The organism is Pontibacter fetidus (assembly GCF_010119545.1).
In the GTDB taxonomy this organism is placed as follows: Bacteria; Bacteroidota; Bacteroidia; order Cytophagales; family Hymenobacteraceae; genus Pontibacter; species Pontibacter fetidus.
In genome coordinates, this window is record NZ_JAAEAA010000011.1 from 1 (window position 1) to 57,255 (window position 57,255).

Annotated in this window: 54 protein-coding genes (1 of these 54 only partly in view); 29 read left to right on the forward strand and 25 right to left on the reverse strand. The window is 46.0% G+C overall.

Annotated features, from left to right (window positions below):
• The first annotated feature begins 339 nt into the window (after positions 1-339).
• The 12 genes from pyrF to trhO all read left to right on the forward strand — a co-directional run bounded on the left by pyrF (position 340) and on the right by trhO (position 10,980).
• A complete protein-coding gene (gene pyrF, locus GWO68_RS09700; protein ID WP_162346359.1) occupies positions 340-1,170 on the forward strand; it encodes an orotidine-5'-phosphate decarboxylase in 831 nt (276 codons plus the stop codon).
• A 47-nt stretch (positions 1,171-1,217) separates the two neighbouring features.
• On the forward strand, positions 1,218-2,111 hold the full coding sequence (locus GWO68_RS09705; RefSeq protein ID WP_162346246.1) for an SGNH/GDSL hydrolase family protein: 894 nt from the start codon (positions 1,218-1,220) through the stop codon (positions 2,109-2,111).
• 9 nt (positions 2,112-2,120) lie between these two features.
• Positions 2,121-2,570 carry a GNAT family N-acetyltransferase gene (locus GWO68_RS09710; protein ID WP_162346247.1) on the forward strand — a complete coding sequence of 150 codons (450 nt, stop codon included), beginning with the start codon at positions 2,121-2,123 and terminating at the stop codon, positions 2,568-2,570.
• Positions 2,571-2,572: 2 nt separating this feature from the next.
• Positions 2,573-3,043 (forward strand): YehS family protein, encoded by a 471-nt coding sequence (locus GWO68_RS09715; RefSeq protein ID WP_162346248.1) that lies wholly within the window; start codon positions 2,573-2,575, stop codon positions 3,041-3,043.
• 271 nt (positions 3,044-3,314) lie between these two features.
• The gene (locus GWO68_RS09720) at positions 3,315-4,217 is read left to right on the forward strand and encodes a DUF5996 family protein (protein WP_162346249.1); all 903 of its coding nucleotides are present in this window, start codon (positions 3,315-3,317) and stop codon (positions 4,215-4,217) included.
• Positions 4,218-4,432: 215 nt separating this feature from the next.
• Positions 4,433-4,918 carry a carboxypeptidase-like regulatory domain-containing protein gene (locus GWO68_RS09725; protein WP_162346250.1) on the forward strand — a complete coding sequence of 162 codons (486 nt, stop codon included), beginning with the start codon at positions 4,433-4,435 and terminating at the stop codon, positions 4,916-4,918.
• A 30-nt stretch (positions 4,919-4,948) separates the two neighbouring features.
• On the forward strand, positions 4,949-5,257 hold the full coding sequence (locus GWO68_RS09730) for a hypothetical protein (protein ID WP_162346251.1): 309 nt from the start codon (positions 4,949-4,951) through the stop codon (positions 5,255-5,257).
• Between the two features lie 70 nt (positions 5,258-5,327).
• Complete coding sequence (locus GWO68_RS09735) at positions 5,328-5,870, forward strand: carboxypeptidase-like regulatory domain-containing protein (RefSeq protein WP_162346252.1); 543 nt, start codon at positions 5,328-5,330, stop codon at positions 5,868-5,870.
• 57 nt (positions 5,871-5,927) lie between these two features.
• Positions 5,928-7,217: a DUF2851 family protein gene (locus GWO68_RS09740; RefSeq protein WP_162346253.1), complete on the forward strand. Its 1,290-nt coding sequence runs from the start codon at positions 5,928-5,930 to the stop codon at positions 7,215-7,217.
• Positions 7,214-8,500 (forward strand): hypothetical protein, encoded by a 1,287-nt coding sequence (locus tag GWO68_RS09745; RefSeq protein ID WP_162346254.1) that lies wholly within the window; start codon positions 7,214-7,216, stop codon positions 8,498-8,500. Before GWO68_RS09740 ends, GWO68_RS09745 begins: the two co-directional genes overlap by 4 nt.
• A 668-nt stretch (positions 8,501-9,168) precedes the next feature.
• Positions 9,169-9,804, forward strand: coding sequence for an acetyltransferase (locus GWO68_RS09750; RefSeq protein ID WP_162346255.1), 636 nt, complete (start codon positions 9,169-9,171; stop codon positions 9,802-9,804).
• A gap of 207 nt (positions 9,805-10,011) precedes the next feature.
• Entirely contained in the window at positions 10,012-10,980 is a 969-nt protein-coding gene (gene trhO / locus GWO68_RS09755) for an oxygen-dependent tRNA uridine(34) hydroxylase TrhO (RefSeq protein ID WP_162346256.1), read from the forward strand.
• 173 nt (positions 10,981-11,153) lie between these two features.
• Here trhO and GWO68_RS09760 read toward each other — a convergent pair whose 3' ends face one another.
• Positions 11,154-11,990, reverse strand: a complete 837-nt coding sequence (locus GWO68_RS09760) for an aminotransferase class IV (RefSeq protein WP_162346257.1) — start codon at positions 11,988-11,990, stop codon at positions 11,154-11,156.
• The gene (locus tag GWO68_RS09765; RefSeq protein WP_162346258.1) at positions 11,974-13,110 is read right to left on the reverse strand and encodes a DmpA family aminopeptidase; all 1,137 of its coding nucleotides are present in this window, start codon (positions 13,108-13,110) and stop codon (positions 11,974-11,976) included. The genes GWO68_RS09760 and GWO68_RS09765 overlap by 17 nt, the downstream gene beginning before the upstream one ends.
• A gap of 269 nt (positions 13,111-13,379) precedes the next feature.
• Between GWO68_RS09765 and GWO68_RS09770 the strand changes: the two genes are divergently transcribed.
• Positions 13,380-14,237, forward strand: coding sequence for a nucleoside phosphorylase (locus GWO68_RS09770; protein ID WP_162346259.1), 858 nt, complete (start codon positions 13,380-13,382; stop codon positions 14,235-14,237).
• Between the two features lie 83 nt (positions 14,238-14,320).
• Here GWO68_RS09770 and GWO68_RS09775 read toward each other — a convergent pair whose 3' ends face one another.
• Complete coding sequence (locus GWO68_RS09775; RefSeq protein WP_162346260.1) at positions 14,321-15,331, reverse strand: acyl-CoA reductase; 1,011 nt, start codon at positions 15,329-15,331, stop codon at positions 14,321-14,323.
• Between the two features lie 113 nt (positions 15,332-15,444).
• Here GWO68_RS09775 and GWO68_RS09780 point away from each other — a divergent pair, with 113 nt between their 5' ends.
• The 3 genes from GWO68_RS09780 (at position 15,445) to GWO68_RS09790 (ending at position 19,491) form a co-directional block, all read left to right on the forward strand.
• Positions 15,445-15,795, forward strand: a complete 351-nt coding sequence (locus GWO68_RS09780; RefSeq protein ID WP_162346261.1) for a 4Fe-4S dicluster domain-containing protein — start codon at positions 15,445-15,447, stop codon at positions 15,793-15,795.
• 221 nt (positions 15,796-16,016) lie between these two features.
• Complete coding sequence (locus GWO68_RS09785; RefSeq protein ID WP_162346262.1) at positions 16,017-16,589, forward strand: pentapeptide repeat-containing protein; 573 nt, start codon at positions 16,017-16,019, stop codon at positions 16,587-16,589.
• A 271-nt stretch (positions 16,590-16,860) separates the two neighbouring features.
• A complete protein-coding gene (locus tag GWO68_RS09790) occupies positions 16,861-19,491 on the forward strand; it encodes a valine--tRNA ligase (protein WP_162346263.1) in 2,631 nt (876 codons plus the stop codon).
• 65 nt (positions 19,492-19,556) lie between these two features.
• Here the strand turns inward: GWO68_RS09790 and GWO68_RS09795 are convergent, their stop codons facing one another.
• The 6 genes from GWO68_RS09795 to GWO68_RS09820 form a co-directional block, all read right to left on the reverse strand.
• Positions 19,557-20,207, reverse strand: a complete 651-nt coding sequence (locus tag GWO68_RS09795; RefSeq protein ID WP_162346264.1) for a hypothetical protein — start codon at positions 20,205-20,207, stop codon at positions 19,557-19,559.
• Positions 20,208-20,287: 80 nt separating this feature from the next.
• The gene (locus GWO68_RS09800; RefSeq protein ID WP_162346265.1) at positions 20,288-20,881 is read right to left on the reverse strand and encodes a hypothetical protein; all 594 of its coding nucleotides are present in this window, start codon (positions 20,879-20,881) and stop codon (positions 20,288-20,290) included.
• A 47-nt stretch (positions 20,882-20,928) separates the two neighbouring features.
• Complete coding sequence (locus GWO68_RS09805) at positions 20,929-21,639, reverse strand: SIMPL domain-containing protein (RefSeq protein WP_162346266.1); 711 nt, start codon at positions 21,637-21,639, stop codon at positions 20,929-20,931.
• A 26-nt stretch (positions 21,640-21,665) separates the two neighbouring features.
• Positions 21,666-22,181, reverse strand: coding sequence for a hypothetical protein (locus tag GWO68_RS09810; RefSeq protein WP_162346267.1), 516 nt, complete (start codon positions 22,179-22,181; stop codon positions 21,666-21,668).
• 175 nt (positions 22,182-22,356) lie between these two features.
• Entirely contained in the window at positions 22,357-23,724 is a 1,368-nt protein-coding gene (locus GWO68_RS09815; RefSeq protein ID WP_162346268.1) for a dihydrolipoamide acetyltransferase family protein, read from the reverse strand.
• Positions 23,725-23,864: 140 nt separating this feature from the next.
• The gene (locus GWO68_RS09820) at positions 23,865-25,187 is read right to left on the reverse strand and encodes a competence/damage-inducible protein A (protein WP_317164507.1); all 1,323 of its coding nucleotides are present in this window, start codon (positions 25,185-25,187) and stop codon (positions 23,865-23,867) included.
• A gap of 165 nt (positions 25,188-25,352) precedes the next feature.
• Between GWO68_RS09820 and GWO68_RS09825 the strand changes: the two genes are divergently transcribed.
• Both GWO68_RS09825 and GWO68_RS09830 read left to right on the forward strand, forming a co-directional pair.
• Entirely contained in the window at positions 25,353-26,087 is a 735-nt protein-coding gene (locus GWO68_RS09825; protein ID WP_162346269.1) for a DUF4197 domain-containing protein, read from the forward strand.
• A gap of 142 nt (positions 26,088-26,229) precedes the next feature.
• Positions 26,230-27,513, forward strand: a complete 1,284-nt coding sequence (locus tag GWO68_RS09830) for an erythromycin esterase family protein (RefSeq protein WP_162346270.1) — start codon at positions 26,230-26,232, stop codon at positions 27,511-27,513.
• Between the two features lie 108 nt (positions 27,514-27,621).
• Here the strand turns inward: GWO68_RS09830 and GWO68_RS09835 are convergent, their stop codons facing one another.
• From GWO68_RS09835 to GWO68_RS09860, 6 genes are all read right to left on the reverse strand, one after another.
• Positions 27,622-28,329: a YebC/PmpR family DNA-binding transcriptional regulator gene (locus tag GWO68_RS09835; RefSeq protein WP_162346271.1), complete on the reverse strand. Its 708-nt coding sequence runs from the start codon at positions 28,327-28,329 to the stop codon at positions 27,622-27,624.
• A 75-nt stretch (positions 28,330-28,404) separates the two neighbouring features.
• Complete coding sequence (locus tag GWO68_RS09840; protein ID WP_162346272.1) at positions 28,405-29,049, reverse strand: ABC transporter ATP-binding protein; 645 nt, start codon at positions 29,047-29,049, stop codon at positions 28,405-28,407.
• Complete coding sequence (gene lpxA, locus GWO68_RS09845; protein WP_162346273.1) at positions 29,039-29,830, reverse strand: acyl-ACP--UDP-N-acetylglucosamine O-acyltransferase; 792 nt, start codon at positions 29,828-29,830, stop codon at positions 29,039-29,041. The genes GWO68_RS09840 and lpxA overlap by 11 nt, the downstream gene beginning before the upstream one ends.
• Positions 29,827-31,221, reverse strand: coding sequence for a bifunctional UDP-3-O-[3-hydroxymyristoyl] N-acetylglucosamine deacetylase/3-hydroxyacyl-ACP dehydratase (locus GWO68_RS09850; RefSeq protein ID WP_162346274.1), 1,395 nt, complete (start codon positions 31,219-31,221; stop codon positions 29,827-29,829). Before GWO68_RS09850 ends, lpxA begins: the two co-directional genes overlap by 4 nt.
• A 164-nt stretch (positions 31,222-31,385) precedes the next feature.
• Positions 31,386-32,408, reverse strand: a complete 1,023-nt coding sequence (gene lpxD / locus GWO68_RS09855) for a UDP-3-O-(3-hydroxymyristoyl)glucosamine N-acyltransferase (RefSeq protein ID WP_162346275.1) — start codon at positions 32,406-32,408, stop codon at positions 31,386-31,388.
• A 940-nt stretch (positions 32,409-33,348) separates the two neighbouring features.
• Positions 33,349-34,578, reverse strand: a complete 1,230-nt coding sequence (locus GWO68_RS09860; protein ID WP_162346276.1) for an HD domain-containing protein — start codon at positions 34,576-34,578, stop codon at positions 33,349-33,351.
• A gap of 241 nt (positions 34,579-34,819) precedes the next feature.
• Here GWO68_RS09860 and porX point away from each other — a divergent pair, with 241 nt between their 5' ends.
• From porX to GWO68_RS09875, 3 genes are read left to right on the forward strand one after another with little or no spacing between them, the layout of a single operon-like run.
• Positions 34,820-36,382 carry a T9SS response regulator signal transducer PorX gene (gene porX / locus GWO68_RS09865; RefSeq protein ID WP_162346277.1) on the forward strand — a complete coding sequence of 521 codons (1,563 nt, stop codon included), beginning with the start codon at positions 34,820-34,822 and terminating at the stop codon, positions 36,380-36,382.
• Positions 36,375-36,821, forward strand: a complete 447-nt coding sequence (gene tsaE / locus GWO68_RS09870; RefSeq protein ID WP_235942009.1) for a tRNA (adenosine(37)-N6)-threonylcarbamoyltransferase complex ATPase subunit type 1 TsaE — start codon at positions 36,375-36,377, stop codon at positions 36,819-36,821. The genes porX and tsaE overlap by 8 nt, the downstream gene beginning before the upstream one ends.
• Position 36,822: 1 nt before the next feature.
• A complete protein-coding gene (locus GWO68_RS09875; RefSeq protein ID WP_162346278.1) occupies positions 36,823-38,049 on the forward strand; it encodes an alanine dehydrogenase in 1,227 nt (408 codons plus the stop codon).
• Between the two features lie 83 nt (positions 38,050-38,132).
• Here the strand turns inward: GWO68_RS09875 and GWO68_RS09880 are convergent, their stop codons facing one another.
• Positions 38,133-39,038 (reverse strand): flavin reductase family protein, encoded by a 906-nt coding sequence (locus tag GWO68_RS09880; RefSeq protein ID WP_162346362.1) that lies wholly within the window; start codon positions 39,036-39,038, stop codon positions 38,133-38,135.
• A gap of 218 nt (positions 39,039-39,256) precedes the next feature.
• Here GWO68_RS09880 and GWO68_RS09885 point away from each other — a divergent pair, with 218 nt between their 5' ends.
• Both GWO68_RS09885 and GWO68_RS09890 read left to right on the forward strand, forming a co-directional pair.
• Positions 39,257-39,880 carry a sugar transferase gene (locus tag GWO68_RS09885; RefSeq protein WP_162346279.1) on the forward strand — a complete coding sequence of 208 codons (624 nt, stop codon included), beginning with the start codon at positions 39,257-39,259 and terminating at the stop codon, positions 39,878-39,880.
• Complete coding sequence (locus GWO68_RS09890; RefSeq protein WP_162346280.1) at positions 39,873-40,517, forward strand: acetyltransferase; 645 nt, start codon at positions 39,873-39,875, stop codon at positions 40,515-40,517. The genes GWO68_RS09885 and GWO68_RS09890 overlap by 8 nt, the downstream gene beginning before the upstream one ends.
• Positions 40,518-40,584: 67 nt before the next feature.
• Here GWO68_RS09890 and fahA read toward each other — a convergent pair whose 3' ends face one another.
• The 3 genes from fahA to GWO68_RS09905 form a co-directional block, all read right to left on the reverse strand.
• On the reverse strand, positions 40,585-41,856 hold the full coding sequence (gene fahA, locus GWO68_RS09895; protein WP_162346281.1) for a fumarylacetoacetase: 1,272 nt from the start codon (positions 41,854-41,856) through the stop codon (positions 40,585-40,587).
• Positions 41,857-42,814: 958 nt separating this feature from the next.
• Positions 42,815-43,084, reverse strand: coding sequence for a NifU family protein (locus GWO68_RS09900; RefSeq protein ID WP_162346282.1), 270 nt, complete (start codon positions 43,082-43,084; stop codon positions 42,815-42,817).
• Positions 43,085-43,090: 6 nt separating this feature from the next.
• Complete coding sequence (locus GWO68_RS09905; RefSeq protein WP_162346283.1) at positions 43,091-44,194, reverse strand: Mrp/NBP35 family ATP-binding protein; 1,104 nt, start codon at positions 44,192-44,194, stop codon at positions 43,091-43,093.
• A 333-nt stretch (positions 44,195-44,527) separates the two neighbouring features.
• Here GWO68_RS09905 and dnaG point away from each other — a divergent pair, with 333 nt between their 5' ends.
• Positions 44,528-46,435: a DNA primase gene (gene dnaG, locus GWO68_RS09910; RefSeq protein WP_162346284.1), complete on the forward strand. Its 1,908-nt coding sequence runs from the start codon at positions 44,528-44,530 to the stop codon at positions 46,433-46,435.
• Between the two features lie 2 nt (positions 46,436-46,437).
• On the opposite strand, the gene GWO68_RS09915 is transcribed toward dnaG, so the two are convergent.
• Positions 46,438-47,421, reverse strand: coding sequence for a glycosyltransferase family 2 protein (locus tag GWO68_RS09915; RefSeq protein ID WP_162346285.1), 984 nt, complete (start codon positions 47,419-47,421; stop codon positions 46,438-46,440).
• Between the two features lie 194 nt (positions 47,422-47,615).
• Here GWO68_RS09915 and GWO68_RS09920 point away from each other — a divergent pair, with 194 nt between their 5' ends.
• Together GWO68_RS09920 and GWO68_RS09925 are read left to right on the forward strand one after the other, a co-directional pair.
• Positions 47,616-48,860, forward strand: a complete 1,245-nt coding sequence (locus GWO68_RS09920; protein WP_162346286.1) for a bifunctional 3,4-dihydroxy-2-butanone-4-phosphate synthase/GTP cyclohydrolase II — start codon at positions 47,616-47,618, stop codon at positions 48,858-48,860.
• 185 nt (positions 48,861-49,045) lie between these two features.
• Positions 49,046-49,723: a hypothetical protein gene (locus tag GWO68_RS09925; protein WP_162346287.1), complete on the forward strand. Its 678-nt coding sequence runs from the start codon at positions 49,046-49,048 to the stop codon at positions 49,721-49,723.
• Here GWO68_RS09925 and GWO68_RS09930 read toward each other — a convergent pair.
• Both GWO68_RS09930 and GWO68_RS09935 read right to left on the reverse strand, forming a co-directional pair.
• A complete protein-coding gene (locus tag GWO68_RS09930; protein ID WP_162346288.1) occupies positions 49,718-50,488 on the reverse strand; it encodes an ABC transporter permease in 771 nt (256 codons plus the stop codon). The genes GWO68_RS09925 and GWO68_RS09930 overlap by 6 nt on opposite strands.
• Before the next feature lie 5 nt (positions 50,489-50,493).
• Positions 50,494-51,384, reverse strand: a complete 891-nt coding sequence (locus GWO68_RS09935; protein WP_162346289.1) for an ABC transporter ATP-binding protein — start codon at positions 51,382-51,384, stop codon at positions 50,494-50,496.
• A gap of 293 nt (positions 51,385-51,677) precedes the next feature.
• Between GWO68_RS09935 and GWO68_RS09940 the strand changes: the two genes are divergently transcribed.
• The 3 genes from GWO68_RS09940 to GWO68_RS09950 all read left to right on the forward strand — a co-directional run bounded on the left by GWO68_RS09940 (position 51,678) and on the right by GWO68_RS09950 (position 55,595).
• Positions 51,678-53,159 carry a S10 family peptidase gene (locus GWO68_RS09940; protein WP_162346290.1) on the forward strand — a complete coding sequence of 494 codons (1,482 nt, stop codon included), beginning with the start codon at positions 51,678-51,680 and terminating at the stop codon, positions 53,157-53,159.
• A gap of 102 nt (positions 53,160-53,261) precedes the next feature.
• Positions 53,262-54,050, forward strand: a complete 789-nt coding sequence (locus tag GWO68_RS09945; protein WP_162346291.1) for a PhzF family phenazine biosynthesis protein — start codon at positions 53,262-53,264, stop codon at positions 54,048-54,050.
• Positions 54,051-54,278: 228 nt separating this feature from the next.
• Entirely contained in the window at positions 54,279-55,595 is a 1,317-nt protein-coding gene (locus GWO68_RS09950) for a hypothetical protein (RefSeq protein WP_235942010.1), read from the forward strand.
• Positions 55,596-55,672: 77 nt separating this feature from the next.
• On the opposite strand, the gene GWO68_RS09955 is transcribed toward GWO68_RS09950, so the two are convergent.
• The 3 genes from GWO68_RS09955 to GWO68_RS09965 all read right to left on the reverse strand — a co-directional run.
• A complete protein-coding gene (locus tag GWO68_RS09955; protein WP_162346292.1) occupies positions 55,673-56,125 on the reverse strand; it encodes a DUF421 domain-containing protein in 453 nt (150 codons plus the stop codon).
• Positions 56,126-56,137: 12 nt separating this feature from the next.
• Positions 56,138-56,641 (reverse strand): hypothetical protein, encoded by a 504-nt coding sequence (locus GWO68_RS09960; RefSeq protein ID WP_162346293.1) that lies wholly within the window; start codon positions 56,639-56,641, stop codon positions 56,138-56,140.
• A gap of 156 nt (positions 56,642-56,797) precedes the next feature.
• Positions 56,798-57,255, reverse strand: the 3' portion of a protein-coding gene (locus GWO68_RS09965) for a nitroreductase family protein (RefSeq protein WP_162346294.1). It continues 175 nt past the right edge of the window; only the last 458 of its 633 coding nucleotides appear in the window; its start codon lies off the right edge, out of view; the stop codon is at positions 56,798-56,800.

A 57,255-nucleotide genomic window follows, 5' to 3' on the forward strand; every position in this document is an offset into this window, starting at 1 on the left:
CCTTGCGGGCGACGAAAATCAGGTACCTCACGCAGACAGGCTAGTAAACTTACTTCACTATTTTGCATCTGCTCCCCCTTTCCTAAACATATTAGTTTACGAAAAATAGAACTTAACGGCCCTGCCCCTTTGAAGGGGGCAGGGGGATGAACAACTGTAACTATAAAACATAACCTCCAACTAAAGAGCTTGCAGAAACTCCCCTCCTTGGATAAGGAGGGGCAGGGGTGGTTTGATACTATAGCTGATGATTTTACCACCTCCAAACGAACTATAAAATCGGTTTTTACACCACGGCTTAAACGCTTACATTTGTACAGACCTAACCCACCTACCGCCATGACAAGAGAAAAACTATTCGAGCAGATACTGCAAAAGAAATCATACCTGTGCGTTGGCCTCGATACCGACCCTAAAAAGTTACCGGAACACTTGCTGGATTTTGAGGACCCGGTTTTTGAGTTTAATCGCCAGATAATAGATGCAACTGCCGACCTGTGCGTGGCCTATAAACCAAACATTGCCTTTTATGAAGCGCAAGGGCCGAAAGGGTGGGTGAGCCTGGAGAAAACGATAAACCACATTCCGCAGGAGATCTTTACCATAGCCGACGCCAAACGCGGCGACATTGGCAATACCTCTGAACTATACGCTCGTGCCTTTTTCGAGACCATGAACTTCGACTCGGTTACCGTAGCACCTTACATGGGTTCTGATTCGGTGAAGCCGTTTCTGGTGCAGGGTGGCAAATGGGTTATCTTGCTGGCGTTAACATCAAACCCGGGCAGCCAGGATTTCCAGATGCTGCGCCTGGCTGATGGCAGCGAAGAATACCTTTGGGAGCAGGTGTTGCGCGAAAGCTCTACCTGGGGCACAGCCGGACAACTGATGTATGTAGTTGGGGCTACGCAGGCTGAGTATGTGCAGCGCGTACGTGCTATTGTTCCGGATCACTTCCTGCTGGTGCCTGGTGTTGGTGCACAGGGCGGAAGCCTGGAAGAGATATCGCGTCTGGGCATGAACCAGCGCTGCGGCCTTTTGGTCAATTCTTCCCGCGCTATTATCTACGCTTCATCCGGCCGCGACTTCGCCGAAAAAGCCCGCGAAGCAGCCCAGGAAGTACAACGCGAAATGGAGCAATACCTAGAACAGTACGTGCAGCATTTGTAGGGGAAACTATAGTTGATACTTAAGAATCCTTTACCTGCTATAATTAAATGAATATATTTTTTTCGGTTTCTTCTTATAAAAAGAGACATCGGGTCATTGCGTTCCTGCTAATCCTGGTTCAGCTGTGGTTCACACGATGTACTTCACCCGAGGTTGCCCCAATTCCTGCTCCGCCACAGAAAGATTACACGACAAATAATAATGCTGAAATTATAGTTGTAATTGGCGACTCTATTGCCAATGGTACAAACGAACGCGACGGTAAGAAAGGACCTGATCCGGATGGAGCACTTTTAGAGTGGGATGGCAGCTCGTTGTATACAGTTACAAATACAGATACTAAAACAGCCAATCTCGGGTCGTGGCATCCAAGCCATGCTATTGCCTATAAACAGAAGACAGGCAAAAACACGATTTTGATTGAAGGAGCACTTGGAGGAGCAGAGTGGTACCCACACAATGATAATGTTAACTGGTACGAGACCGGCTCGCTGTATAAGCCTTTGTTAGAGAATGTTAAAAGTGCTTTACAAACTTTCGGGGCAAAGAAAGTGAGAGTAGTTTATATAGTGCTTGGTGTGAATGATGCCAGAGGAACCCAATCTATTGCAAATGTCAGACGCGGTATGTTCTCGCTTATCGATCGGCTTAACCAGGATTTAGAGATACCGGCTATACGTATTGTAAACATTGGAAGGGCAGAAAAAGGAATTACGGAGCGGGTACAGGATGTTAGAAAATTAATTGATAACGCAGATGCTAACTACATTTATTCTGATGGGCAACAACACGGGTTGGGATTGGTGCAGATCTATAATAATGTGAAGCTGGCTGATGATCTGGCACGATACGAAGGATTAGGTTTGTATCATACAGATAACTTACATCTGACACAAGCAGGCAATAATTATTTAGGAAAATACCTGGGTGAGAATCTATAATATAAACCAATGCTAACCCTAACCCGCACCACTCCCGATAACCCCGATTTCCGGAGCCTTATCGTTTTACTGGACCAGAACCTGAAGGAGAACGATGGCGACGACCACGCTTTTTTTGCACAGTTTAACAAAGTAGATAGTATAAACGAAGTTATAGTTGCGTACCAAAATGGTGAACCGGCAGGCTGTGGCGCTATAAAACCCTACACCCAAACTATAGCCGAAGTAAAGCGCATGTTCGTGCACCCGGATTTCAGAAGGCAAGGCATAGCAAAGCAAGTGCTGAGCGCCCTGGAAGCGTGGGCAAATGAGCTGAACTATAGCGCTACTATTTTAGAGACAGGCAAGAAACAAACCGAAGCCATAGAACTATACAAAAACAGCGGCTATACCGTAATCCCGAACTATGGGCAGTATGCAGGCGTTGAAAACAGCGTGTGCATGCAAAAGCAACTATAAACATGAACAACAACGATATACTCCGCCGCCTACGCTATACATTCGATCTGAATGACGATAAAATGATGGCCCTTTTTGCATCGGGTGGCAAAGAGGTAACCCGCGCCGAAATAAGCGACTGGATGAAGCCGGAAGACCATGAAGAATTTCAGAAGTTGGTTGACATAAACCTGGCGGCTTTTCTGAATGGTTTTATAAACGAGAAACGAGGCAAAAAAGAAGGCGAGCAACCAAAGCCCGAAAAAAGCCTGAACAACAACATCATTTTGCGTAAGCTAAAGATTGCGCTCAACTATAAAGACGAAGACATCCTGGATGTACTGGACCTGGTAAAATTCCGGTTAAGCAAATCGGAGCTCAGTGCCTTTTTCCGGAAGCCCGACCACCAGCATTACCGCCCACTAAAAGACCAGATACTACGAAATTTCCTGCTAGGCCTGCAGCTTAAATATCGCCCGGAGTCTGCAAAGTAAGCTATAGTTCTATTGTACTTCAAAAATTCGCTGGCGCGAGTCTCCAGACTCGACTGGCCCTTGAGGGACAAAAATGGCAAAGGCTGAAGCTATATTTCCTTAGTGGTCCAACCACTCCTAACCCCCTCCCAGGAGAGGAATTGCCACCTTGCTTTAGTTAGTAGCTATAGTTCTATAGTTGCTGGTCTTCAGTTATTTACTTCCCTGCTTGGGTTACTTTAAATTGCGACTATCGTTAATGTAAAAACGCACCATTAACTATAGCAGAACTATGAAAACCGGCTGGCCTGAACTTAACTACCACGCATCAAAAGATACACTCGAAACACTTCACCTTTGGTCGCAGATACTTGGCAAAATAAAACTGAAAGCGCAGCCCTGGGTTAACCACGCCTGGCACGTAACGCTTTCAGTAACCCCAACCGGGCTGAGCACAGGCGACCTTTCTGACGATAAACAGCATTTTCAGATAGAACTGGACCTGGTGCAGCATCGGTTAAGTATAAAGACCAGTACCGGGCAAAGCCGCAACCTGGCACTGGTGCATATGTCGGTGGCCGAGTTTTACAAAAAAGCAATGCACGCACTGGCAGAACTGGGCATACATGTAGCTATCTATAAAGTGCCCTGCGAGCTCGAAAATCCTATACCGTTCGACGAAGACCAAACCCATAAAACCTACAACCCCGAGCAGGCAGCTGCATTGCACAAAGCTTTATTACAGGCACAGCGGGTACTAACGCAGTTCAGGGCCGAGTTTAGGGGCAAGTGTAGCCCGGTACATTTTTTCTGGGGAAGTTTTGACCTGGCTGTTTCGCGGTTTTCGGGGCGCACGGCACCCAGGCACCCGGGCGGTGTACCCGGCCTGCCCGATTGGGTAGCGCAGGAAGCGTACTCGCATGAGGTGAGCAGCGCTGGCTTCTGGCCCGGCAGCGAAGCACTACCCGAAGCCGCTTTCTATAGTTATATTTACCCCGAACCGGAAGGCTACCGGACCGCCGAAGTAAAACCCAATGCAGCTTATTTCCATGAAACCTTAGGTGAGTTTATACTTCCGTATGAGGCTGTACGGACTGCTGAAAACCCGGATGCAATGCTTTTAGATTTCCTGCGCAGTACCTACGAGGCCGCCGCAAAGCTGGCAAACTGGGACAGGGAAGCGTTGGAAGTCTGAAACTATAGTTTTGTTTTTTGTCATCTCGAACAACGTGAGAGATCTGTTACAGATTTAAAATAATTCAGATTTCTCATTGCATTCGAAATGACACACTAAGCCAACTCACTTCTGAGTTTAAAGCCTACCTTTTATAAGTATCGTTAAATATTCAGGAACAACTATACTTTGCAGCCGACAAGGAGCGTTAATTCCCAAACCTCCCACACTTAGCAATGAACAGATTACTACTTGCTGCTACCTTTTTATTTCTATCCCTCACGGCGCACAGCCAAACTATAGTGTTAACAGGCAACGTGCTGCACGGCAAAGAACCGGTTCCTTACGTTAATATCGGCATCAAAAAGAAAGGCATTGGTACGGCAGCAACTATATACGGCACCTTTACATTACAGCTTCAGCAAAGTTCTCTTACTGATACGCTCACTTTTTCGGCAGTCGGGTTTAATGAGTTAGCTGTTCCGGTTAAAACTATAGTTGACGGTAAGCTGTCGGAATTTGCGCTAACGGAAAAGACAACCAGTCTGCGTGAAGTGGTAGTAAAAAGCAAAACCGCTAAGATCAAAAAGTTTGGAACAACCATACGTCACCCTTTCATCTATGGTACCTCTCAGGCTCAAAATGCCAACGACATCTCCGAAATGGCCAAGCTTATAAAGCTAAACGATAAGCCTTCGGATATACTTTCTGTTACACTCTAACTGACCAGTAGTAAAATAGATTCTGCTAACATGCGCATCAATTTTTATGAAAATGTGAATGGCTTGCCAGGCAAACGGATAGTAGAAAAGAGCATCATCAAACGCCTGCCTATGACAGAGGGCTGGGTAACCGTAAATCTGGAAAACTATAGCATTACGGTTGATGAAGACTTTTTTGTAGGGTTTGAGTATTTGCCTGAGCCCAGCCACCCAGGAAAGTTTTTGTTTGCCTTTGGGGCTGCTTTTGGTGGTAGCTATTTTGCCCGGAAAGTAAGCCTGGGGGAATGGAACAAAGGTGTAGGAGGGCGTATATCCACATACGTAACCGTAAGACAGTAACTATACGTTGGGCCTTTAAAACTATAGCACCCTGAAAAAGCCAGTTCTGTTTAGCGTACTACCTATAGTTATGTTTATAGTTGGGTCGAAGTGTGCCAATGCACAAGAGCAACTACCTGTGGTGCAGCTTTTGGGTGTGGTGGTAACTGCTGATAGTGCTGCAGGGTTGGCAGGAATTGCCGTGTATGTGCCGGGCACAAATCGCGGAACGGTTTCAAGGCAAGGCGGCTTTTTTACGCTACCAGTTCTGGCCGGCGACAGCGTGGTTTTCCAGGCCCTGGGCTTCGAGAAGCAATACATCATCATTCCCAAAACAAATGCACCCGAAAAATACACCACCAGCATCCGGCTCAGGCAGGTTGCAAAACAGCTACCCGAAGTACAGGTAATGCCATGGGCCACCCAGCAGGATTTTAAAGTAGCCGTCCGCGACCTGAATCTGCCGGATAAGCCTATAGTTAAACCTGACCTGGGAAGCTTGCCTGCCTATTATAAATCTATTTTTGAAGGGCCGAAAATGGATGTAGCTGATAACATAAAACAGGGCTTTAAACATCATCAGCAAATGCGCGAACAACGCTACCTGGTGCCCACGCCTATCCGTATTTTTTAATTTCTGCTGATTTGCGCTTATCTTAGAAGTCTGCTCTGCACTGGGCTGGCGCAATTCATGAAAGAAGATTTCCTGCACTACATCTGGCAACACCAATACTACCGTAAAACCGACCTGGCAACTACGGAAGGCGAGCTATTGCAGGTAATGCGCACTGGCTACTATAACACCGATGCCGGCCCCGATTTCAGGGAAGCTATAGTTCGGATAAGTGATGTGGAATGGTCGGGTAGCGTGGAGATACATTTGCGGGCATCGGACTGGCGCCGCCACAACCACCAAACCGACCAGAAATACGACCAGGTAATACTGCATGTAGTATGGGAAGCCGATGTACCTATTACCCGGACAGATGGAACTACAATTCCGGTGCTGGAACTGAAAGACCGGGTTGATACCACGCTGGTTTATACATACGAGCAACTGCAACGGTCGAGGGCAACTATACCATGCGCCAACGTGTGGCCGGCTGTGCCCGAAATTACCAAAACCATGATGCTGGGCCGTGCCCTGACCGAACGCCTGGAGCAAAAAGGCCAGGAAGTGCTGCAAAGCTACACCAACTATAACCACGACTGGGAAGCCACGGCCTATCATGTGCTGTTCAAGGGATTCGGATTTAAGATTAACCAGCAACCCATGGAACGGCTGGCTGCGGCCTTGCCTGCAACTATAGTTCGTAAACACCGGCAGCTTTTTCAGTTGGAGGCATTGTTGTTTGGCCAGGCTGGTTTTATAGGTGATGCTGATACAGAATATGCACAGCAACTGGCAAAAGAGTATAATTTCCTGAGCCATAAGTATAGTTTAGGAGACAACACCATGCAGCGCCACCACTGGAATTTTATGCGCATGCGCCCGGCCAATTTCCCGACTATACGGCTGGCGCAATTAGCAGCAGTGCTGGCAAACCGGCAAAGTTTTTTTACGGCTATACTAGAGGCCCAAACTATAAAACACTACGAAGCTTTGTTTATGGCTCAGGTTTCGGAGTATTGGCAGGAGCATTTTACATTTACACCGGAGCCTGCCAAGGCAACAAATACCATGGGCAAAGGCAGCGCACATAACCTGATCATAAATGTGGCTGTTCCGTTGCTGGCCGCTTACAGCCAACATACCAGCAACCGGGCACACCTCGAAAAAGCCATCGAACTGCTCGAGAAAGTAAAAGAAGCCTCTAATAAAATAACACGGTTGTATGAGGAACTGGGCTGGAAAGCTAAAACTGCAGCCGATAACCAGGCGGCGCTATCGCTTTACAAAAACTACTGCCAGCCGGTAAACTGCCTGCAATGTGCTATAGGTAATAAAATTCTAAAAGAAAACCTGCTTTCCCGCCCGTGATGCCGCTGCTATACCTGCTGAATGTGTTGTTACTGCTGGGGCTGGGCTTGCAGCTGCATAAACAGGCCTGGGCTAAAGCACTGCAACCCTACATGCTGCCTGCATTAGGTTTAAAGTTGCTATGTGGTGTGTTGTTAGGCGTTTTATATTTTCATTACTACGGCGAAGGCGATACTATAACTTACTTTAACGCATCGCAAAAGCTAACTCAATTGGCTCATGAAAATTCGGGTGCTTACTGGCGGCTTCTGCTCTTTAACCAATTCCCGAGCGAGACTTTTCGGGCCACAGTGCCTTTTACCCAGTTCGCTGATTTCTCCAATTCCTTTTTTCTGCTCAAAGTGCTTAGCCTGTTTAACTTACTTACGGGTAGCAGCTATTACCTGATCGGGCTATACTTTTCGTTGTTCAGTTTCTGGGGCATGGCAAGGCTGGCAGCTACGCTCTCCTTCGTTTTCCCGGATACAAAAAAGGCGGCTATACTGGCGCTGTTGTTTTTCCCGTCTGTAGTTTTCTGGAGCTCGGGTTTGCTGAAAGATGCCGTACTGATGGGGAGTATGTGCTGGGTAATGGCTTCTGTGCTGCAACTGGCGCATGGGCAAAAACAAACTATAGTTACGTGGCTTTTACTGCCCTTGCAGCTGTACCTGTTTGTAAAGATTAAGATATTTTTTGCTGCGCTATTGCTGAGTTTGCTAACCTGTTACCTGGTCCTTAAAGTGCTCTCACGAACTATAAAACCGTTACAGGCATTAAAAGTGCAATTGCTGATATTGGCAGGTTTTATGGCGTTAGCTATAGTTACCGTATGGCAGATCAGTGGTATTTTCAGCTTTGATTTTATTGCCGAACAACTGTTTAAAACGTATAAGGGATTGCTTGCCCTATCGTTAGGCAGGCCCCACCTGCACTATAGTTCGCTGCAACCAACCCTGGCATCTATTGTTTTAAACGCTCCCAAGGCATTTTTTAGTGCCATCTACCGGCCTTTCATCGGCGAATCTTCAGAGGTTTTATACCTGCTGCTCGGGCTCGAAAATCTGCTCCTGGCAGTGCTTACAACTATAGCTATCGTTTCAGCTTCTTCAAAAATATGGCTTCAGAAAATCGAACTTTGGCACATTATTCTGGTCCTGTTTATAGTTGCTTCGGCGATCGTTGTAGGTATCAGCACACCCAATTTCGGTACGCTCAGCCGATACCGTATTATTTTCCTGCCGTTCCTGGTATATCTGCTTCTGCAAAACAGGTTTGCGCAACGGCAGCTGGCGAAACTCAGGTAAAACTATAGCTAGGATTATAGTTCTATAGTTAGCGTGGTCCAACCACCCCTAACCCCTCCTTGTCTAAGGAGGGGAATTTTACTACTACTGCCAATATTCAAGCTATAGTTTTATAGTTACAGTCCATGAGGCGGACAGGTCGCGACCTGTCCCTACGAAACTATAGTTAAGATCAATTTCGAAGCGAGCAAGTTTAAACTATAGTTAAGCGGTATATAGTAGAAAGATTGCAGTCTTTGGGTTGAGCGCCTTGTAGATTTCTGGTGCCGAAGGCATTTCGAGGTACGATAAAAAGAAATGTACACCGCGCGATGCCCGAAGGCGGGGCCTCCCGGCCGTGAGGGCACCAAAGTTGGTTTGAAAAGATAGGAAACTAAAGCTCCTAGGAATACAGGTGGTTTGAAACGAAGGCTTTGTTCAGGAAAGAGATCAACTATAGGACACATAATATGTCTCGACTGCGCTCGATATGACAACAGGAAAAATATAGTTTTTGTCATCTCAACGACAGAAGAGATCTATCCTGATATTCTAAATAGATTTTTCTCTTCGGCTCGAAATGACAAAAACGGGAAGATGGTTACTTTACGCAACAAAAACCCGACAATCTCCGGCACTTTCAATCTCCCGCACTTCTTCGTACCTTTGCGCCTTATTTTAGATAAGCTATGCAGAATCCTGTGATCATATTAGGTGCCCAGCAACTGGGAACCGCCGCTTTAGATATTTTTAACAGCAACAGCGTGGTAGTGTACTGCTTCCTCGACGACAAAAAAGACCTGCAGCAACAGGAGATCAACAATGTGTCGGTAATGAGCAGCACCGAGGATGGTGAATTTCTGAAACTGATCGGCAAAAAGTGCGACGTGTTTGTAGCTGTTGAAGATTCGGCTGCCCGCAAAGGCCTGATCAACATGCTGAAGGACGAGTACAAGGTTGTTCCGGTAAACGCTATACATAAATTCAGTGCTGTGTCGGAGTACGCTTGGCTGGGCCATGGCAACATGGTAGCGGCTGGTGCTATTGTTAACAACAATGCTAAGATCGGCGACAACTGTGTTATCCAGTCCAGAGCGTTGGTTGATACCAATGCCGAGATCGCTGACTTTGTACAGATCGGTGCGGGTGCCATTATTAACTCCGAAGTAAAAGTAGAAGAAGGTGCTTACATTGGCTCAGGTGCGGTTATAGTTAGCGGTGTAAAAATCGGTAAAAATGCCCGTGTAGGTGCAGGCTCGGTTGTAGTGGCCGATGTGCCGGCCAAAGCCACTGTTTTCGGTAACCCGGCCGCTGCCATTAAGTAAACTTTTATAGTTATAGTTGCTGTTATTTACCCGAACTGATGAAAGTCATTTCAGCGCAATAAAGTAAACTATAGCTTTGTAGCCTGAATGGTTAAATTGCTAAACTGTTAAATTGTTAAAAGTACGTTTCAATTCAGCAATCCAACAATTTAACCATTAACAATTAAACAATTTAAATTAAAAACACTTAGCTGAAACTAAGCCGTTATGAACAAACCCTACAGCATACTACTGTACTACTGCTACACCCCGATAGCAGATCCGGAAGAATTCCGTGAGCAACATCACTTAATGTGCCTTGAGCTGAATCTGCTTGGCCGTATCATCGTTTCAAAAGAGGGTCTGAACGGCACCGTGTCCGGTCTGAAAGAAGACTGTGAAAAGTACATGCAAATCATGCATGCCGACCCGCGCTTCGCTAAAATCGACTTTAAAGTGGACGAGTCGGAGGCGCATGCTTTCACCAAAATGCACGTGCGTACCAAAGCCGAGATCGTACACTCCGGCCTGTTACACATAGACCCAAATGCCCGCACCGGCAAGCACCTGGAGCCAAAAGAATTCCGGGATATGAAAGACCGGGACGATGTGGTGGTGCTGGATGTTCGCTCTGATTATGAGTACAATGTAGGCCGTTTCAAGAATGCCGTAACGCTGGATATCGAGAACTTCCGTGAGTTTCCGGAGAAGGTAGCAGAGCTGAAAGAAAAGTACAAGGACAAGAAAATACTTACCTACTGCACCGGCGGTATTAAGTGCGAGAAAGCAAGCGCATTTTTGCTGGAGCAGGGTTTTGAAGATGTATACCAGTTACATGGCGGTATCATTAAATATGGCAAAGAAGCCGGTGGCGAGGACTTTGAAGGCAAGTGCTACGTGTTCGATAACCGTGTGGCTGTGGATGTGAACTCCGTTAACCCGAAAGTGATATCAACGTGCTACGTTTGCGGCACCGAAGACGACCGTATGGTAAACTGTGCCAACCCAGTGTGTAACCTGCACGTGGCCATTTGCGAGAAGTGTGGCTGGGAACTGGAAGGAGCCTGCTCCACCGAGTGCAAAGGCCACCCTGAAAAGCGCCCTTACGACGGCACAGGCTATTACCAAAAGGAAATGAATGGCTATAATCCGTTAAAAGGATTCAACCGCAAGAAGAAAAACGACGTACACGTATAGTGTATTCTCTAAAGCAAAGAAAAGCGTGTTCGTAACCGGGCACGCTTTTCTTATTTTATGCCGACTTGGTTTTGAGCTATAGTTTGGGTCTCCGGCCCAGTGGATCACAGATCAGCGCTGGCAAATAACTGGATAAAGATACCTTTCACTTTAGAGCAAGCCTTTAACTATAGTTACAGTTTCTCCAATCCAATCAAATCCTGTAACAGCTCCTGAGTAATTGCTCCCGGTTTGCCATTGCCAATCACTACATCATCTACCTGAACAATAGGTAAAATGCGCTTTGTTGTGCTGGTCAGGAAAGCTTCTTTGGCCTGCGCAATGTCGGCTATAGTTATAGTTCGTTCCTCGGATTTATACTTCCGGGCAGCAAGCGCTAACACATTTTTCCGGGTTACACCCAGCAATACATTCTCAGGTGGTGTAACAATGGTGTTGTCCTGCATTACGATAAAGAAGTTGCAGCGCGGAAACTCTGAGACTACATCATTTTTCTGATACAACACATCGCTGGCAGCAGCCTGTTTAATTTTGTTTATCAGCCGGATACCCATCGTATAGTTTATGGTTTTAATGCTGGGTAGCTCCCGTACATGCTCATGGGTAATTACTTTTATACCTTGCGCAATCATTTCCGGGGTTGGTAGTTGCAGTGGCTGCTGCTGTATAATAAGGTTTGGCACTGTGGGGTCGTAGCCATTGTCGGAGTAGCCGCCCGTTAGTATCATTTTTATACCCGAAAGTGGTAGGTTGTTTATAGTTATCAGTTCGTTTATGATACCTGTAAGTTCTGATTCTGGAAGGGGTACAGTTAGCTCCATTAACCGTGCTGATTCATAAAACCGCTTCAGGTAGTCTGCCAGAAATACAGGTCTGCCATTCTGCACTTTAAAGAAATCGAACACCCCGTACCCGCGCTGAATAGAAAGGTCGCTGATATGCAGGAAAGCCTCTCCGTAAGGCTGAATGTTGCCGTTGATATAGGCGTGGAGGTTAGCGTTTGGTGGCATTATGTTTCTTTAGGATCTTAACAACTTTATCTATGGGCAAGGCTTCTGTTTTATGATTTTCAGTGCCATTCATCGTTTCTGCAGCAAACAAAGAATTAATGATTGCTTCTTCGGTAGCTTCTATAGTGGCCAAAAACAACGGAGACATAACGTCGTTGATGAGGTAGGTGGCGGTTTGTGTGCTGCTTTCAGAATTATAAGGCACGCGTATAGTTGGCTCCGTAGAAAACGCAATTACATAATCGCCGCTGCCGTTAGCGGCAATACCGCCGGTTTTACCCATACCCAACAGGGCCCGTTTTGCCAGTCGTTCTAAGTTGCGGGCATCCAGCGGTGCATCGGTAGCCACCACGATCATGCACGAACCATCGGCGCTGTCCTTAATTTGTTGCATCATGAAATAGTGCTCCAGTTCTTCGCCAACGGGTACGCCATCAATCTGTAACACACCGCCAAAGTTGGTCTGCACCAAAACCCCAACCGTATAGCCGCCTACACTTGCTGGTAATTTGCGCGAAGCGGTACCTATACCACCTTTAAAACCATAACAAACCGTGCCTGTGCCAGCCCCTACATTTCCTTCGGTAACTTCTCCTGTTTTAGCTTGTTTTATACTTTCGAGCACATGGTTTTCTGTTACATGCCTGCCACGTATGTCGTTCAGATACCCATCGTTTGTTTCGCCAACCACAGCATTTACCGATCTTACTTCCTGGTTACCTTTCTGATTTAAAGTATAGTTTATAACCGCGTTCATGGCGGTGCCTACGCTCAGGGTATTGGTAAGGATGATTGGTGTTTCGAGGTTGCCCAGTTCCTGTACCTGCGTGCTGCCGGCCAGCTTGCCAAACCCATTGCCTACATAAATAGCTGCGGGAACTTTATCCTGGAAAATATTGCCCCCATGCGGAAGTATAGCTGTAACGCCTGTTCGGATGTTGCTGCCCTGGATGAGGGTGGTATGGCCTACTTTTACGCCCGGCACATCCGTAATGGCGTTATACTTACCGGTTGGCAGCACTCCGATCTTCACGCCATAGTCCCTGGCCCTTTTGCGTTGCTGGCCCTGTACTTCCGGAATTATACCTGCCATTAGCACCAATAGTAGTAAAAGCTTCATTTAGTTATAGTTTGCTAGTAAGTAAAAGTAAAAGATTTTACACCGAAAAAAAGAGTAGCACAACTTCCGTATTTCAGGTACAACAGTCCAATAAGATTATACTTCCATTACATTGTCATAAGAATTGACAATTATCAGTGCTTTTGTACGGCAAGCTTCCTACTTTTGCCACGATTACTTTATACTTCATACTTCGGAGCTAACTATAAAGTAGCTATAAAGTATACATCTAGATAGCATTTATTTGCTGAAACTCTAAGTTAGAAACCATGGCAGTAATACCAGAATCAGAACTGATCATCAATAAAAACGGAACCGTTTACCACCTTAACCTGCTACCAGAGCATATTTCCGATACCATTATCACTGTTGGCGACCCGGACCGTGTAGCCATGGTCAGCAGGTACTTCGATGAGATTGAGATAGAAGTAGCGAAGCGTGAATTTATAACGCACACGGGCTACTACAAAGGCAAGCGCCTTACTGTGATCTCAACAGGGATGGGTACCGATAACATTGATATCCTGATGAATGAACTGGACGCACTGGTAAACATTGACTTCCAGAGCCGCGAGCCAAACGAAGAAAAGATTAAGCTGAAAATAGTGCGGGTTGGTACATCCGGTTCGTTGCAGGAATCTATTCCGCTGGGCAGCCACGTAGCCTCGCACTATGGCGTGGGCCTGGACTCGTTGATGGAGTTTTACCCGCTGGAGCAAACCGCTGATGAGCAGAGTATTACCAAAACACTGAAAGAGCAGTTAGGCGTAGGCTTTACACCGTATTGCGTTCCGGGGTCTAAGGAACTGATCGACAAAATCGCCTTTGACATGGTACCAGGCAACACGCTTACCTGCCCTGGTTTTTATGCTCCGCAGGGCCGTGTGCTGCGTGGTGGGTTACGTAACCAAAACCTGCTCCAGGTTTACCAGAACTTTAAAGTCTGCGATTTCCAACTGACCAACTTCGAGATGGAAACTGCCGGCTACTATGCCATGGGCCGCCTGCTAGGTCACGAAATGCTGTCGCTCAACGCTATAGTTGCCAACCGCATTACCCAGGAGTTCGCTAAAAATGCCGAAGAAGTAGTGGATAGCCTGATCAGGAAGACTTTGGATAGGATCTAAATAAATCAATACTTTCTAATACAATACAGCCTGATGAAGAAATTCGTCAGGCTGTATTGTTTTATAGTTATCGGAGAACTAAACTATAGTTTCTGCAAAAACGCCATGGTATCTACCCCATCGGCATAATCCCAAACCATCGGACACTGAGCCTGGCCAAACGGTATACTGCCTTCCAGCCAGCCGTGTGCCGAAACGATAACCTGTGTTTTGTCTTTAATAGCTTCCAGCTTTTCGCGTAGGTCTGTCAGTGAGTTAAACGTTTCGTAAAACAATACCGAAATAGGGGAGACCATATTGGTGCTTGGCTGCACCAGCATAAAACCATTATCGAAGTGTGGCTCGCGGTTTACCAGCAGTATAGATTTGTTGTAGTCGTAGTTGTTCTGGTATTTATGGTGGTCAAGAATGTTGCTGCGATGCTGGTTAGCTTCAAAAAACTTGTCAAACGTATAGCCTTCCGGAACGAACACTTTAGACACATTGCGGCAACCTAAGCCGTAGTACCTGAAGAAATCTTCGCCTAAAGCTTTCAGGTCGTCAGCTTCTTCGTGGCCGGTAAGTACGCCAATGCTGGTGCGGTTTTTACGGATGATGTGTGGGCGCTTGGCAAAATAATATTCAAAGTAGCGAGCCGTGTTGTCAGATCCGGTTGCAATAATGGCATCGGCCTCTTTCAGTATCTCTACAAACTCAAATTGGTTGGCAAAAGCCGGTTCTATGCCTACCAGCATATCTGCCAGTCGGCGCATCAGGGGTTGGTCGTCTGTACTTAGTTTTGCCAGCAGGTAATGTCCGCTCATCAAAACAGACAGAAAATCGTGGAAACCGACCATCGGGATATTGCCGGCCATCACCACGCCAACTTTTTTAGGTGTAACCTGTTTAAGATGATAAGGGTAAAGCCATTCGCGGAGGTATTGTTCCTCAAGCATCTGCGTTATGCCATGAAGGGCACAGGATACGTTTTCTTCATCAAACCACGGGTTACGAGATTGCGCCATGCGCGCCCATACTTGTCGGTCTTCCGGAGTCAGGCTTTTTAGCTGCCTGCCCAGTTCTACAAAAGCTTCAATCCTGTTCTCTAGTGTCATGGCGTATATGGTATGGCTGTTAAATTTTATTTGAAAAGGCGTTTATTGTTCCTAATTTTGCGGCTTAGAAACACGACATACAAAAGTATAAAAAATATACAGGAGATACGATTATGGCTATAATGATAACCGATGAATGTATAAACTGCGGAGCCTGCGAACCAGAGTGCCCGAACACTGCTATTTACGAAGGCGGTGCCGAGTGGACATGGGGTGGGGGTACTGCCCTGAAAGAAGTGGAGATCGACGGCGGCGAAGTTATTGCCGGCGATGCAGCACAGCCACCGATTTCAGATGAGTTTTACTACATCGTTTCTGATAAATGCACCGAGTGCATGGGCTTCCACGAAGAGCCGCAGTGCGCAGCTGTTTGCCCGGTAGACTGCTGCGTTGACGACCCGGATTACCGCGAAACCGAAGAAGAACTGCTTGCTAAAAAAGCCTGGTTACACCAGGAAGCGTAAGCACTAACTATGGTTTACCAAAGAAACCTGCCTTACAAGGGCAGGTTTTTTTGTTTACTTTTGACTAGAAACTATGAGCTTAATTAGAGTCTTCAGTTTGTAAAGGATGAAAGAAGCCATTGTTGGTGTTATCACCAACAATCAAATTATCTGGCAGCTGATGCTTGCTGGTGAAAACACGCAGTAAGGGCGTAAATTTAAAGCAACTATAATATCAGACTATGGAAGGCCAGCTACACGAAAATAAAGTTTTTGAAAAGATCGTTTACCCGAACAAGGATGTAAAGAACCGCGAATTTGAGAACTGTACGTTTAAGAACTGCGATTTTTCGGGAAGCAACTTTTCCGGCTCGCGCTTTACCGACTGCATGTTTATAGGTTGCAACCTGGCCATGCTCAAACTTAGCCACGCAACTATAAACCATGTGGAGTTTAAAGAATGTAAGCTTACAGGCATTAACTATAGCGAATGCGAAGACTTCCTGTTTACAGTGTATTTTGAGAATTGCCTGCTTGATTATGCCTCGTTTGCTAAGATGAAAATGGCTAAAACCAAATTTATAAAGTGCTCCCTTAAAGGTGTGGATTTCTCAAATACCAGCCTTACCGGCGCTGTTTTTGATAATACAGACCTGGAGCGCGCTGTTTTCAACTATACTAACCTTACCGATGCAGATCTTTCATCCGCTTATAGTTTTGATATAGACCCCGAGATCAACACCATTAAAAAAGCAAAGTTTTCTCAGTATGGTTTGCAGGGTTTGCTGATGAAGTATAGTTTGCAGATTGTCTGAATCAGGATTTACAGGATTAAAAAGGATAGACAGGATTCTAACGCTTACTTAATCTGGCAGCAACTTTACTTATTGTCATCCTGAAAGGATCTTGTGAGACAATAGTAATGGCTTAACCTCTCTTTCAACTGGTTTGTTACAGATTGACATGCATTTTTGAATCCTCTGTATCCTTTTTAATCCTGTAAATCCTGATTCAGACAATCAACAATTACATCTAAATTCCCTATTTTTGCCTTTTAGCGCTTTAAGCAGCAAAAACAAGTATACGATGTCGATAGCAAAGAAATATAGTCCCAAAGAAGTAGAAGAAAAGTGGTACAGCAGCTGGATGGAGCGTGGCTTCTTCCGCTCTACGCCTAACCCCAAAAAAGAGCCTTACACCATTGTCATTCCGCCGCCAAACGTAACTGGCGTGCTGCACATGGGCCACATGCTCAACAATACGATCCAAGATATACTTATTCGTCGTGCGCGTATGCAGGGCAAAGAAGCTTGCTGGGTACCGGGCACCGACCACGCTTCTATTGCTACCGAAGCCAAAGTAGTGGCTATGCTGAAAGAGCGCGGCATCGAGAAAAAAGACCTGACGCGCGACGAGTTCCTGAAATATGCCTGGGAGTGGAAAGAAAAGTACGGCGGCATTATTCTGGAGCAGCTTAAAAAGTTAGGGGCCTCCTGCGACTGGGACCGTACCCGTTTCACGATGGAAGAAGATCTGTCTGCTGCCGTTATCGAAGTGTTTGTGGACCTGTACCGCAAAGGCCAAATCTACCGTGGTGTGCGTATGGTTAACTGGGACCCGCAAGGTAAAACGGCTCTTTCTGATGAAGAAGTAATTCCGAAAGAAACGATGGCGAAGATGTACCACCTGAAATATGAAGTGGTATCTGACAACGCTGAAAAAACATATATTACGGTTGCAACCTCACGCCCTGAAACGATTATGGCCGACGTTGCTGTGGCGGTTAACCCTAACGACGAGCGCTACACACACTTACACGGCAAGTCGGTACGCATTCCGCTGCTGGGCAAAGAGATTCCGGTTATAGTTGATGAATATGTAAGTATAGATTTTGGTACGGGTGCGCTGAAAGTAACGCCTGCCCACGACCTGAATGACTACGAACTGGGCCAGAAGCACAACCTGCCAACTATAGATATCCTGAACGACGATGGCTCGCTGAACGAAAAAGCCCAACTATATGTGGGCCAGGATCGTTTTGCTGCCCGCCGCAACATCGTAAAAGACCTGCAGGAAGCCGAGCTGCTGGTGAAGATAGAAGAGTACCCAAGTGTGCTGCAGACATCGGAGCGTACAGGCGCTGTAATTGAGCCGCGCTTGTCGATGCAGTGGTGGTGCAAAATGGATAAAATGGCGAAGCCGGCCCTGGAGTCTGTAATGGAAGACCAGATCCGCCTGCACCCACCTAAGTTCAAGAACATGTACCGCTCCTGGATGGAAAACGTGCGCGACTGGTGCGTTTCCCGCCAACTATGGTGGGGCCAGCAGATCCCGGCTTACTACCTGCCGGATGGCACGTTTGTAGTAGCTACAACCAAAGAAGAAGCCCTTGAAATAGCCCGCAAGCAAAGCGGAAACGCAGACTTACAACTAACTGACCTACGCCAGGACGAAGACGTACTGGATACCTGGTTCTCGTCGTGGTTGTGGCCTATCTCTGTTTTCGATGGTTTTAAAGATCCTGATAACAAGGACATCCTATATTATTACCCAACCAACGACCTGGTAACTGCCCCTGAAATTCTATTCTTCTGGGTGGCACGTATGATCATGGCTGGCTTCGAGTTCCGTAACGAGATGCCGTTCCGCAATGTGTACCTGACCGGTATTGTGCGTGATGCGCAGGGGCGTAAAATGTCGAAATCGCTGGGTAACTCTCCAGATCCGCTGGACCTTATTGACCAATATGGTGCCGACGGCGTGCGTGCCGGTATGTTGTTCAGCTCACCGGCTGGTAACGACTTACTATTCGACGAGAAACTGGTAGAGCAGGGCCGTAACTTCAGCAACAAAATCTGGAACGCCTTCCGCCTGATAAAAGGATGGGAAGTAGATGAGAATCTGCCTTGCCCGAACGAAACAGCTATCAATTGGTTTGATTCGCGCTTTAACGAAGCCTTTGCTCAGATTGAAGACCATTTCGAGAAGTTCCGTATTTCGGATGCCTTGCTTGCGGTTTACAAACTGGTGTGGGATGATTTCTGCTCAAATTACCTGGAGATGATCAAACCGGCTTACCAACAACCAATTGATAAGCAAACATTAGATGCTACAACAGCTTTCCTTGAAAGAGTATTGAAAGTGCTTCATCCGTTCATGCCGTTCATTACAGAAGAGATCTGGCACGACCTGAAAGAGCGCAAAGAAAAAGAATACCTGATTGTTTCTGCGTGGCCGAAGAAGGATACGTTTGATAAGAACCTGAATGCGCGTATGGACAGCGTACTGAAAGTTGTAGCTGCCATCCGAAACATCCGTAACTCAAAGAACATCCCACAGACAAAAGCGCTTGACCTGTCTATAAAAGTAATGAACCAGGATGGATACGAGCCGTTCCTGAGCATCATTCGCAAATTGGCCAATATTAGCGAGATCAGCTTTGTGCAGGATAACGTGGAAGGTGCTATTAGCTTTGTAGAGGCCGGCGATGAGTTCTTTATTCCGATGGAAGGTAATATTGATGTAGCGGCTGAGCGCGAACGTTTGCAGAAGGAGTTGGAGTATACGAAAGGCTTCCTGATGTCGGTAACGAAAAAGCTGAGTAACGAGCGTTTTGTAAGTGGTGCACCGGAGTCGGTTATTGCCAACGAGCGCAAGAAAATGGCGGATGCCGAGGCAAAGATCAATGCTATAGAACAAAGTTTAGCTTCGCTATAAACTATAGCTTAACTATAAAAATCAGCGGCTGCTTTCCAAAAGAGAGCAGCCGCTGGTTTTTTAGGTTAGTTGGTACTTGCAGTTGTTTCTATAGTTTTGGGTGCTTTACGGGATGTGCGCGCATAGCTTCTTTCCAGTTCTATAAAGATAGCATCTAGGTGTTTTTCAAATTTCCTGGAATGGCGCAGGCGCTGTCTTTCGTCGCTGCCAAACATACCGCCACTGGTATACACTCTGTTCATCATTCCCATAGTTGGGTGTGCAAGGTCCCGGCTCAGGGCAAGTGTTGTAAATGTCTGGTTGGTAGGGAAGTAGTAAAAGAAAGCATAAAAAGGCAATCCTGCTGAAACCATAAGGGTAGGTACACCTATCAGCCCGATTGTACTAACGGCTATACCAGTTGCCCGCTGTTTTGAAGTTGTATAAGATACATCTTCCACTTTTATCTGCACCGATCCTTCATCCTGGCATTCGGTAAGCTTATAGGCGTGTTTTTGGGTGTTATACTTCCGGATATAGGTATCCAGGCTGGTCTCAAACTGCTCTTTAAATTCGGGAGCGACACTGTCAGCAAATACCAGGCAAACCCCCAATTGCTCGATGCGCTTTCCTTCCTGTAGTGATAGTTGCGGGGTAGTACACTGTGTAAAAACTAAAAGGCAAAGAATTGCTACTACGTGCAGACGCACGCACAGATTGTGGTAAATGTGTTTCATAAAGTAGAAGGTTGGAAATAAAGCGTTTAAGATAGCAACTTGCCGGTACTTTAAGAAATGCTGGATACAGCTTTATAGCTTTAATTTTTCACCACAGCACTTAAAACTGCACTAAATGCATCTTCCACTTTAGGTAATATATCGTTTAACCCTTCTTTCGGTTCTGGGTAACTGAGCTGTACCAGGCGGTTACCAATCCTATATTCTAAAAGACCTTGTTCAGCCTCTGTTAAGTAATAAAAATGATCTGACCCAGCTGAGGTAGAAATGGCATAAGCTCGAAACGTAAACTTATTCTGAATGCGGTGCTGGGTTGGGCCTCGTTCCAGGTAACGTTGCGTAACCACGGTGTCCAGGGCTATAGTTGTCTCGATCTGGTAAAGGGCCTTAATGTTGCCTTCCGGGAACTTCCATTGCTGTATTGTATAGTTGTCTTGGGTTTGCTGGCTATACTTGCTGTTGCCTAATTCTATAGTTGCTACCACACCAAACAACTGCAGATCCTGAGCTATAGTTTGTAGCGATGGAGTAGCAGACGTATTATCGCTGATGAAAACGGAGGTGCTGCTAAGTTGCTTTAAGTCTTTCTCTAAATCCTGCTTAAGCGCAAAATTACCGCCTTGTGCCTGCAGAAGTATAAAAAGTAAAGGAAGTATCGTTTGGATGAACAGCATTTGTATCAGTTTTATAGTTTATACTTCCTTCCCCAAATTTCGTGCTGTTATTTCAGTTCGAAAACTACTTTTACCTGAGCTGATACCGGAATTGTTTGCGGAAACTCATCTACTAAATTGCTCATTGACGACTGCCCTCTTACAACTACTTCGTTTAGTATCCCGGATTGCCGGTAATTCTGGAAAGCAGGGTCAGTGTCTTCGGTATCAGCTACTTTAGAGATGCGCTTTACTTGCCTATTAGCAGCTCTAGCCATTACATCAGCTTTTGCACGAGCTACTTCAATGGCTTTTTCCAATACCTCGGTCTGCCTTTTTTCCATCTCTGTAGAAGTAAAACTACTCCTGAAGCTTGTAAAACCATCTTTGATCAGGCGGTTTTGTACTTCCGTAAATCTACTTAGCTCGTTCAGCGTAAAAATAACGGTCTGATAGCCGGCAAAGTAAACTATGCGCTGCCGGTTATTATAGTCCTGCCGTTGGCTTATTGTCAGCAGCGAGTAATTTATGTTCTTGGCTGGTATCTGGAGCTCCTTAAGCAGTTTTACCATGCTATCTTCCTGCCGCTGGTGTTTTTGGTAAACTTTATCCACGCTTGCCGAATCGATAGATAAAAGAGTTACCACAAACTTTACCTGGTTGGCAGGCACATCTATAGTTGCATGGCCAAGAACCACAATGCGGTTATCAGGCGAAACACTTTGTGCTTTTGCTACCAAGCAAAGCAGCAAAAACAGGAAAGTAAGTTTTATTTTCATGGGCTAAAAGTTGGGTTTAGTTTATGCTATAGTTTCGAATTATCTACCACCGTCCAGTTTATAGTTCCGTTATTCACTGTATACTTCAGAAGCATGTAACCACCGTTGTGGCCATCTTCATAGTAAGCCAGTGCGTAGCGGTCGTTTAAAATACGGCTGTCGCGGATGACCATGGTACCGCCCATCGTACCTTTTGCAGGTATAAGCTGACTTTGTTTGCGGTTCAGATCGTTCATCAGGTCTGTCTCAGGAGATTTCAGCCCTTTACGTTGCAGTTTCTGTACATCGCTTTCGCTCAGTGTACCCAGCTCATCTACAAAGGCTGCACCGCCCGGAGGCACCATTTCCATGGTATCAGGTGGCAAAACCATTTCTTCCAATGAGTCTACGGTTTCATCCTTCTGTTCCAGTTTTTTATCAATTTTTTCAATCTGTCTGTCGGCAATGGCTTGCCTGCTTTCAGCTTCGTTCTTCTGCCAGTAAAAGTAAATAGCAGCAAACAGGAAAATGGCAGCTAAGATCCAGGGTAATATATTTCTCATAGTTTTATAGTTTATACTCGCCGCTATACCTAAAGCAGCTATAGTTTATACTTTTAATATTAGCAAAAAGATATGTCTTAAGCTATAGTCAAAAATAAAGCCTGCCACATTGCTGCAGCAGGCCTTCTTTTTATAGTTGTCTTTTGTCCTAAGTCAAAAGATCCATTGTCTAAATTTAGATCGTAGTGTTCACATCAAACTGCTCCAGGTAATCGGCAACACGGCGTACGAACATGCCACCCAGCGAGCCATCTACCACACGGTGATCATAAGAGTGCGACAGGAACATGAAGTGACGGATACCGATCAGGTCGCCTTCCGGAGTTTCGATAACAGCAGGCTTCTTTTTGATAGCGCCAACAGCCATAATAGCCACCTGCGGCTGCATGATAATAGGCGTACCCATTACGTTACCGAAAGAACCTACGTTTGAAACCGTATACGTACCACCTGCCAGATCATCCGGCGTCAGCTTGTTTATACGACCACGGTTTGCCAGGTCATTTACCTTCTTGGTCAGGCCATTCAGGTTCAGCTGGTCAGCGTTCTTGATATTCGGAACGATAAGGTTACCGCTTGGCAACGCTACAGCCATACCAATGTTAATGTCTTTGTGACGGATGATAGTACCGCCATCTACAGACACGTTGATCATCGGGAAATCTTTGATCGCTTTCGCAATGGCATCGATGAAGATAGGAGTGAAGGTTAAGTTCTCGCCTTCGCGCTTCTTATATACATCTTTCCACTTGTTTCTCCAGTTCACGATGTTGGTTACATCGGCTTCTACAAACGAAGTAACGTGTGGCGAAATACGCTTGCTGTCCACCATGCGGTCAGCTATCATCTTACGCATGCGGTCCATCTCGATCATCTCGACATTGCCACCATATGATGCAGCCGGTTTAACCTGTGGTGCAGCAGCTTGTGGTTGTGCAGCAGGAGCTGGCGCAGCAGCCGGAGCCTGTACCTGTGTTTGTGGCTGTACAGCCTGCGCCTGTGGAGCAGCAGCTTGTGCAGGCGCACCAGAGCGGCTTTCCAGGTAAGTCATTATATCTTTTTTAGACACACGGCCTTCTTTGCCGGTACCCGGTACGTATTCCAGTTCCTGCATCGAGATACCTTCTTCGCGGGCAATGTTAAGCACCAGCGGAGAGTAGAAACGACCGGAAGCAGGCTGATCCAGTTTAGCAACTGAAGAGCCGGTAGTAGCTGCAGTTTCCTGTGAAGGAGCAGCCTGTGGCGCAGCAGCGGCAGGAGTTTCAGCAGCAGCCGGCGCGGCAGGAGCAGCAGTATCATCACCGCCTGTAGAAATAATTGCGATAGGAGCCCCAACAGCTACCACATCGCCTTCCTGTACCAGTATTTCTTTAAGAATACCACCCTGAATAGCAGGTACTTCTGTATCTACTTTATCAGTAGCAACTTCCAGCACCGATTCATCCTGCTCTATGGTATCACCCACATTTTTGAGCCATTTCAGAACGGTACCTTCCATGATACTCTCGCCCATTTTGGGCATAACCATTTCTACAAGTGCCATATTTTATAGTTGATTTTCTATGATATCAGGTAGCAGATACTAGATTTAAAGACCCTGAACAACATTACTTATCCAAGAGTCTATTATCTAACATCTATATACTACATGTCTAATTTTGAAACAAAGTTAAGGATTTTACCCTATTCATCAACGGTTGCAGCCAAACTTTGCCGGATAAGGTTTAAAGCAACCAGGGCTGTATATTCGATGTTGAGCAGGCGGTTTTTGTTATAGTTCAGCAGCTTTGCAACTGTCTTATGTTCATCCGCATAGGCTATCCAGATCGTACCTACGGGTTTGTCAGGAGTTCCGCCATCGGGGCCGGCTATGCCGCTAGTTGCCACACCTATAGTTGTGTTGAATTTTTTCCGCACATTTTCGGCCATCTCACGCACAGTGGCTTCACTTACGGCGCCATGCTGCTGCAGGGTTTCAGGATTTACATGCAGTTCACGTATTTTTACATCATTATGGTAGGCCACTATACTTCCCATAAAATAAGCCGAACTGCCAGGTATGCTGGTAAACTTGTGCGCTAGGTAACCGCCGGTGCAGCTTTCGGCAGTAGCTATAGTTAGGTGTTGTTCCTTCAGTAGATTGCCAACTGCTTCTTCCAGGTTTACTTCGCCGTAAGCAAAAATATACTTCGGTATGATCTGAGAGAGCTTTTCAACTTCAGTTTGTAGTTCCTGTTCCAGTATAGTTGCATCGTCTCCGGCTCCGGTCAGGCGCAGGCGTACACCGGCCAGGTAAGGCAAATAAGCCAGTTTGATATGCGGTGGTAAGGCCAGTTCCCATTCTTCGAGCTTCTCAGCAAGTATAGATTCGGCGATGCCTATAGTTTGAATTACTTTATGAATGATCTCCGGCGTTTTGAAATGCGCTTTCAGGTTAGGCAGCACAATGTCGGTCATCATGCGCTTCATCTCAAACGGCACGCCCGGCATCGATACGTAAACTTTGCCTTCCTGCTCAAACCACATGCCCGGCGCGGTGCCCAATACATTACGAACAGGGGTGCAGCTTTCAGGTAAAAAAGCCTGCTGCCGGTTCAGTTCCGTTACTTCAATGCCGCGTTTTTCAAAAATAGCTGCAATATCGGCCAGCGATGGTTCGTGCAATTTAAGGGATGTATGGAAGTAGGCAGTCAGTACATCTTTTGTCAGGTCGTCTTTGGTTGGGCCTAAGCCACCGGTTATCAGTATTATATCGGCACGTGTCTTTGCATCATCCAAAGCGGCAGTTATATGAGCTGCGCTGTCAGAAATAGATGTCATCTGTTTTACTTTTATCCCTAACTTCGTGAGTTCCGTACCCATCCATGCGGAATTGGTATCAACTATTTGGCCGTATAATATTTCGTCGCCGATGGTGATGATCTCTGCGTTTACCGCTTCCATATTTTTTGGTCTGATTTGTGCGTTGGGTTTTAAAACCACGTGAAGAGCATGATTATATTTCATACTTTGCGCTGCAAATTAGTTATAAAAGAACCTGACTTTATCTTTTTATCGCCACGTAGCGCTGCTATGCGGCTCAAAAAACATTTCGTCAGAACCTTTTCTATCTAATTTTCGCTTGCAAAAACGAACTATAAACATGCTCTAAGTTAAAGATGTTATAACGATATGAAAAAATTACTCTACACTTCTTTTATTGCATTGGCCATGGGTGCCAGCGCATGTACGGCCGCACAGGTGCAGCAAACCGTTGATGGCGTTTTAGCCGGCACAACCACTGGCGCTCCTGTTACCCAGTCCGAAGTTGCATCAGGATTACGTCAGGCCCTAGAAGTAGGTATTAAGAACGGAGCCGGAAAAGCTTCCCAAACAGATGGCTACTATAAAAACTCCCTTATCCGCATTCCTTTTCCGCCTGAAGTACAGTGCGTAGAGAACACGTTACGTAAAGTTGGCTTTGGCAGCGAAGTAGACCGTTTTGTAATGACCCTGAACCGCGGAGCCGAAGATGCTGCTAAAAGTGCCGTACCGATCTTCGTGAGCGCCATAAAGCAGATGACCATACAGGATGCGTGGGATATTCTGAAAGGCGATAAAGATGCCGCTACCCAATACCTGAAGCGCACGACATCCACACAGCTTACCAATGCCTTTAAACCGGTTATACAGCAATCGTTGCAGAAAACGAATGCTACCAAATATTATGCAGACCTGGTAAACCAGTATAACCAGATACCACTAGTGCAAAAAGTAAACCCGAACCTGGACGAATATGCTACCCAGAAAGCGATTGATGGTTTGTTCCTGCTGGTTGCTGACGAAGAACTGAAGATCCGTGAAAACCCGATTGCACGCACTACAGAGCTGCTTCGTCGTGTATTTACAAAAGAGAACCAATCGTAACTATAAACAATACCAGCTATAGTTTGGTAAGCCCGCTTTGCCCTTTGGTAGAGCGGGCTTGTTTTTTAAAACATAAACCCTTTTAAGTTAGTACAATACAGCAAATTTATAGTTACCTCCATGCCCCAAACACTACCAGACTATGGACAACAAACAGATCGCTTACATTCCGCTTACCAGAGACAAAGACCTTGACAAACTGATTGAAGAAGTAGGCAATGCCCGCATCGTGATGTTAGGCGAAGCATCGCATGGTACTTCCGAATATTACACCTGGCGCACGGCCATTTCAAAAAGGCTGATCCAGGAAAAAGGTTTTCAGTTTATAGCTGTGGAAGGCGACTGGCCCGAGTGTTATGCAGTGAATCGTTTTGTAAAAGGATACCAGAACTCAGGTAGTAAGATTGCCGATGTACTGCAGGTTTTCAGAAGATGGCCGACCTGGATGTGGGCAAACTGGGAAGTTGCGGCCCTGATGGAATGGATCCGGGATGTAAACCACCTCCGCAGTACAGAACAGAAAGTTGGCTTTTACGGACTGGATGTTTATAGTTTGTGGGAGTCGCTGGAACAGGTACTTAAATACCTGGAAAAGAACGACGGACAAGCAATAGAGGCAGCTCGCTCTGCCATGAACTGTTTTGAGCCTTTTAACCGAGACCCGCAGGAATATGCACGGGCAACTGCATTTGTGCGCACCGATTGTGAAGATGAAGTGATCGGTATGCTGCAGCGCATTATAAAGTCTCCGATACATACCGGAGATCGGGAACACGACTTTAATACCCGCCAAAATGCAATGGTGACTGTAAACGCCGAAAAATACTACAGGGCCATGGTGCAGGGCGGAGCCAAATCGTGGAACGTGCGCGACGCACACATGATGGATACGCTGGACAGGCTGCTGGAACTACACGGACCGGAATCAAAAGCTATAGTTTGGGAACATAACACGCACATTGGTGATGCCCGCGCTACCGATATGGCAGATGATAGCATGTATAATATTGGTCAGCTGGCGCGTGAGCGATATGGAAATGAACAGGTAAAGCTTGTTGGTTTCGGTACTTACCAGGGACATGTAATCGCAAGTAAATCGTGGGGTGCACCGATGCAGAAAATGGAAGTGCCGCCTGCAAAACCCGGTAGTTGGGAAGAAATATTGCATAGCATAAGCGACGAAAACAAACTTATACTGAGCAGAGACCTGATGCACATAGATGATTTAGCACAACGCCGGATAGGCCACAGGGCTATAGGTGTAGTTTACGATGCCAAGTTCGAAGCCTATGGTAACTATGTACCCACTATTATTCCGCAGCGCTACGATGCATTCCTTTACTTCGATGAAACAGATGCTGTGCACCCATTACACATGAAAACCCGCGGAGCCCAGGAGCCTGATCTTTACCCATGGAACTATTAAAGTTAGAAAGTTATAAATTAGAAAGTTTAGAGAGTTGTAGCATGAGTTAATAGACAAAAAAGCTGCCCTAAAGGCAGCTTTTAAAAGTAAACTATAGTTTGAGATACGTTAAGCCATGTTATGGTAAACGGCCTGCACATCGTCATCTTCTTCAATCTTCTCAACCAGGTTTTCTATTTCTTCGGCCTGTTCGTCGGTAAGTTCGGTTCTGGTGTTTGGTATGCGCTGCAGTTCTGCGCTGATTACGTTCAGTCCTTTTTCTTCTAATGCTTTCTGCATCTGTCCGAAGTCTGCAAAGGCAGTCTCCACTATAATCTCGCCTTCGTGCTCGTAAATGTCATCCGCCCCAAAGTCGATTAGTTCCAGTTCCAGCTCTTCAATGTCAACTCCTTCCGGGTTAATTTTAAAGATGCCTTTGCGGGTGAAAATAAAGTCCAGCGAACCGGTTTTACCTACGGCACCACCAGCACGCGAAAAGTAAACGCGCATATTGGCAATAGTACGGTTGATATTATCGGTAGCTGTTTCTACAAGAATAGCGATGCCGTGCGGGCCGTAGCCTTCGTATACAACTTCTTCGTAATCTTTTTCTTCTTTAGACGAAGCACGTTTAATAGCAGCTTCCACGCGGTCTTTCGGCATGTTAACGCCTTTTGCGTTATTCATGGCCGTGCGCAGACGCGAGTTTGTTTCAGGGTTTGGTCCGGCTTCTTTAACGGCCATCACAATCTCTTTCCCAAGGCGTGTAAATGCCTTCGACATCTTATCCCAGCGCTTAAACTTGCGGGCTTTTCTAAATTCAAATGCTCTTCCCATGGTGTCTGCTTGTTATACTTACAAATGTAGAAAGCTTACCTTAAAATTAATAGCCCATCAGCAATTTTGCACGCTTTATAGTTTGCGTTTGGCTGTTGGCACCACATGATAGTCTGAAATACGCAGGTGCTGGTCGCAGAAACTATACTCATGCAAAATATTGGACCCAACTATAATCAAGCGGTTACTTCTGTTCTGTGCCACGTGTTCCTGGTACCACGCTACACCTTCCTGGTCCAGGTTGGTGGTGGGCTCGTCCAATAGCAATAATTCAGATTGAGAGTAAATGGCCAGTCCCAGTTTCAGGCGCTGCTTCATGCCCGAAGAGAAATCCTTCACAAACTTATGTTTCGACTTCTGCAGGCCCATACGGTCTATCAGCTCCAAAGCAGTTAGGTTTTGGCGAAGTGGCTTGAAACGGGTATGAAACCCAATCATTTCCAGAAGCGAGAATTCTTCAACCAGTTCCAGGTAAGGGGCTGTCAGGGAAAGGGAACTATAGATTTTTTCGACAGGAATATCTTTGCCGCCGGTTTTATAGTTTATTTCGCCTTCAGAGTGAAGGTTATGACCGGATATAACAGTAAGAAGAGTGGATTTCCCGGATCCGTTATGCCCAAGTATAGCATAAGAGGTTCCTGACTCGAATGTGTAGGTCAGGTTCCGGAAAATCCACTCGTAATTGTATCGTTTACCTAAATTGCTTAGGTTAATTTGCATCTTTACCGATGTAGCTCTTAATAATACCGCGGCCAGAGTTACGCACAAAATTTACTATTTCGTCGCGCTCTTTGCTTGGTGCCATCTCCAGTTCAATCTTGTCCAGAGCTTCGGTAGTGTTGTTACCGCTCATAAACAGGATTCTGTATAGTTGCTGTACTTCGTTGATCTGTTCGCTTGTAAAACCACGGCGGCGCAACCCGATAGAGTTGATACCAGCATAGGTAAGTGGCTCACGCGCAGCTTTAACATAAGGAGGAACATCTTTACGAACCAGCGAACCACCAGAGATCATAGCGTGAGCACCGATCTTCACAAACTGGTGTACTGCACTTGATCCGCCTATAATGGCAAAATCACCCATCTCTACATGGCCGGCCATCTGCACCGCATTTACAACGATACAGTTATTGCCAACTATACAGTCGTGGGCAATATGCGCGTACGACATAATAAGGCAGTTACTGCCTACTACGGTACGCATTTTATCTATAGTTCCACGGCTAACAGTTACACACTCCCGGATAACGGTATTGTCACCGATAACGGCAGTGGTTTCTTCGCCGGCGAATTTAAGGTCTTGTGGCACAGAAGAGATTACCGCACCAGGGAAGATCTTACAATTCTTACCAATGCGGGCGCCTTCCATTATCGTAACGTTCGGCCCAATCCAGGTGCCTTCACCGATCTCTACATTCTTATAAATGGTAGAAAACGGTTCGATCACTACGTTGTGAGCTATCTTAGCTTCCGGATGGATGTATGCTAATGGCTGATTCATGCGTTTTTCTTAACTATACTTGCCGACATTTCTGCTTCCATTACAAGTTGGCCACCAACAAAAGCCTGACCACTCATTTTAGCAATTCCACGTTTTATAGGAGCCAGCAGTTCACATTTAAAGATGATTGTATCTCCCGGAATTACTTTGCGCTTAAAGCGGCATTTGTCCACACCCAGGAAGTAAGTCCAGTAATCTTCAGGATTTTCGACTGTATTCAGTACCAGAATTCCCCCCGTCTGCGCCATTGCCTCAATCTGGATCACGCCCGGAAGAATCGGGTTGCCCGGGAAGTGGCCCTGGAAGAAAGGCTCGTTCATCGTCACATTCTTCACGCCGGTTACCGTATTTTCATCCAGATGAATGATCTTGTCAATAAGCAGAAATGGGTAACGGTGCGGAAGGGTAGCCGTGATCTGGTTTATATCCATTACAGGTGGCTTCTTCTCGTCGTAAACCGGTACGCTTTGGATAGATGCTTCCTGTATGGCTCTTTTAACTCTTTTGGCAAAGCCGATATTTGCCGCGTGCCCAGGGCGTGCAGCCAGTATCTGGCCTTTTATAGGTCTGCCGATCAGGGCAAGGTCGCCCATCAGGTCAAGCAGTTTATGTCTGGCAGGTTCGTTCTTAAAACGAAGTTCCGTATTGTTAAGCGTGCCTGTTTCTTTAACTTCTACCTTTGGCTTGTTCAGCATTTCAGCCAGCATCGACAGCTCATCATCGTTCACCACGCGGTCAACTATAACGATGGCATTGTCCAGGTTTCCGCCTTTTATCAGGTTTTGCTTGTGCAGGGCTTCCAGTTCGTGCAGGAAACAGAACGTGCGGCAAGGCGCGATCTCTCTCTCAAACTGGTTCATATTAGTGATAGAGGCATGCTGGCTACCTAAAACCGGTGAGTTATAGTCTACCATAGCAGTCAGGCGGTAATCGTTCAGCGGTAAGCCAACAATTTCAACACCGCGGGCCTCATCTTTATAAGTAATGCCTTCGGTTAGCTCAAAGTAGTTGCGAAGTGCATTTTGCTCCTGTAAACCAACTTCCATTAAAGCTTTTACAAACTCAATAGAAGATCCATCCATGATCGGAGGCTCCGGGCCATCCAGCTGAATCAGTACGTTGTCTATTTCCAGGCCTACCAAAGCAGCAAGCGTATGCTCTACTGTGTTTACCCGTGCACCGTTCTGCTCTATCGTAGTTCCACGCGAAAGGTCCACCACATTATCTACATCGGCAGCAACTATAGGCTGGCCCGGCAAATCGATGCGCTGAAATTTGTAGCCATGGTTTGCGGGAGCAGGCGTAAAGGTCATGTTAGACACAACGCCTGTGTGCAAGCCAATACCGGAAACTGTTACCGGAGCTTTAATGGTATGCTGTTTATAGTTCATTTACTATTCTATTCTTGTCTGGAGCCTGCATTTAGCAAGTGCTGTAGCGGTTATAGTTTAAATTGTTACTTTAACAGCCAGCCATTTTACCGCAAACTTAAGGTTTTATATCGGGCCTTGCCAATATTATTTTTCCATTATGGCAGGGCAGGAGTACAGAAGGGTTAGATTCTATCGCGTAGTGCTTCTATTTCGCGCTGAAGCTCGGGTAATTTTCTGAAAACAGTAAGGGCGCGCAGGTTCTGTTTGTAATCAAAAGCAGGGGAGCCCTGTATAATCGTGCCTGATTTTTTAATGGTCTTACCTACACCGGATTGTGCGCCGACCGTAGTTTTATCAGCTATAGTGATGTGCCCAACTATACCTACCTGACCTGCAATAACGCAGTGGTTGCCAATTTTTGCTGAGCCCGAAATACCGGTTTGTGCCGCAATAACAGTATGCTTACCAACTTCAACATTATGTGCAATCTGTACCAGGTTGTCTATTTTGGTGCCTTGGCGGATAATAGTAGAGCCCATGGTAGCGCAATCTATTGTCGTATTCGCCCCGATCGACACGTCATCTTCCAGCACTACATTGCCAATCTGTGGTACCATTTTGTAAGATCCGTCCGGCTGAGGCGCAAAGCCAAAACCATCGCTCCCCAGCACCACACCTGCATGAAGCGTGCAGTTGCTGCCAACTATAGTATTGGAGTATAACTTAGCACCTGCAAAAATAGTCGTATTGTCTCCGATCGTTACGTTGTCGCCGATATATACCTGCGGGAAAATGCGCACGTTTGCACCAATTTTGCAATTATTGCCAATGTAAGAGAAGGCGCCGCGATAATGGTCTTCACCGATCTCGCTGCCGCTACCGATAAAGCAAGGTTCTTCCACGCCGGTCTTGGAGGCAAGTAATGCGGCCTGGTAATACTGTAACAGGGTAGAGAAGCTGCTATAAGGATCGCTAACGCGTATAAGAGCTGCCGATACAGGCTTTTTCAGTTCCAGTTTATCAGAAACTATAACTGCGCTGGCACCGGTTGTGTATAAATAAGGTTCGTACTTCGGGTTAGACAAAAAAGCAAGAGCACCTGATTGTGCTTCTTCTATTTTGGCTAACGTACTGACTTTGGTTAAGTTATCTCCCTCTATCTCTCCCTGTAGCAGGTCAGCTATCTGTTGAACAGTAAATTCCATGATGTAAAATTATAGCAAAATCTCAAAAACGCTAGCGCTTAGGGGGTGCAAACTTAATAAAAAGTTAACGGGCAGGAATATGGTACGACATTAAATTCACTGTAATGAGAGTTGTTTAGATTATAGATTTAAACTTAATCCTGCTTAAAAAAGCTCCTGCTTTCTATTATAATTATGATGGTTTGGGCTTGTGTGCAATCTAGAGTTGATGTTTCCTGCTTTTGTCTTGAAAGGAGTGAAGGGAACGTAGTATAGTAGATAGTTTTATAGTTGCGGTTTTAAACCACCCCTGCCCCTCCTTATCCAAGGAGGGGAGCCGTTTCTGCTACTGCTATAGTTAGAGCTATGGTTTCATAGTGGCTGCTTTAACACCCCTATGGTCCCCTCAAGGGTACACTTCTGTCCTTACTGTAGTTCTGGTCTATAGTTCTATAGTTTCAGTCCATGAACAGGACAGGTTTACCTGTCCCTTAGGAACTATAGCTACGAGAAAACCGATCAGCCACAGCTAAGAGTAGTTACAGTAACTATAGCTATAGCTTAACTATCGAGCTTGATCACAGTCTTTGGGTTGAGCGCCTTTGACTTGTTGCGGTGGCGTAGCCAATCCGAGGAACGAGGATAGCAAGAAGGCAGCAGCGCGATGCCCGAAGACGGGGCCTCCCGGCCGTGAGGGCACCCAAGATGGATTGAAACGGTAGGTGAGTAGAGCTCCCAGGATGAAGAGTGGCTATGAAAGAGAAGGCTTGTTTCAGATAGTAGAGAAGCAAACTATAGGACATATAAGATGTCTCGGCTGCGCTCTACATGACAAAAGAATAACTATAGTCTGAGATAGATTTATCACGATGTTCGAAATGACAGTAGAGAAGCAGTTGAACTATATATCCCAGTCACTTGTAGGAGCTAAACACCCTGCCATGTCTGGAAATAAAAGTCTTTAGTTGGCTACTTCCCTTGGGTAACACACATAATATTTCTCCACCTTATTACTGAGAGCCTGTATATTTGGTAAGTCTGAGGCGTCGGCAGCATCGACTATATATCCTGCTTTAGTCAGCACATCTATAGATTGGCCTTCAGATTGGTAGGCGTTGTTGCTGATCTTGCCCGCTATCATCAGGTATTTAATGTCTTCGTCCGCAACTTTAAAACGTTCCTGTATCAGTTCGCTGATGCCCAGCATCATTTCTTCATCAACAGGCTTGTTAGAGATAATCACTTTAAACAACTTGCGGTTGAGGATGCATTTGGAAAGGTAAGAAAGTATAGGATCTTCGTGCGAAGCCCATTGCTTGATGCCGCTCCAAATATCGTGGTCGTCGAGGCTTACGAAGCGCTCCAATATACCTGGATCCTTCACAAAATCCTGCATAGTCAGGTCGGTAGCCAGAAAGTATTTTAAGCAAGTGCTGGCTGGGACGTCTATACCTTGTTGTAAAAGTTGTCGGGCGCGTTGTACGGCGCGAAGCACCATATTTTCGGCACTGATCACTGTTTTATGTAAGTATACCTGCCAGTACATCAGGCGGCGGCTTACTAAAAAGTTCTCTATACTATAGATTGCTTTCTCTTCTACCACCAGCTTATCATTGGCAACATCCAGCATTTTTATGATGCGGTCTGCGCCTATTTTGCCTTCATACACCCCAGTATAAAAGCTATCACGGTTCAGGTAGTCAAGCCTGTCTACGTCCAGTTGGCTCGAAACCAGTTGGTGGAAAAACCTGCGTTCGTACTTATCTGTAAATATATCGATGGCAAGGCTCAATCTTCCGCCAAACTCTTCGTTAAGCATATGCATGATGTGCAACGACAGATGCTCGTGATGTACTTCTTTAAATATAGCCGTCTCGAGGGCATGTGAAAAAGGGCCGTGGCCGATGTCGTGTAACAGTATAGCAATCAGCGAAGCTTCAAATTCCTTGTCAGAAATTTCGTTATTTTTACTTTTCAGGGTTTGCAGGGCTGTGTTCATGAGGTGCATGGCACCTAAAGCATGATGAAAACGAGTATGCAGCGCACCCGGGTAAACCATTTCGGTAAGTCCAAGCTGTTTAATACGGCGCAAACGTTGAAAGTACGGATGATCGATAATATCGAACAAGAGCTCAGACGGAACTGTTATAAAGCCGTATACCGGGTCGTTAAAGATTTTTTTCTTGTTCACTATTACCGAATAGTTAAGTTGATTTATGGTTGAATTAGTGTTTTACCAAAACTTAAACGATACTTTATCAGCTCTTTCTTAAGCATATACGCTTTAGCAAGTAATTTTTCGTAAGTATAGGTAGCTGTGCGTCAAGCGTTTAATTGCCCGCTACAAACTATAAAGTAAATGCTCCTGTATGCAAAGTATGTATACAACAAATTAACAATGAAGCAGTTTAGCAATCTATCTAAATAAAACTATGCAAAGATATACGATTTTATGGGCCGATGACGAGATCGACCTGCTCAAACCCCATATTCTGTTCCTGGAAGACAAAGGTTACGACATTACACCGGTAAACAGTGGCACCGACGCCATCGACAAAGTACAGGAACAGCCTTACGATGTGGTTTTTCTGGATGAGAACATGCCTGGTATCAGTGGCCTGGAAACGCTGAACGAGATCAAAACCATACGCCCGGCCATGCCTGTGATCATGATCACGAAAAGCGAGGAAGAGCATATTATGGAAGAAGCTATCGGTGCAAAAATTACTGATTACCTTATAAAGCCGCTTAACCCGAACCAGATCCTGCTTTCTGTTAAAAAGGCCTTGGAAAAAACACGGCTTGTATCGGAGAGGACAAACCAAAGTTACCAACGCGATTTCCGCCAGTTGGGTATGGCCTTTGGCGAGCGATTGAGCCCGGGTGAGTGGGCTGATATCTATAAAAAGCTGACATACTGGGAACTGGAAATAGACGAGACCGAGAACAAAAGTATGGCCGATGTGATAAACATGCAGAAGGACGAGGCAAACTCCAACTTCGCTAAGTTTATCATGGATAACTATGAAGATTGGATTAATAAGGAAAGTGATGATGCTCCTTTAATGTCTCACCAGATATTTAAGGAACGCGTTTTCCCGATGATGAAGGAGTCGGACAGGCCGGTTTATTTTGTGCTGATCGATAACCTGCGCTACGACCAATGGAAAGTGCTGGAGCCGATTATTAATGATTACTTTACCGTTGATTCGGAGGAAATGTATTATTCTATACTTCCGACCACAACGGCTTACGCCCGTAATGCTATTTTCTCGGGGATGATGCCAAACGATATCGCTAAAAAATACCCGAACCTATGGGTAAGCGACGACGAAGACGAAGGCAAAAACCTGAACGAGCCCGAGTTTCTGGACATACAGTTTCAGCAAAACCGCGTTACCGACAAGCATAGTTACCATAAAATTACCAACGTAGCCGCCGGCAAAGACCTGCTCAGCAAATTCAGTAACCTCGATAATAATAAGCTGAATGTTATAGTTTACAACTTCGTGGATATGCTGTCGCATGCCCGCACCGACAGTAACATGGTGCGCGAACTTGCTCCAGACGAATCGGCTTACCGTTCTATTACTAAGTCGTGGTTCCTGCATTCGCCGCTATTCGATACGCTGAAGATGATCGCAGAGAAAAAAGGCCGCCTGATCATCACCACCGACCACGGAACTATAAGAGTGAAACGACCTTTCAAGATCATCGGCGACCGCCAGACCAATACCAACCTGCGCTACAAACACGGTAAAAACCTGGGATACACGGACAAAGATGTATTTACTGTGCGTAAACCGGAGAGATTTTTCTTGCCAAAGGCCAATGTTTCTACTACGTTTGTGTTTGCAATAGAAGATTATTTTTTCGCGTACCCGAACAACTATAACTACTACGTGAACTACTACAAAGACACGTTTCAGCATGGTGGGGTATCGCTCGAAGAATGCATTATACCGTTTATAACGCTTACACCTAAAAATGTATAATACCGGAGTAGAGACAGCTCATTTACAAATGACATCGCTGGCTGACCTGCCTGCAGCAGCGGCAATGCTACTGGAAGCAGCCAGCGAAGAACCTATTATACTTTTTGAAGGCCCGATGGGTGCTGGTAAAACCACTTTAATAAAGGAATTCTGTCGCCAGATGGGTGTGCAGGAAAATGTAAGCAGCCCTACTTTTGCCTTGGTTAACGAGTACGAAACCGAAACCAGGAAACTTATTTACCATTTCGATTTTTATAGGATAAGCGATGAGCGCGAAGCACTGAACATCGGGGCGCTGGAATACTTTGATTCAGGTAACATTTGCCTGATCGAGTGGCCTTCTATGATCCCGAATTTGCTGCCAGAGCATTATCTGCTTGTAACGTTACAGCCCGACGCAAACAGCGAGGTGCGTACCATGACGATAAATAAGGTGTAATATGACGGAGCGATTCGCCGTAGAAATTGGAAAAATAGCAGCTGCCCAGGCACTTTACCCAAAAGAGTCGATGCTGGCGGTGGAGGAGCGCCGAAAGAATCTTTTCATCGGTATCCCTAAAGAGTCCTCTTTCCAGGAGAACCGCATTGGCCTAACCCCGGATGCAGTTAAGCAACTGACCGACCACGGCCATACCATCTGGATAGAGGCCGGAGCCGGAAGCCCTTCCAAATATTCGGATAACGATTTTTCGGAAGCAGGCGCGAAGGTGGTTTACTCTACCAAGGAAGTATACGACGCCGACATCATTCTGAAAGTTGCACCTCCGACCTACGACGAAATTGAATACCTGCACCCCGGGCAAACACTTATCTCGGCAGTCCAATTCGGCAGCCTGACATCAGATTACATCAATGCGCTTCAGCGTAAAAAGATAAATGCTATTTCCTTCGAACTGCTCCGCGATAAATCGGACTCCAAGCCTGTAGTGCGGGCCATGAGCGAGATTGCCGGTAGCACTGTAATGCTGATCGCAGCCGAATATCTAAGTATAAGCAACGAAGGGCGCGGTATTATACTTGGCGGTATTACAGGCGTGCCGCCAAGCAAAGTGGTTATACTAGGCGCAGGCACGGTAGCTGAATATGCCGCAAGAGCAGCGTTAGGCTTAGGTGCCGAAGTAAAAGTTTTTGATAACCACATCTATAAACTGCGCCGCCTGAAGCATAATGTGGGTACACAGTTGTTTACCTCAACTTTAGACAAAACTGTGCTGTACCACGAAATAAAGCAGGCTGATGTTGTAATTGGTGCGCTGGTGGCTGAAGACGGGCGAATGCCCTGCATGGTGGAAGAAGCCGTAGTGGCACAAATGAAACCGGGTTCTGTTATTATTGATGTCTGTATTGACCAGGGAGGTTGTTTCCATACTTCAGAACTTACCTCGCATAGCCGGCCAATTTACCGCAAGTATGATATTATTCATTACTGCGTGCCGAATATTCCATCCCGTGTTCCGCGCACAGCCACTTCAGCGCTCAGCAATATCTTTACGCCAATCCTGACCGAAATATCGAAGTATGGCGGTGTGAGCGAAGTGCTGTTTACCAACGAACATTACCGCAGTGGAGTTTACATCTATAAAGGCAGCCTTACCAACGCCCAGATCGCCAAAAAATTTGGTATGCGTTATAAGGAACTGGGCTTAATGATTGCTGTAAGAAATTAAAATTACTTACGAGATTTTAGAATAACTATAAAAAGTAAAAGCCCACTTTTAAAGTGGGCTTTTACTTTTTATAGTTACTACTTCTACATCTGTTCCCGTAGCAATAATACTTTCCAGGCCTCGGTTACCTGATTATCTTCTAAAAGCTTTTTGCCAAGCAGTTCCAGTTCCTGTGCAAGTATAGCAGGGTCATTTTTATACTTATTTAATGTATACGCAACTATAGGCTCTGCTTTAAAGGCTTCTACTTCTGTGTGATTAGGTATAGTTTCCGAATTTCCTAGTCGGGCCAGGTTATTACCGGTAAGTATAGCACTGTTGCGGATGTGTTCAGGCAGCATGTCTATACCTATACCTTTGTTCTTTACCGGTTTTGGAAGTTCAAAAATGCAGTCGCCGTTAGCGCGCAGATAATAATCACCACCCATACGGGCTACTCCATCTAATTTATACGGGTCAATCCTCCCGTTTTCATTCAGAATGTTTTCGTTGATATGCATCAGCAGCACTTCGCAGATCACGAGGTTACCCGCACCGCCTTCCGGACCTAAACTTATTACATCATTTACCTTACATTCGAATGAAACAGGCGCTTCCTGCACGCGCGGCGGTGCAATCAACACAGATGCTTCCGGCGTTAACCCCGATTTTACGAATTCGTTTATACCACGGTCATATTCGGTACTGGCCAGCGACATCTGCTCTACAATATTAAAGTTGGCAATGTTGATCACTACTTCCTTTGTAGCCATTACATTCTCCAGCGTATGCTTGCTGGTGTTGTCACGTACACGGCGGGCAGGTGAGAAAACCAAAATTGGTGGCTTTGCACTGAATACATTAAAAAAGCTGAAAGGGCTCAGGTTTACATTACCTTCCAGGTCGGTAGTGCTGGCAAAAGCTATCGGGCGCGGGGCAATAGCTCCAAGCAACAAGGCATGTACTTCAGCAGTTTTAACGTCCCGTGGGTCTATGGTTTTATAGGCCATGAAATAACTATAGTTTATGATGTAGTGCCGTGTGGCTTGATTCAAATATACGGCGAATGGTGTCAGCGGGCAAAAGTATGTAGTGGCTAATTATAGTTTAAGTCAGGTTGGGCTTAATTTAAACATTAACTATCTTCGGAATAACTATAGCTTTGCCATTAATCTATAGTATAAACTTATAGTTGGTAAAGCAGGCTTTATAGCTAGAAGTAGAGCATATGTATAAAAAGTATATAAAGCAGACACTGGATTTTGTGCTGGCATTGGTAGCATTGGTTTTGCTGTTGCCTGTGTTTGTAACACTCACCTTGCTGCTTTTGGTAACGTACCGTACTAACCCATTCTTCGTGCAGGCCCGGCCCGGTAAAGATGGTAAGACGTTTCGGCTTGTAAAGTTCAGAACAATGCAGAACCAACGCGCTGAAGCCAGTGAATCTTCACTGACAGATGCCCAGCGTGTAACTACTATCGGAAAATTTATCCGCAATACTTCTCTGGATGAGTTGCCTCAGTTGCTGAATGTTTTGAAGGGTGAGATGAGCCTTATTGGCCCCCGACCGTTACTACCGGAATATCTCCCTTTATATAACCAAATTCAGCGCAGACGGCACGAAGTAAAGCCCGGTATAACTGGCTGGGCGCAGGTAAACGGCAGGAATGCTATTAGTTGGCAGGAAAAGTTTACCTATGATGTGTGGTATGTTAATAACATGTCATTTTTGCTTGACCTCAAGATTTTACTCCTAACTATAAGGAAAGTGTTAACTGCAAACGAAATAACTATAAACGGGCCTGAGCCTTTGCAAAAGTTTAAAGGTAACCCAGAAATATCGCATGAATAAAATAGCCATTTTCGGGGCCGGAGGCTTAGGTAGAGAAGTTGCCATGCTTATAGAGCAGATAAACTCCAAAAAATTAACCTGGGATTTGATAGGCTTCTTTGATGATGGCCTGGCAACAGGCGATGAAGTTTTTGGCTATAAAGTAATTGGAAATGCTGATGATCTGAAAAAGCACAAAAGCGCTCTAAGTGTAGTTTTTGCCATCGGTGAACCTACCATTAAACAGAGAATAATTTCTGTAATACATAATCCTAATCTAAATTATCCGGTCCTTATTCATCCGGGGGCTGTACTTGGTAAAGATGTTGTGATCGGGGAAGGCACCATTATAATGGCTGGCAACATCATTACCGTAAATGTGAAAATTGGTAAACATGTTTTACTGAGTAGCGCATGCACGGTTGGGCATGACGTAACTTTAGGTGCTTGTACTGCTGTAATGCCGGGGGCAAATATTTCAGGCAATGTTGAAATTGGCCAATGTGTTTATCTGGGCGTAGGAGCTAAAACGATTCAGCAAGTTAAGATAGGTACAAATGCTATAGTTGGTGCCGGAGCAGTAGTTATAAATAGTATACCACCAGACTGCACTGCTGTTGGAGTTCCAGCTAAAGTGATTAAGAAAAATAACCAGTAACTATAAACTATAAAACCACCGGTTTAGCAGTGGTTTTATAGTTTATAGTTCTAATCAGAATCGTCATTTAAAGGGCTGGCAATACCTTTCCGTTCACTTCCCCAAATCCGATACGGATACCATTTTTTTCGCCGTAGCCGCGCATAATTACGGTGTCGTAGTCGTTTATAAATTTGCGTTCGGTGCCGTCAGCTAGTTTTATAGGTTGCGTGCCGCGCCAGGTCAGTTCCAGCATCGAGCCAAAAGAACCTTTCTCGGGGCCGCTTATAGTTCCGGATGCGTACATGTCGCCTATCTGCAGGTTACAGCCGTTACTGCTCTGGTGGGCCAGCTGCTGGTTCATGTTCCAGTACATGTATTTATAGTTGGAGTGGCAGATGCTGCTTTCCTGCCCGTTTTCGGGCTTAATCAGCACTTCCAGGTTAATATCGTAGTTATGGTTGCCTGTAAACTCAAGGTAGGGCAATGGTTTTGGGTCCTGCACAGGGCCTTTTACTTTAAAGGGCTCCAGGGCATCCAGGGTAACTACCCACGGCGAAATAGAAGAAGCAAAGCTTTTTGCCAGGAACGGACCCAGTGGTACATATTCCCAGGTCTGCATATCTCTGGCCGACCAGTCGTTGAACAGCACCAGTCCGAAAATATAGTTGTCGGCTTCGTTTGGAGTTATGCTTTCGCCCAGTTTGGTTTCTTTGCCGGTAATAAACGCTACTTCCAGCTCAAAATCGAGTAGGCGGGTAGGACCGAACGTTGGTAATTCGGCATCAGGCGCTTTGGTCTGGCCATTTGGCCTGCGGATGTCGGTTCCTGAAACAACTATAGATGATGCCCGTCCATGATACCCGATCGGAATGTGTTTCCAGTTGGGTAGAAGGGCATTTTTAGGGTCGCGGAACATGGTGCCAACGTTGGTGGCGTGTTCTATACTGGAATAAAAATCGGTATAGTTACCTACTTTTACTGGCATCAGCATGTGGGCATCACTTTGCTTTACCAGGCATTGATCAATCAGCTTGCTGTTGCCGCTAATTTCGGTGTTATCGTTGCGCAACAAAGCAGATACCCGATTTCTGACAGCACGCCAGGTTGGCTTACCCAATGCAATAAAATCGTTCAGATACGGCCTGTGAAATATATTCGGATCAATGTCGATCAGCTCAAAAAAGTTAAGCCTGCCAACTTCCAACAGGTCAAGTATGTATTCGCCTATGGCAACACCAACGCGCGGGTCTCTGTCGTCGGTCTCAAAAACACCAAATGGGAGGTTTTGTATCGGGAAATCGCTGTTCGGCGCAATTTCTATCCAGGAATGCAGGGCTGGGTCGTTGGCTTTTAACATAGTGCTGTGTTGAAAGAATATAGGCAAATATAGTTATTTTGATACGGAAGGGAAAGGCGATTGTTAATTGTTGGTTGCCGAAAGCTGATTTATAGTTGGTGTAGTTTTTTGGGGTTTCTTGATAGCCGCAGGATCTCTTATGTTTCTTACAGCTCTTCTCTCGTCATTTCGAACAAAGTGATAAACTAGGTTTTAACGAAAGACCTAGCAGCGTGCGCAGTTCCTGCTAGCGTCTGGGCTATTGTCAACTGCTTCTCCATCGTCATCCTGAGCGCAGCCAAAGCATCTTATATGTCCTATAGTTGAAGTTACTTCCCTTCCGAACCAAGCCTTTTCTTTCAAAAACTTCTATTCCTGGGAGCTTTATGAGCCTATCGTTTCAATTAGGCTTTGGTGCCCTCACGGCCGGGAGGCCCCGTCTTTGGGCATCGCGCTGCTGCCTTCTTGCTATCCTCGTTCCTCGGATTGGCTACGCCACCGCAACAAGTCAAAGGCGCTCAACCCAAAGACTGCGATCTTTCATCTATTTACCGCTATCTCTAGTTTAAACTTGCTCGCTTCGAGATTGATCGTGGTTATAGTTCCGTAGGGACAGGTAAACCTGTCTTGCTCGTGGACTGTAACTATGATACTATAGCTAATAAACTGGCTAAGGCAGAAGAAATTCCCCGCCTTAGCTAAGGAGGGGTTAGGGGTGGTTGGACTACAGTAACTATAAAACTATAGCCAGCGCTACTACCAAGCCTGTCCCTTGTGGGCCTATTGAGTCAGGAGATTCAACCCTAAAATTAGTCACGAGTAAGGAAACTCGAGCCAGCAGCAGAATGGTTAACCATAAAACTACAGCCACCAAACTAATTCTGTAAAATCAGATAAATCCCCTTCATCACTGGTAAAAAAGAAACAACCCTGACTTCCGAAGAGATCAGGGTTGCTCAAAGTATAAACAACGGTAGTTTTAGCCGTTAATAGGAGTCAGGTTAATGGCTTCTACGGCCTTTATTTCAGGAATGGCTCTTAACACAGATTGCTCTACACCGGCTTTCAGCGTCATGGTAGACATAGGGCAGGAGCCGCAGGCACCAAGCAGTTCCAGCTTCAGCACCATATCGTCGGTTACTTCCAGCACTTTCACGTTGCCACCATCTGCCTCCAGGTACGGCCTGATCTGGTCCAGCGCACCCTCTATACGGTTCAGGAAATCTTGATCTATGTTACTAGCTGCCATATTTTGTTAGCTTTTAATTTCTACGGGTTGCGTTTTGCCTAAAGTTGCGTTGCGAACAGAAACCTGCTGCGCCACAGCCTGGGCCAACTCTCTGAAAACACCGGAAGCCGGAGAATCGTTCTGTAAAACCACCGGAGTTCCGGCATCCCCATTCTCGCGGATGCTTTGCACAAGCGGTATCTGACCTAAAAGTGGCACTTCGTATTTGTCTGCCAGTGCTTTACCGCCACCTTCGCCAAAAATATAATATTTATTTTCAGGAAGCTCGGCAGGCGTAAAATACGCCATATTTTCAACTACACCCAAAACCGGTACGTTGATCTGTGGCTGACGGAACATCTGTAAACCTTTCATGGCATCAGCCAGGGCTACTTTTTGTGGGGTAGTAACGATAACCGCACCTGTTACCGGCAGGGCCTGCACCATGGTTAAGTGAATGTCCGAAGTTCCCGGTGGAAGGTCGATCAGCAGGTAATCCAGGTCGCCCCAGTCTACATCCGAAATGAACTGCTTTAACGCAGAGCTAGCCATTGGGCCTCTCCAGATAACAGCACCATCAGCAGGAGTCAGGAAACCGATCGACATCATTTTAACGCCGTACTTCTCGACAGGCACAATGTAGTTTTTACCGTGGTCACCCTGTATCATGCGCGGACGCTCTTCTTCCACACCAAACATCGTTGGCATAGACGGTCCGAAAATATCCGCATCGATCAAACCAACACGTGCGCCGGTTTCAGCCAGGGCAATTGCCAGGTTAGAGGTAACCGTAGATTTACCTACACCGCCTTTACCGGATGCCACAGCAATAATATTCTTCACGCCGCCTACTACAGAAGCATTATCGGTGCGGGCAGTGGTAACGCGCGAGGTCATGTTCACGGTAACTTCTGCGTCTTTGTCCACCATCGTATGGATGGCACGCACGCAGGCGTTACGGATCATATCTTTTAGAGGGCAGGCCGGAGTAGTAAGTATAACGGTGAAGCTTACATTTTTACCATCAACCTGCACGTCCTCCACCATGTTAAGCGTAACCAGGTCTTTGCCAAGATCCGGTTCCTCTACATAGCTGAGGGCTTTTAGTATATCTTCTTTTGTAATTGCCATAGTTGTAATATGAAGCTTGCGCTCAATTCTGCTGCAAAGATACAAACAAAATACAACAGATGCAGGCCGATGTAGCGATGATGTTTGTCACTTTTGAAACAGAAAATTCAGGTTCGTGACTGAACAGGGAACTATCCTAAGCCTGGTGGGCAACTCAACTATGGAGGTTGAATTTGGTCCCATAGCTTAACTAATTACAAGTCAAAGCTGATAATGTTTAACCTGGCTGAGTTCTGCATCAAACTATAGTTCTGACAAATTTAAATTCACGCTGTAGCTCGTCCGAAATTCGAAGTATCTGTTATCTTTGTCATCCCGCAAAAGTGTAGTACCATGTCCCTTATTCCGAAAGAAACCGTTGACCAGATTATTCTCCAGGCTGATATAGTGGAGGTGGTAGGCGATTATGTTTCGCTGAAGAAGAAAGGGCAAAACATGTGGGCCTGTTGCCCTTTCCACCACGAAAAATCTCCATCGTTCTCTGTATCACCGGCTAAAGGCATTTACAAGTGCTTTGGTTGCGGCAAGGCGGGTAACTCAGTGCAGTTTATTATGGATGTGGAAGGCGCCAGTTTTCCGGAAGCCTTAAAGCACCTTGCCAAAAAATACGGCATAGAAGTACCAGAGGAAGAAACGCACGAATACAGCCAGGAGCAAAGCGAGCGCGACAGCCTGTTTATCGTTTCGGAGTTTGCGAATAAGCATTACCAGCACAATTTATTTAACCACGAAGAAGGAAGTATAGGCCAGTCGTACCTGAAGCAACGGGGTATGAGCGCGGCAACTATAAAAAAGTTTGAGCTGGGCTATAGTGTAGAAGCCTGGAGTGACCTGACCGATGCCGCCCTAAAGGAAGGCTACAAACAACATTATTTAGAAGCTACTGGCCTAACTATAGTTAAAGATGATAAGCGTTACGACCGTTTCCGGGCGCGTGTCATGTTCCCGATCCATAATGTGTCGGGTAGGGTGGTTGGTTTTGGTGCCAGAACGCTCAAATCAAACGATAAAAAAAGCCCGAAATACCTTAACTCGCCAGAGTCTGAAATTTACCACAAGAGCAATGTGCTTTACGGTTTGTTTCAGGCCAAGCAGGCCATGCGCATGCAGGACATGTGCTACCTGGTGGAGGGTTACCTGGATGTGATCTCGTTGCACCAGGGCGGCATCGAGAACGTGGTTTCGTCGTCTGGTACCTCGCTTACCGAAGGCCAGATAAAGCTGATTGCGCGCTATACGCATAATATTACGGTGTTGTATGATGGCGATGCGGCCGGTATAAAAGCCTCCTTGCGCGGTATTGATCTTATCCTGGAACAGGGCCTGAACGTGCAGGTAGTTACGTTTCCGGAAGGCGAGGATCCGGACTCTTATATTCAGAAAGTAGGCGACACGGCTTTTAAAGCCTATGTAAAAGCTAATGCTCAGGATTTTATTTCTTACAAATCGAGCATCTATGCCGAAGAAGCCAAAGGTAACCCGGTAAAGAAAGCCGAAGCAATACGTGAGATCGTAACTTCTATTTCAAAGATTCCGGATTCTATCAAGCGTTCGGTTTTCTTCCAGAGCACCAGCCTTATCTTCGATATCGATGAGCAGGTTCTGATATCGGAATACAACAAAATGCACCTGCAGGAGCGCCAGCAACAACAAAAAGCCGGCAACCACGAAGCATACGCACCACAACCTATAGTACCGGAGCCTGAAAAGGAAGTACCGGAGTTGGAAGTGACCAAACGCTACGAACGCGAAATTGTGCGCATGATCCTGCATTATCCTGATCAGGAACTGGAAGACGGCATCACCACCAGCCAGTACATGTTGGAGCAGCTTGATGATATTGAGTTTGTAACCCCGCTTTATATTCAGATCATTGATTTTGTAAAGGAGAGACTTAACAAAGGTGTACTTCCCACAGCAAACGATTTTATTACTTTTCCAAAGGAAGAGATCAGAACAGAATCGATTTCGCTGTTAGCGGAGCCCTACGAGCTTAGCCCGAACTGGGAAACGCACCATGTGTTTGTGCCCCGCGAAACTGACCTGTTACCGTATGGTGCTGAAAGAGCCGTAATGCGCCTGAAACGCAGAAATGCAGAACTGCTGCTGAAACAGGAAAGCGAAAAACTACGCCTGGTAACCGACCCTACCGAAGTGGACAGAGTGCTTAAGCTCATCATGAACTTAAGCTCATATTATAAACAGCTCGGCGACTTGCTTGGTATTGTTGTGAACAGGTAAAACTATAGTTGTTTTTTCAGTTTTCGTTTTATTCTGCTAAGTATAAATGCAGCTTTTATCTTCCGGTTTATACTTCCGAGCGGGTTGTATAGTATAGCCAGGCCCAGGTGTTTCAGAAATTTGGTGCCCAGCCTCTGTTCGGAATAAATAAGGCCTTCCGCCTGCAGTAGGTGTATTTCTGAAAGTAATTTATTCAGGTCTTTCTGTTCTGGTACCTTAATTCCGCTCACTTTCCTGCGAGCCACTGCCTTTTCAATGGCAAGCAATCTATAATCTCTTGAACGCACATAGTTATCAAAACCTTGTGATACACCTTTTGGCCAGACACGGTAAAAGTATAAAGGCTCGGCTACGTATATGATGTCGCCTGTTTCCTCCAGTTTAAAGTATAAGTCTTTATCACTGGCCAGCTTAAACTCCGGGCTGAAACCAGTAGTCTTATCGTAAGCAGATCGCTTAAAGGTAGCAAAAGCCGAAACTTTATCATCTATCAGGTTCGAATTCATAATTGCTCCGGCTTCATTGCCGGCTACACAGTTCTTCAAGGTATGGTTGCACCTGTAAAGGTTCGTAAAAACGATACTAGCAGCAGGGTTTAACGCATGTGCTTGCATTATTTTTGCAATCGCTTCGGGATGTAAGGCATCATCGGGATCGCAAATACCCACAACCTTTCCAGTAGAATTTGTAACCCCCACGTGCTTGGCTGTGGGCTGGCCTTTATTCTCAGCAAAAGCTATAAAATTATACTTAGTCCTGTCCGGAACTGTAGCTAAATACGATTCTATAGTTTGTAGCGAGTCATCTGTGGAGCCGTCGTCTACTATAACAACTTCCCAGTTGGTATAGGTTTGTTGTTCAATAGATTGCAATGCCTGCCTTATGACAGTAGCATTATTGTAGTTGGCAACTATAACAGAGCATTTCATGGGTACAAGTATAGCACTGAAACGGTAAACCTGCGCAGCAACTATAAAAATTAGCATCTTTCCTTTAGAGAAGGCCTTTTCTTTCTACCTTTGTTCAGTTTTCCGAATAGCTGCTTGGCAGGCTATAGTTTGGGGTGCATGGCTTTTGAACAATGCCCCGATTTTTATAGTTATGATAAGTAGAAGCAATAAGTTTTCAAAAAGCAGGGCCTGAGGCAGTTAACGCTGTGCTTTATCCCGCAAAATATTTTATGGAGAATACAAACACAGAACCTATAAAGCTCGATTCGATCGAGGATGCGATTGAGGACATCCGCCAGGGTAAAGTTATTATTGTGGTAGATGATGATGACCGCGAAAACGAAGGCGATTTTATCTGCGCTGCCGAGATGGTGACGCCCGAGATCATCAACTTTATGGCGACGCATGGCCGTGGTCTTATTTGTGCACCGCTTACCGAAGAGCGTTGCGAAGAACTTGGCCTGGAACTGATGGTTGGCCGTAACACTGCCCTGCACGCTACACCATTTACCGTGTCGGTAGACCTGATCGGGCATGGCTGCACAACAGGTATCTCAGCATCGGATAGAGCTAAGACCATACAGGCACTTGTAGACCCAAACACAGATCCGCACTCGCTTGGCAAACCGGGCCATATTTTCCCGCTTAAGGCAAAGAAAGAAGGTGTGTTACGCCGCGCCGGCCATACCGAAGCAGCTGTTGACCTTGCCCGCCTTGCCGGACTGGCGCCTGCCGGTGTACTGATCGAGATCATGAACGAAGATGGAACCATGGCCCGCCTGCCGGACCTGGTACACGTAGCCAAGCGCTTCGACCTGAAGCTGGTTTCTATAAAAGACCTGATAGCCTATCGCCTGAAAAAAGAAAGCCTGATAGAGCGCGAAATTGCCGTGCAGTTGCCAACAGATTACGGTGATTTTGACCTGTATGCTTTTACGCAGCGCAGCAATGGCGCTAAGCATCTGGCACTTGTAAAAGGCACCTGGGCAGAAGATGAGCCGGTGCTGGTACGTGTGCATTCGTCTTGCGTAACCGGCGATATTTTCGGGTCGTGCCGTTGCGATTGCGGACCACAGTTGCACGAGGCGATGCGCATGATAGAACGCGAAGGACAGGGTGTTATCGTTTACATGAACCAGGAAGGTCGTGGCATTGGCTTAATCAATAAACTGAAGGCGTATAAACTACAGGAGCAGGGCCGCGACACTGTGGAGGCAAACCTGGAACTCGGCTTTGGTATGGATGAGCGTGACTATGGCGTTGGTGCACAGATATTACGTGACCTGGGCATTACCAAAATGAAGTTAATCTCGAACAACCCTAAAAAACGTACCGGCCTTATAGGTTACGGACTGGAAGTAGTGGCAAATGTTCCCATAGAGATAGCCCCTAATGAACACAACCAGAAATACCTGGCCACAAAACGCGACAAGTTGGGCCACGAAATATTGAAGAGCGCTATAGTTAACAGATAAGCCGTTAATTATAAACAGATTATAGTGAAGCCAGTGTAGCAGTACACTGGCTTTTATTTTTTGTGTGTTGCCTAAATAATTATATCATTTTTTAGAAAAGGTATACTTTTTAAAGCCGCTAAAGAGTTGTTAAAGTATAGAAAAAGGCAGTGTGTAGTTCCGGAACTGAAAATTAAGGACAGCCTATGAAATGTTATCTATACTTTAAAAAAGTGCTGCTTGTAACTATAAGTTTGTTATGTAGCCTAGCCTTACAAGCCCAGACAAGAGAAGAAATTGACATACAACAGTGGCCCAGAGGTTTGGTTACGCTGACCACCGGCGAGGTGGTGGAGGGGGCGGTTACCTTTTATCGGTCACAGGATATTATAACGGTGTTGCACGCTGATAGTACCTTAAGCTCTTTATCGCCGGTAAATGTAACGCAGTTCCTGGTTTCGGATGAATATAACAACCGCAAACACCTGTTTAAAAGTGTATACTGGGACCAGGGCCGTGAAAATTCAGACTTTAAGAAGCCTACTTTTTTTGAGGAGATATTGCAGGGAAATGTTACGTTGCTTATGCGCGAAAGCTATAGCAGGCGCGGCCTGGACCCTTACCTGACCGAAATAAGAAATACCAACGCATACGACCCTTTAGGCATACCCATAGGAGGGCAGTTTGCTGACCAGATAAAGCCTGTGTTTTATGTAATGGAGCCCGAAGGCAAGGTGGTAACGCTACAAAAAGTGCGGAAGGATTTCCTGAATTACTGCGGCAAAAAAGCAACGATAATTAAAGATTTCGCCCGCAAACAAAAGCTTAGTTTCGAGCTACCACAAGACTTTATCGCAATCGTGCATTATTACAACACCCTATAGGTCTCTGATTTTAAGCAGAAGATAAGTCAGCAGCAAAAACAGGCCAATATATAACAAACTTGGTAAGGCAGCCCATGCTGGCGAGAGTTGCTCTACTGGGGAGGTCAACTGGTCAAAAATTTCCTGGCCGGGCATAGGCGTCAGGCTGTCTAAAGCTTTCATCGGGAAATACTTATCCAGGGTGTCCGGCAGTTTAAAATGGATGAGTGGCTCTATAATTTTTGTGTAGGCAATAAAAGCGATAATAGCCAGGCCACTTTTACGAATAAGAAATGCAAAAAACATAGCCAGGCTCATGTAAGCCACAGCCTGCACAAAATAATACGAAAGGTAATCTACCTGGCTGAACATGGAGTTGATGGACTTGTCTGAACTATAGAGCAGGCCAAAATATAAACCCAGCGCCAGCAAAAACACCGTACTGAAAACCGCAAGTGTAACTACCATATAAAATTTACTAAGCACCACTTCAGCCCTCGAAAGCCCGTCTATTACCTGTTGCCTTATAGTCCGGTAACTATACTCATCGGTTACCAGCACAATTACAAGTATACCCAATAGCAGGTTAAAGAAATGGGCGATGTAGGTCAGGCGCATCCAGAGGCCCGGAAACTGGTAAGTTTCGTTGCCAAGCGCTTTGCCATTTATCTCGACGCTGGTGCTGGAATAAAGAATAAGTAGCATAAGCAGCACATAAATACCCAGTATAACCCAAAACGTGCGGTAAGGTGCTATTTTACGAAACTCGGTGCGGAGTAAGTTCATCAGTATTAGGATTTGATAATCTCAAGAAACTGTTTTTCGAGGCTTTTGCGACGTGCTACCAACTGAGACAGCACAATGCCCTGCGCAAACATATCGCGGTTAAGGTCGGTGCTGCTGTAGCCTTCCTGCAGGGTTATAATCACATAGTCTTTTTCCTGGTTAAACTGGGCTACATAAGGCAGGCGCTCCAGCAGTTGTAATACCGGCGCCAACTCATCAGCGCTAACTATAAGCTGCTCTTTTGCAGACAAAATATTACCTACCGGGCCGTTTGTTACCAGTTTGCCGGTGCGCAGTACGGCTACGTGTGTGCATACTTTTTCTACTTCATCCAGCAGGTGGCTGGCCAGTATGATGGTTTTACCCTGGTCGGCAATACGCAGGATCAGGTCGCGCACTTCGGCTATGCCCTGTGGGTCCAGGCCGTTGGTTGGTTCGTCCAGTACCAGCACTTCGGGGTCGTTTAGCAGGGCGGCAGCTAGGGCTAGCCGTTGCTTCATTCCCAGCGAAAAGCCTTTAAAGGTGGTGTTGCTGCGCGTGGCTAAGCCTACCAGGTCCAGTGTTTTGTTTATGTTGTGGTGGTCGGCGCCTTTAATATCGGCAATTACCTGCAGGTTGCGTTTGGCAGTAAGGTACGGGTAAAAATTTGGTGTTTCGAGCAGAGCCCCAATGCGGTGTTTGGTTGCTTTGCTTATACCTTCTCCAAACCACGAAAAGCTGCCACTACTTGGTCGTATCACATCCAGCACCATACCCAGGGTAGTTGTTTTTCCGCTGCCGTTGGGGCCCAGCAAACCATAAACGCTGCCTTCTTCTACCTGCAAGGTAAGTTGGTCTACAGCGGTCAGGCTGCCATATTTTTTCGAAAGGTTGTCTATACTTAAAACGATAGCCACAAGTATACTTTTTAGTGAAAGCCCGGTTGCAGGCTAAACAAATATAGGTTTTTTGTTTTATAGTTGGTGTGCTGTTTTTGAGTGTTCTCATCTATAGTTTATTTCAGAGGAAAGCAAACAAAGAAGACATGGTGCATGATCACCCGGACCTGATCGGGTGTATCCTTTATAAAAAAGGATGAGTTTTAGCCTCCCGGTTTGCAGTAGCAGGCAAGTCTAAAGTGTTTTTACTATATTGTTTGCTTAACCTGCTGGTTGCAGGCTTTTTTTGCATTCACCTTTGTAAGCTTACCATGAAAAAACTTTTACTCCTGCTGCTGTTAACAGCAGTTATAGTACCAACTATGGCCCAGCGTGCCGCCAACCCCGACTCGGCGGTTACCACTAAACAACAGGTAACTATAAAAGGGAAACGCATTGCTTATAATGCCACTACCGGTATGCAGCCTGTCTGGGACGAGAACGGCAAAACGATTGCTGGCCTGTTTTACACCTATTATGAACGCTCGGATATAAAAGACCGCGCCACCCGCCCGCTGGTCATTTCGTTTAACGGCGGTCCTGGCTCAGCTTCGGTGTGGATGCACATTGCCTACACCGGCCCGCGTTTGCTAAATATTGATGACGAAGGCTACCCGGTGCAACCATACGGCTACCGCGAAAACCCGGAATCGATTTTGGATGTGGCGGATATTGTGTATGTAAATCCGGTAAATACAGGTTACTCGCGCATGGCCGAGGGCGTGGATAAAGATAAAATGAAGGAGAAGTTCTTCGGGGTAAATGCCGATTTGAAATACCTAGCCGAATGGATAAACACGTTTGTAACGCGCAAAGGCCGCTGGGCATCACCTAAATACCTGATAGGGGAGAGCTACGGAACAACGCGCGTTTCGGGCCTGGCACTGGAACTACAGAACTCTCACTGGATGTACCTGAACGGGGTGATCCTGGTATCGCCTACGGATTTAGGGATTGAGCGCAGCGGCCCGGTTGATGCAGCTTTGCGCCTGCCATACTTTGCGGCAACTGCCTGGTATCATAAAAAACTGCCACAAGACCTGCAGCAAAAGGACCTGGATGTATTACTACCTGAAGTAGAAGCTTTTACTACCAACCAGCTGATTCCGGCTATAGTGCAGGGTGGCTTTATAGAAGATACGCGTAAAAAAGAGATCGCTTCTAAAATGGCCCGCTATGCCGGCATCACCGAACAAAGTATTCTGAACTATAACCTGGATGTGCCTACCAACTTTTTCTGGAAAGAACTGCTACGCGGCGAGGGCTACACTGTTGGCCGCCTCGACTCGCGCTACAAAGGCATAGACCGACAGGATGCCGGCGACCGCCCAGACTTTAACGCCGAACTAACTGCCTGGCTGCACGCTTTTACCCCAGCTATAAACATGTACCTGCGCGACGAACTGAAATACAAAACTGACCTGAAGTATAACATGTTCGGACCGGTACACCCCTGGAACCGCAGCAACGACCGCACAGGCGAAAACCTGCGACAGGCCATGGCCCAGAATCCGTACCTGCACGTGTTGTTCCAGGCCGGTTATTACGATGGCGCTACCGATTACTTTAACTCCAAATACAGCATGTGGCAATTAGACCCAAGCGGCAAACTGAAAAACCGCCTGGACTGGAAAGGCTACCGAAGCGGACACATGATGTACCTGCGCAAAGAAGACCTGGTAAAAAGCAACGACGACCTGCGCGAGTTCATCAAGAAATCACTGCCAAAAGCTGGCCAACCGGCAAAGTATTAGCAGGTAACATGTAACTATAGTTTGTCGAACTCTTATTAAGTAAATAACTCAAAAATCAGGACAATTAATCATTACTAACTATTCATTACTCATTAACCAACCTTGGCAAAGATAAAACTATACCAGATAGACGCTTTTACAGATAAAGTATTTGGCGGCAACCCGGCGGCAGTGTGCGTACTGGATGCGTGGCTCGATGATGCAACCATGCAGAACATCGGTGCAGAGAACAACCTGGCCGAAACCGCCTTTGTAGTAAGAGCCGGCGATGATTATGAAATACGCTGGTTTACCCCGACCGTAGAAGTAGACCTGTGCGGACATGCCACCCTAGCAGCGGCGTATGTGCTGTTCAACTACTATAGCCACCCATCCGAAACTATAAACCTGAACTCGGCGCGCAGTGGTTTGCTGCGGGTGCAACGGAACGGGGACTTACTGACCCTTGATTTTCCGACAGATGTGTATGAAGCAGCTGAGACTCCTGAGGCCCTGGTACAAGCATTCGGTAAAGCACCGCAGGAAACCTACAAAGGCAAAACTGATTACCTGCTGATCTATAGTTCGGAAGACGATGTGGCTGGCTTTAACCCGGATACCAACCTGGTAAATTCGGTGGAAGCGCGTGGTGTTATAGTTTCGGCGCCGGGTAAGGACGTGGATTTTGTGTCGCGGTTTTTCTGTCCGCAGGTAGGCATCGTGGAAGATCCGGTAACAGGCTCGGCCCACACTACGCTTACGCCCTACTGGAGCAAACGCCTGAACAAACAGGTGCTTACAGCCAGACAACTATCCAAACGGCAGGGCAATTTAACCTGCGAGGACCTTGGCGACCGTGTGAAGATCACAGGCAAAGCGGTTACGTATTTAACTGGCGAAATAGAACTATAAACTGAAAGACCTCACAGCGTGCGAAGCTCCTGTGAGAGTCTCGCTACGTAGCAGAAGCCTTTTGTAGCAGACACTCACAGGTTCTGTGAACACTGTGAGGTCTTCTTTTGCAGAAGCTTTTCGACGCCTGGCAGACAGATTTTGCAGCTAAGTCTAAATCCAAATCAGAATTTTTCTTTCCTGCCCTAACAACCATAACTTGCCTTATACAACTATAGCTCACCTTATATGCAAACTCTGAAAAAAGCATTGCTGTTTGTAGTACTCTTTACTGCCTGCTGGGCCTGCACATCTACCAAAACCGAGACCGCAAACGTAGCTACAATGGATCAACTGGCCGAGCGCTACGTAAAAGCTTTGCTTAAATTAGGCCAGTACGACAGCGATATAGTGGACGCCTACTATGGCCCCGAAGAATGGAAACCAACCGGCGAACCTTCTGACTCGCTGCCAGCCGATGAATTTTTAGCGGAGTTTAAAGCTATACAGGCACAACTGCAGGCTCAGGATACAGCCAACCTTGCTACTGACGAAAAGCGCCGGCTGGCTATGTTTAAAAAGCAGATCATCGCAGCTATTACCAAAGTACAGATGATGCAGGGCAAGAACTATAGTTTTGATGAGGAAGCCAGGCTGTTGTACGATGCCGAGCCCCCGCAATACGAACTTGCCCACTTCGACTCTATCCTGACAGCCATAGATAGGCAACTGCCCGGTAAAGGAACTATAGCTGCGCGTTGGGATGCGTACCGAGCTAAGTTTGAAATACCGAAAACGAAGCTGGATACCGTTTTTAAAGCCGCCATTGCCGAAACACGCAACCGTACCAAAGCGCACTATAAACTGCCGGTACATGAAAATTTTAAATTAGAATTCGTGACCGATAAGGCCTGGTCGGGGTATAACTACTACAAAGGTAAAGGCTATAGTTTAATCCAGATCAATACCGATTTTCCGATCTATATTGAGCGCGCCATAGACCTGGCCGCACACGAAGGCTACCCGGGCCATCACGTCTTCAATGTGTTGCTGGAGCAGAACTTAGTTGATAAAAAGGGCTGGAAAGAATACTCGATCTATCCACTGTTTTCGCCGCAAAGCCTGATAGCCGAAGGCAGCGCCAACTATGGCATTGATGTGGCTTTCCCGGCGCAGGAAAGAATACAATTTGAGAAAGAAGTGCTGTTTCCGCTGGCAGGTTTGAATGCTGCTGAAGCCGACCGCTATTATGCAGTACTTGATTTGATCGGCCAGCTGGATTTTGCCGGAAACGAAGCGGCCAGGCTTTACCTGAATGGTGAAATTACCCGTGAACAAGCAGCTGATATGCTGGTAAAATATAACCTGTATGCCCCAGACAAAGCCCTGCAACGCACCCGTTTTATGGATAAATACCGCAGCTACGTCATCAACTATAACCTGGGCCAGCAACTGGTACGCCACTACATCGAGCGTAACGGCGGCACCGACAATAATCCCGACAAGCGTTGGAAATTGTTCGGCGAACTGCTCTCGAACCCAAACACCGCCTCTATGCTGAAATAGATTGCAGCACAAACTAAAAAGCCACCGTTACAGGTGGCTTTTTAGTTTGTGCTATAGTTGTAACCGGTAGCTATAGTTTAGCTGGCTTTTTCCTTCGGAATGATGGTGATTTTTCCGTCCTTTTCCAGAATGGCATACTTTATCTGACTCAGGTGTTCCAGCCCATGCAGCGCCCTGGCCGATTCCAATATATCGCCTTCGTCCACACGTTCCTTTTTCATGCGTTCGGTTAGCAGTTTTCCATTATCAAGCAGTATAAGCGATGTGCCATCTACCACTTTCCCGAAGGACTTAAATTTCTGTTTTATCAGCGACAAGCAAATATCCATGAATATCAGGGTAATGATAAGCAACAGACCGTTAACGATAGAAAAGTCGTCTCCTAAAAGCGCCTGCTGTGTTGTCTCCGCTATAATAAGCAGCAACACAAAATCAAAAAGTGTAGCGTCGTATAAGGTTCTTTTGCCACTTATCCTGAAAATGATAAGCAGAAAAATATAAATGATAGCACCTCTGAATATAGTATCCATTGTTAAAACAGGCTAAGGGTAAACAAACATTGATATAGGTACACGCTCGTTGTTTGGCCCTTTAACCATTACTTCCAGAGAGCCTGCGTGCATGGGTTTTGTGTAGAAAATAACATCACCGCTCGGTTGGCTGATGCTGAAGGTATATGTAATCTCGTTTGCGTTTATTTCAACCTTTTCCGGCTGCGGTACCACCTGCTCTACCCTGATTTTTTCGTAAAAAACTTTGCTAAAAGTGATCGTCGGAGCTGTTGTTTGCAGCTGTTGCAGTTTAACCGTCAGCTTATCTGATACCTGGTAACGCTGAAACCTGTCATACTCCAGTACAAGGGATTGGGATTGAGAAGCTTTTTTGATCTTGTTGATGCCTGACAACCCGCCACGACCTGTAAAACCAAACATAGCCGCCAGTATTACCAACAACATAATTAACCAGCCAATGCGCTGCACTGTCCAGAATCTTTTTTCGAACGGGGCATCCTCATCTATCTCCAGTTCTCCGTTGTGCTTATTCATGTTGTCTGCTTTTGTACTATGCCGTTAAACGAAGGAAGTGATAGAAGGATGTTTTAGTTGTTCAGATATCAAACTATAAACAGGTCGGCCTACGGTTAAAAGCAAAAAAGCCACCCATGAGGGTAGCTTTTTAAACTATAAAAAAGTTGTTGGTACTTAGGCCAGCTTCACAAAAAGTTGTTCTTTTTCGCGGCGTACTTTTTTGGCAGTCGCCAGGAAATCAGCTTCAGTATTACGGTAACCGATCGGCATCAGCGTTACACTGCGCAGTCCTTTTTCTTTCAGGTTCAGTAGTTCATCCAGCGCATCCGGGGCAAAGCCTTCCATCGGCGTGGCGTCCACACCCTGCTCGGCAGCGGCAGCCAGGGCAGTGCCCAGGGCAATATAGGTTTGGCGGGCTGCCCACTCATACTGCTGCTCCTGCGTGCGGTTCACCACAGAGTTCATCAGGCTACCCTTAAAATCAGCAAGCGATTCTACCGGTATCTGGCGTACCTCGGCAATATTCTGCATATAAGCGTCTACATCGGCTTCGGTTACCTTATCCCAGGCGGCAAAAATCAACAGGTGCGATGCCTCCACGATCTGAGGCTGGTTATAAGCTACTTTCTGTA

What these genes read in the sequence shown, in the direction of transcription:
- GWO68_RS09830 (WP_162346270.1), top strand. Translation starts at nt 26,230, where the DNA reads ATGGACAACAAACAGATCGCTTACATTCCGCTTACCAGAGACAAAGAC.
- GWO68_RS09740 (WP_162346253.1), top strand. Translation starts at nt 5,928, where the DNA reads ATGAAAGAAGATTTCCTGCACTACATCTGGCAACACCAATACTACCGT.
- GWO68_RS09905 (WP_162346283.1), bottom strand. Translation starts at nt 44,194, where the DNA reads ATGGCAATTACAAAAGAAGATATACTAAAAGCCCTCAGCTATGTAGAG.
- GWO68_RS09770 (WP_162346259.1), top strand. Translation starts at nt 13,380, where the DNA reads ATGGCAGTAATACCAGAATCAGAACTGATCATCAATAAAAACGGAACC.
- GWO68_RS09835 (WP_162346271.1), bottom strand. Translation starts at nt 28,329, where the DNA reads ATGGGAAGAGCATTTGAATTTAGAAAAGCCCGCAAGTTTAAGCGCTGG.
- lpxD (WP_162346275.1), bottom strand. Translation starts at nt 32,408, where the DNA reads ATGGAATTTACTGTTCAACAGATAGCTGACCTGCTACAGGGAGAGATA.
- GWO68_RS09825 (WP_162346269.1), top strand. Translation starts at nt 25,353, where the DNA reads ATGAAAAAATTACTCTACACTTCTTTTATTGCATTGGCCATGGGTGCC.
- GWO68_RS09735 (WP_162346252.1), top strand. Translation starts at nt 5,328, where the DNA reads ATGTTTATAGTTGGGTCGAAGTGTGCCAATGCACAAGAGCAACTACCT.
- GWO68_RS09760 (WP_162346257.1), bottom strand. Translation starts at nt 11,990, where the DNA reads ATGCCACCAAACGCTAACCTCCACGCCTATATCAACGGCAACATTCAG.
- GWO68_RS09960 (WP_162346293.1), bottom strand. Translation starts at nt 56,641, where the DNA reads ATGAATAAGCACAACGGAGAACTGGAGATAGATGAGGATGCCCCGTTC.
- GWO68_RS09805 (WP_162346266.1), bottom strand. Translation starts at nt 21,639, where the DNA reads ATGAAAATAAAACTTACTTTCCTGTTTTTGCTGCTTTGCTTGGTAGCA.
- GWO68_RS09925 (WP_162346287.1), top strand. Translation starts at nt 49,046, where the DNA reads ATGAAATGTTATCTATACTTTAAAAAAGTGCTGCTTGTAACTATAAGT.
- GWO68_RS09820 (WP_317164507.1), bottom strand. Translation starts at nt 25,187, where the DNA reads ATGAAATATAATCATGCTCTTCACGTGGTTTTAAAACCCAACGCACAA.
- GWO68_RS09715 (WP_162346248.1), top strand. Translation starts at nt 2,573, where the DNA reads ATGAACAACAACGATATACTCCGCCGCCTACGCTATACATTCGATCTG.
- GWO68_RS09765 (WP_162346258.1), bottom strand. Translation starts at nt 13,110, where the DNA reads ATGAAGCTTTTACTACTATTGGTGCTAATGGCAGGTATAATTCCGGAA.
- GWO68_RS09780 (WP_162346261.1), top strand. Translation starts at nt 15,445, where the DNA reads ATGGCTATAATGATAACCGATGAATGTATAAACTGCGGAGCCTGCGAA.
- GWO68_RS09800 (WP_162346265.1), bottom strand. Translation starts at nt 20,881, where the DNA reads ATGCTGTTCATCCAAACGATACTTCCTTTACTTTTTATACTTCTGCAG.
- GWO68_RS09750 (WP_162346255.1), top strand. Translation starts at nt 9,169, where the DNA reads ATGCAGAATCCTGTGATCATATTAGGTGCCCAGCAACTGGGAACCGCC.
- GWO68_RS09710 (WP_162346247.1), top strand. Translation starts at nt 2,121, where the DNA reads ATGCTAACCCTAACCCGCACCACTCCCGATAACCCCGATTTCCGGAGC.
- GWO68_RS09720 (WP_162346249.1), top strand. Translation starts at nt 3,315, where the DNA reads ATGAAAACCGGCTGGCCTGAACTTAACTACCACGCATCAAAAGATACA.
- GWO68_RS09885 (WP_162346279.1), top strand. Translation starts at nt 39,257, where the DNA reads ATGTATAAAAAGTATATAAAGCAGACACTGGATTTTGTGCTGGCATTG.
- GWO68_RS09810 (WP_162346267.1), bottom strand. Translation starts at nt 22,181, where the DNA reads ATGAGAAATATATTACCCTGGATCTTAGCTGCCATTTTCCTGTTTGCT.
- trhO (WP_162346256.1), top strand. Translation starts at nt 10,012, where the DNA reads ATGAACAAACCCTACAGCATACTACTGTACTACTGCTACACCCCGATA.
- GWO68_RS09915 (WP_162346285.1), bottom strand. Translation starts at nt 47,421, where the DNA reads ATGCTAATTTTTATAGTTGCTGCGCAGGTTTACCGTTTCAGTGCTATA.
- GWO68_RS09790 (WP_162346263.1), top strand. Translation starts at nt 16,861, where the DNA reads ATGTCGATAGCAAAGAAATATAGTCCCAAAGAAGTAGAAGAAAAGTGG.
- GWO68_RS09930 (WP_162346288.1), bottom strand. Translation starts at nt 50,488, where the DNA reads ATGAACTTACTCCGCACCGAGTTTCGTAAAATAGCACCTTACCGCACG.
- GWO68_RS09950 (WP_235942010.1), top strand. Translation starts at nt 54,279, where the DNA reads ATGCAAACTCTGAAAAAAGCATTGCTGTTTGTAGTACTCTTTACTGCC.
- GWO68_RS09920 (WP_162346286.1), top strand. Translation starts at nt 47,616, where the DNA reads ATGGAGAATACAAACACAGAACCTATAAAGCTCGATTCGATCGAGGAT.
- GWO68_RS09795 (WP_162346264.1), bottom strand. Translation starts at nt 20,207, where the DNA reads ATGAAACACATTTACCACAATCTGTGCGTGCGTCTGCACGTAGTAGCA.
- GWO68_RS09725 (WP_162346250.1), top strand. Translation starts at nt 4,433, where the DNA reads ATGAACAGATTACTACTTGCTGCTACCTTTTTATTTCTATCCCTCACG.
- GWO68_RS09955 (WP_162346292.1), bottom strand. Translation starts at nt 56,125, where the DNA reads ATGGATACTATATTCAGAGGTGCTATCATTTATATTTTTCTGCTTATC.
- GWO68_RS09850 (WP_162346274.1), bottom strand. Translation starts at nt 31,221, where the DNA reads ATGAACTATAAACAGCATACCATTAAAGCTCCGGTAACAGTTTCCGGT.
- GWO68_RS09940 (WP_162346290.1), top strand. Translation starts at nt 51,678, where the DNA reads ATGAAAAAACTTTTACTCCTGCTGCTGTTAACAGCAGTTATAGTACCA.
- tsaE (WP_235942009.1), top strand. Translation starts at nt 36,375, where the DNA reads ATGTATAATACCGGAGTAGAGACAGCTCATTTACAAATGACATCGCTG.
- GWO68_RS09815 (WP_162346268.1), bottom strand. Translation starts at nt 23,724, where the DNA reads ATGGCACTTGTAGAAATGGTTATGCCCAAAATGGGCGAGAGTATCATG.
- GWO68_RS09875 (WP_162346278.1), top strand. Translation starts at nt 36,823, where the DNA reads ATGACGGAGCGATTCGCCGTAGAAATTGGAAAAATAGCAGCTGCCCAG.
- GWO68_RS09785 (WP_162346262.1), top strand. Translation starts at nt 16,017, where the DNA reads ATGGAAGGCCAGCTACACGAAAATAAAGTTTTTGAAAAGATCGTTTAC.
- GWO68_RS09775 (WP_162346260.1), bottom strand. Translation starts at nt 15,331, where the DNA reads ATGACACTAGAGAACAGGATTGAAGCTTTTGTAGAACTGGGCAGGCAG.
- lpxA (WP_162346273.1), bottom strand. Translation starts at nt 29,830, where the DNA reads ATGAATCAGCCATTAGCATACATCCATCCGGAAGCTAAGATAGCTCAC.
- dnaG (WP_162346284.1), top strand. Translation starts at nt 44,528, where the DNA reads ATGTCCCTTATTCCGAAAGAAACCGTTGACCAGATTATTCTCCAGGCT.
- GWO68_RS09880 (WP_162346362.1), bottom strand. Translation starts at nt 39,038, where the DNA reads ATGGCCTATAAAACCATAGACCCACGGGACGTTAAAACTGCTGAAGTA.
- GWO68_RS09840 (WP_162346272.1), bottom strand. Translation starts at nt 29,049, where the DNA reads ATGCAAATTAACCTAAGCAATTTAGGTAAACGATACAATTACGAGTGG.
- fahA (WP_162346281.1), bottom strand. Translation starts at nt 41,856, where the DNA reads ATGTTAAAAGCCAACGACCCAGCCCTGCATTCCTGGATAGAAATTGCG.
- GWO68_RS09890 (WP_162346280.1), top strand. Translation starts at nt 39,873, where the DNA reads ATGAATAAAATAGCCATTTTCGGGGCCGGAGGCTTAGGTAGAGAAGTT.
- GWO68_RS09705 (WP_162346246.1), top strand. Translation starts at nt 1,218, where the DNA reads ATGAATATATTTTTTTCGGTTTCTTCTTATAAAAAGAGACATCGGGTC.
- GWO68_RS09900 (WP_162346282.1), bottom strand. Translation starts at nt 43,084, where the DNA reads ATGGCAGCTAGTAACATAGATCAAGATTTCCTGAACCGTATAGAGGGT.
- GWO68_RS09730 (WP_162346251.1), top strand. Translation starts at nt 4,949, where the DNA reads ATGCGCATCAATTTTTATGAAAATGTGAATGGCTTGCCAGGCAAACGG.
- pyrF (WP_162346359.1), top strand. Translation starts at nt 340, where the DNA reads ATGACAAGAGAAAAACTATTCGAGCAGATACTGCAAAAGAAATCATAC.
- porX (WP_162346277.1), top strand. Translation starts at nt 34,820, where the DNA reads ATGCAAAGATATACGATTTTATGGGCCGATGACGAGATCGACCTGCTC.